Genomic DNA, 56623 nt, shown 5'->3' on the forward strand with positions numbered 1-56623 from the left:
GGACCCTACCGTCCCGGCCCCGCCGCGGCGAGATCAGCTCTCGTCGCTGTCGACCCAGCTCATCAGCTTGCGCAGCTTCTTGCCGGTGGTCTCGAGCAGGTGCTCGGAGTCGGCCTTCTTGTACTCGTTGTACTTCGGCAGACCGGCCTTGTACTCGGCCATCCACTCCTCGGCGAACTTGCCGCTCTGGATCTCCTCGAGGACCTTCTTCATCTCGGCCTTGGTGGCGTCGGTGATGACGCGCGGGCCGGTGATGTAGTCGCCCCACTCGGCGGTCTCGGAGACCGACCAGCGCATCTTCTCCAGGCCGCCCTCGTACATGAGGTCGACGATGAGCTTCAGCTCGTGCAGGCACTCGAAGTAGGCGATCTCCGGCTGGTAGCCCGCCTCGGTGAGGGTCTCGAAACCGGCCTTGACCAGCGCGGACGCGCCACCGCAGAGGACGGCCTGCTCACCGAACAGGTCGGTCTCGGTCTCCTCGGTGAAGGTGGTCTTGATGACGCCGGCGCGGGTGCCGCCGATGCCGGCCGCGTAGGAGAGCGCCAGGTCGAAGGCCTTGCCGGTGGCATCCTGCTCGACGGCGGCGATGCACGGAACGCCGCGGCCCTCCTCGTACTGGCGGCGGACCAGGTGGCCCGGACCCTTCGGGGCGACCAGCGCGACGTCCACGTTGGTGGGGGGCTTGATGAAGCCGTAGCGGACGTTGAAGCCGTGGCCGAAGAAGAGCGCGTCGCCCTCCTTGAGGTGGTCCTTGATGGACTCCTCGTAGATCTCGGCCTGCAGCGGGTCCGGGGTGAGGATCATGATGACGTTCGCCCACTCGGCGGCCTCGGCCACGGGGACGACCTTCAGGCCCTGCTCCTCGGCCTTGGCCTTGGACTTCGAGCCCTCCTTCAGGCCGACGACGACGTCGACGCCGGAGTCACGGAGCGACAGCGCGTGGGCGTGGCCCTGGCTGCCGTAACCGATGACCGCGACCTTGCGGCCCTGGATGATGGACAGGTCGGCGTCGTTCTCGTAGAACAGCTCGGCCACTGGGATATCTCCTTGGTGCGCTGGTGTTGCTCCCACCGTACGGCGGGGAACGGAATCTGAGTTTGTCGGTCTCGCTATGCGGGCCGAGCGTGTCTGCCGCGGCCTCGGCGCCTGCTGTGCCGCGGCAGCCGGGGCCGGCCGGGTCAGGCGCTGCGGTCGAGCGCGCGCAGGCTGCGGTCCGTGATGGACCGTCCGCCGCGCCCTATGGCGATCGTGCCGGACTGCACGAGTTCCTTGATGCCGAAGGGCTCCAGCATCTTGAGCATCGCGCCGAGCTTGTCGGAGCCGCCGGTCGCCTCGATGGTGACGGCCTCCGGGGAGACGTCGACCGTCTTGGCGCGGAACAGCTGGACGATCTCGACGATCTGCGAGCGGGTCTCGTTGTCGGCGCGGACCTTCACCAGGACGAGTTCGCGCTCGATGGCGTTGTGCTGCTCCAGCTCGACGATCTTGAGCACGTTGACCAGCTTGTTGAGCTGCTTGGTCACCTGCTCCAGCGGGAGGTCCTCGACGTTGACGACGATGGTGATGCGGGAGATGTCGGGGTGCTCGGTGACGCCGACCGCGAGGGAGTCGATGTTGAACCCGCGGCGGGAGAACAGGGCGGCGATCCGGGCGAGGATGCCGGGCGTGTTCTCGACCAGGACGGAGAGCGTGTGCTTGGACATGTGAGGCGTTCTCTCTCTCAGGCTCTCTCGGCTCAGTCGTCTTCGTTGTCGCCGAAGTCGGGACGGACGCCCCGGGCTGCCATGACCTCGTCGTTGGAGGTGCCGGCGGCGACCATCGGCCACACCATGGCGTCCTCGTGGACGATGAAGTCGATGACGACGGTGCGGTCGTTGATCGCGTTGGCCTCGGCGATGACCTTGTCCAGGTCGGCGGGGTCCTCGCAGCGCAGCGCCACGCAGCCCATCGCCTCGGAGAGCTTGACGAAGTCCGGGACGCGCGTGCCCTTGCGGGGCGCGGTGGACTCGCCGAGCTGGGAGCCGACCGTGTCGTGACCGGTCTCGTCGGCGTGCAGGACGGTGTTGGAGTAGCGCTGGTTGTAGAACAGCGTCTGCCACTGGCGCACCATGCCGAGCGCACCGTTGTTGATGATCGCGACCTTGATCGGGATGTTGTTCAGGGCGCAGGTGACCAGTTCCTGATTGGTCATCTGGAAGCAGCCGTCGCCGTCGATCGCCCAGACCGTGCGCTCGGGCATGCCGACCTTGGCGCCCATCGCGGCCGGGACCGCGTAGCCCATGGTTCCGGCGCCGCCGGAGTTCAGCCAGGTGCGGGGCTCCTCGTACTTGACGAAGTGGGAGGCCCACATCTGGTGCTGGCCGACGCCGGCCGCGAAGACCGTGCCCTTCGGCGCGAGCGCGCCGATCCGCTCGATGACCTGCTGCGGGGAGAGGCTGCCGTCCTCGGGCAGGTCGTAGCCCAGCGGGTACGTCTCGCGCCAGCGGTTGAGGTCGTTCCACCATGCGGTGTAGTCGCCGGGGTTGCCCTCGGTGTGCTCGGCCTGGACCGCCTGGATCAGGTCGGCGATGACCTCGCGGGCGTCACCGACGATCGGGACGTCGACGGCGCGGTTCTTGCCGATCTCGGCCGGATCGATGTCCGCGTGGATGATCTTGGCGAAGGGGGCGAAGCTGTCCAGCTTGCCGGTGACGCGGTCGTCGAAGCGGGTGCCGAGCGCGATCAGCAGGTCCGACTTCTGGAGCGCCGTGACGCCGGTGACGCTGCCGTGCATGCCGGGCATGCCGACGTGCAGCGGGTGGCTGTCGGGGAAGGAGCCCAGCGCCATCAGGGTGGTGCAGACCGGGACGCCGGTCAGCTCGGCGAGGACCTTCAGCTCGGCGGTCGCGCCGGACTTCATGACGCCGCCGCCGACGTACAGGACGGGGCGCTTGGCCTGGCAGATGAGCTTGGCGGCCTCGCGGATCTGCTTGGCGTGCGGCTTGGTGACCGGGCGGTAGCCGGGGAGGTCCTGGGAGGGCGGCCACGAGAAGGTGGTCTTCGCCTGCAGGGCGTCCTTGGCGATGTCCACCAGGACCGGGCCGGGACGGCCGGTGGAGGCGATGTGGAACGCCTCGGCGATCGTCTTCGGGATGTCCTCGGCCTTGGTGACCAGGAAGTTGTGCTTGGTGATCGGCATGGTGATGCCGACGATGTCCGCCTCCTGGAAGGCGTCGGTGCCGATCGCCTTGGAGGAGACCTGGCCGGTGATCGCGACGAGCGGGACGGAGTCCATGTGCGCGTCGGCGATCGGGGTGACGAGGTTGGTGGCGCCCGGACCGGACGTGGCCATACAGACGCCGACCTTGCCGGTGGCCTGGGCGTAGCCGGTGGCGGCGTGGCCGGCCCCCTGCTCGTGGCGGACCAGGATGTGACGGACCTTCTTGGAGTCCATCATCGGGTCGTACGCGGGGAGGATGGCGCCTCCCGGAATCCCGAAGACGGTGTCGCACCCCACCTCTTCGAGAGAGCGGATGAGGGACTGCGCACCCGTGACGTGCTCAACTGCGGCGGACTGCTGTCCGCCGGAACGGGGCCGCGGCTGCGGATGGTGGGCCCCGGTGGCCTGCTCGGTCATCGGCATTCTCTTCTCGAAGCTGAGGGTTCTACGCGGATTCGACTCTGTGCCAGTGCAACAAAAAACCCCTCGTGCCAGGAGGCAAGCGAGGGGAGCGCGTCGGGTGTGTTGAGCGGGGACATGCAGGCCCCAGCTTCAGCCGACGCGCTTTCCAAGTACGAGAATTCGGGTGCGCATGGCATTGACCCTCCCTCTGGCGGGAGGGTGATGTCAAGTAGGTGGGACGGGCGTCTCATTATGTGAGCCTCTGCGGATGACCATCGAGCCCCCGGAGGAGCCGCCCGCCAGTGCGGGCTGGGCCGCTCCGCCCGGTACTGGGAACGTACCGCGCACCAGCGCGCGCCGCAGCCTGTACTCGTCGAGCGGGCCGGAAAACGCCATCCCCTGGCCGTGTGTGCATCCCATCGCGCGGAGCGCGGCCACCTGCTCGGGCAGGTCCACCCCGTCGGCCACCGAGCGCATGCCCAGGTCGTTTGCGATCCGCAAGAGCCCGGCTGTGATCTTGTGCAGGCGGGCGGACTCGACCACTCCCTCCACCAGGCCGCGGTCCAGCTTGAGCATGTCCACCGGGAGGCGGCGCAGGGCGCTGATGGCCGCGTAGCCGCTGCCGAAGCCGTCGAGGGCGATTCCCACCCCGAGGCGGTGCAGGGCCGCCAGGCGCCGCTCCAGGTCGTCGAAGGGCACTCTGGGGTCGGACACGGCGAGCTCCAGCACCAGGGCCCCGGAGGGCAGGCCGTGCCGGGTGAGCAGGGCTTCCACGGAGCCGAGGGGCATGGCGCTGTCCAGCAGCCGCTGGGCGGTCATCCGCACAGCCACGGGCACGTCGTGCCCGGCCCGGTGCCGGTCGGCGGCCTGCTCGACGGCCGCCTCCAGCAGCCAGCGCCCCAGCTCGGCGGTGCGCGAGGCGTCCGGGCCCGCGCCGGCAGCTCCGCCGCCGCCCGCCGCGCTCTCGCTGTACTCGGCCACCCGGAGGAACTCGGCCGGCGTGAAGAGGATCCCCTGGGCGGAACGCCATCGGGCCTGGGCGGCGACGGCTGCGACCTCGCCGGTGGACAGCGAGACCACGGGCTGGTGCAGCAGCGCGAACTCGCCCTCGTGCAGTGCGGTGCGCAGGCGGCCCGCCAGCTCGGCCTTGCGCACGACCTCGGCCTGCATCTGCGGGGCGTAGGTCTCGACGCGGTCCTTGCCGCCCGCCTTGGCCCGGTACATCGCCAGGTCCGCGTTGCGCATCAGGTCCGAAGGGGTGATCCCGGGGTCGGCGAAGGCCACGCCGATGCTGGCGGCCACCCGTACCTCGCTGCCGCCGATCCGGTAGGGCTGGGAGAGCTTGGCGCGCAGCCGGTCGGCGATCTCGCGGACCTGGTACTCGCGGGCGCTGCGGTCGCGGCTGCCGTCGCCCAGGATCAGCGCGGCGAACTCGTCGCCGCCGAGCCGGGCGGCGGTGTCCCCGGCCCGGACGGAGTCCTGGAGCCTGCGGGCGGCCTCGATGAGCAGTTCGTCGCCGGCCTGGTGGCCGATGGTGTCGTTGACCGCCTTGAAGCCGTCGAGGTCGATGAAGAGCACGGCGGTGCTGTGGTCGCCCGCACGGCGGCCCGCCAGGGCCTGGCGCACGCGCCGGGTGAAGAGGGCCCGGTTGGGCAGGTCGGTCAGCGGGTCGTGCTCGGCGCTGTGCTGGAGCTGGGCCTGGAGCCGGACGCGCTCGGTGACGTCGCGGCTGTTGAGGATGAGGCCGCCCTGGTGGCGGTTGACGGTGGATTCCACGTTCAGCCACTCGCCGCCGCCCGACTTGAAGCGGCATTCGATGCGGGTGGTGGGCTCCTCGGCGGGGGGTGCGGCGAGGAAGCGGCGTACCTCGTGGACCACCCTGCCGAGGTCGTCGGGGTGGATGAGGGCGGCCAGTTCGGTGCCGACCAGCTCCTCCGCCTCGCGGCCGTAGACCCCGGCGGCGGCCGGGCTGACGTAGCGCAGGGTCCCGGTGGGTGCGGCGATCATGATGACGTCGCTGGAGCCCTGGACCAGGGAGCGGAAGTGGTTCTCCTTCTGGGCCAGTTCCTGGGTCAGCGCGATGTTGTCGAGCAGCATGATGCCCTGCCGGATGACGAGGGCGAGCACGACGGTGCAGCCGGTGAAGACGACCATCCTGTCGACCTTCCGGCCGTCCACGACGTTGTAGAGGATGCCGAGGGTGCACACGGCGGCCGCGAGGTACGGCGTGAGGGCGGGCAGTGATCCGGTGATCGGGCGGCTGTGCGGCCGGTCCCGGCGCGGGTGCCCGGCCGGCACCGGGCTGTGGTGGATGCGCCGGGCGCCCCAGGGCGCGTACGCGAGCAGCAGCGAGCCGGCGAACCAGCCGGCGTCGAGCAGCTGCCCGGACTGGTACTCGGCGCTCAGCAGGGGCGAGGTGAACAGGGCGTCGCTGAGGACGGTCAGGGCCAGCGCCGCGATGGCGGTGTTGACGGCGGAGCGGTTGGTCTCGCTGCGCCGGAAGTGCAGGACGAGGACCATCGAGACGAGCGCGATGTCGAGCAGGGGGTAGGCGAGGGAGAGCGCGGCGCGCGGGACGCTGCCGGGGGCGCCGGACTGCGCGGTGCGCGCGGCGTGGGCCAGGGCCAGGCTCCAGGACAGGGTGAGGAGGGAGCCGCCGATGAGCCAGGAGTCGAGCCCCAGGCACACCCAGCCGGCGCGGGTGACCGGGCGTTTGGCGAGGACGAGCAGGCCCACGATGGCGGGCGGGGCGAAGCAGAGGAACGCGAAGTCGGCCACCGAGGGCTTCGGCACGTCCTGGCCGAGGACCACCTCGTACCAGCCCCAGACGGCGTTGCCGCAGGCGCCCATGAGGGAGGAGAAGGCGAAGAGCAGCCAGGCGGGGCGCTCCCGGCTGTCGATCGTCCGTGCGTAGGTGTAGCAGGAGACGGCGGCGAGCAGACCGGCCGCGCTGAGCCCGAAGTCGCCCATGATCTCAGCGACTTCCTCGGACCCCCAGTTGAGGGCGGCGCCGACGGCGTACCCGCCGCTGACGACCGCGAGGATCAGCTGCATCGCCAGGCCCCTGCCTCCGCCCGAGACGGACGGCCGGTCCAGGAGCGCCGCCCCCGGGGTGCTCACCGGTCCCCCTCGCCGGCTGGTTCCGGCGCGGTCCAGTCTCGGCAGCGCCGCCTCCGGCGGCTGTGCCGCATCGGATCCTTCGTCCATTGGCCGTGCATCGCCCGTCGCCCCCCAAAGTGTCCGATCACTCCCCAGCGCCAGACGTTCGTGGCGCAGCCCCTTCTTCCGGACGATACACCACTTTCGTCACTCAGGGACATAGTTGCTCTACGCTCCGTTACCGGACGGGGAGTTGTCGCAACCTATCGCGTTCGGGTGACTGCGGAGGGTACACGGGCCGGGGGTCATTCCGTGATCAGTACGGTGTGCTCCACGGGCTCCCCGGCGGCGAAGCGGGTGAGCTGGCGGGCCAGCAGCCGCTTGGCGCGCGGCTCGAACGCCGAGCTGCTGCCGCCGACATGCGGCGTGATCAGGACGTTCGGCGCGTGCCAGAGCGGGTGGCCGGGGGGCAGCGGTTCCGGATCGGTGACGTCGAGGGCCGCGCGCAGCCGGCCCGACTCCACCTCTGCCAGCAGGGACTTGGTGTCGACGACGGGTCCGCGCGACACGTTCACCAGCAGGGCCCCGTCCTTCATCCGACCGAGGAACTCGGCGCCCGCAAGAGCGCGGGTGGCGTCGGTGAGGGGGGTCACGAGGATCACCACGTCGGCCCGCGGCAGGAGCCGGGGCAGATCGGCGATGGCGTGCACCGGGCCCCGGGCGGCGGTCCGCGGCGAACGGGCCACGCGGTCGATCCGTTCGCACTCGAAGGGCACGAGCCGGTCCTCGATGGCCGAACCGATCGATCCGTAGCCGATGATCAGAACTGACTTGTCGGCGAGGGCGTCGTAGAAGCCGGAGCGCCACTCCTCGCGGTCCTGCCCGCGGACCATGCCGGGGATGCCGCGCAGGGAGGCGAGGGTCAGCGCGAGGGCCAGCTCGGCGGTGCTGGCCGTGTGGACCCCTGCGGCGTTGCACAGCCGTACGCCGGGGCGCAGGTCTCCGAGGCGGCCGAGCACGTCGTCGATGCCGGCCGTCAGGGTCTGGACGACCCGGACGGCCGGCATCGCGGCGAGCGGGCGCACGGTGACGGCGGCGGACTTCATGTAGGGGGCCGCGTAGAAGACGCAGTCGGCCGGATCGGCCGGGAAGGCGTCCTCTCCGTCCCACTGGCGGTACCGGAAGGAGTCGGGGAGGCCGGCGACCTCTTCGGCGGGAAAGGGGAGCCAGACGTCCCCGGGCGTTGCAGTCATGATCACGAGGCTATGCCAAGCCGTCTTGATCAAGCCGTTAGTTTGGTGGCCGAAGTGGAGGGGGACGCAGGGGTGGAGCGCAGGTCGATCGGGGCAGGGGCGCTGAGCGTGGGCGCAGTCGGCCTCGGCTGTATGCCGATGAGCTGGGCGTACGCGCCTTCGCGGCGGCGGGGGCATGAATCCCTGGCCGCCGTGCACGCGGCGCTGGACCTGGGGTCGAACCTGCTCGACACGGCCGATGTGTACGGGCCGTTCACCAACGAGCTGCTGCTGGGGCGGGTGCTGCGGGAGCGGCGGTCCGACGCGTTCGTGTCGGCCAAGGTCGGGCTGCGGGCCGGCGACCAGCACGTGGTGGCCGACGGCAGGCCCGGCTACCTGCGGCGGGCGTGCGACGCCTCGCTACGGCGGCTGCGCACGGACGTCATAGACCTCTACCAGCTGCACCGGGTGGACCCGGAGGTTCCGGTGGAGGAGACGTGGGGGGCCATGGCGGAGCTGGTGAGCGCGGGGAAGGTGCGGGCGCTCGGCTTCTGCGCGCTGGGGGCCGGGGCCGGCCCGGGGGCGGGGCGCCGCGGCGACCGCGGCTACCGGACGACGCTGCGGCACCTGGAGCGGCTCCAGCAGGTCTTCCCGGTGAGCGCGGTGCAGGCGGAGCTGTCGGTGTGGTCGCCCGGGGCGGCGCGGCAGCTGTTGCCGTGGTGCGCCGCGCGCGGGGTGGGTTTCCTGGCCGCCATGCCGCTGGGCAGCGGTTTCCTGACCGGGACGCTGACGCCGGGCCAGGGCTTCGAGCCGCAGGACGTCCGGGCCCGGCACCCGCGGTTCACAGCGGAGGCGATGGCTTCGAACCAGGTGCTGGTGGCGGGCCTGCGGCGGGTGGCGCGGCGGCACGGGCCCGAGGTCACGGTCGCGCAGGTGGCCCTGGCCTGGGTGCTGGCGCAGGGGCCGCAGGTGGTGCCGGTGCCCGGCGCGGACCGGGCGCACTGGGCGGTGGAGAACGCACGGGCGGCGCAGCTGCGGCTCACGGCCGGGGACCTGGCGGAGATCGCGGACCTTCCGGTCGACGTGGGAGCCTGGGACTGACCGCCCAAACCACTCGATCGGGTGTACGAGTGGTGGAACTTCGGGAGCTGCCCGGCCTGTTGAGACGGGTGAAGGGCAGGATCGGAGGACCGGAAGGGAGCAGGGCGATGCGATACGGAAGTTCTCCCGGGCAGGCGGGGTTCGAGGGGCGGGGCGCGCGGCGCCCGAGCGTGCTGGCGGCGGTCGCGCTGGCCGGGTGCGGTGCGCTGCTGGTGGCGGGATGCTCCCCGGAGGGGGCCCCGGCCACCGGGCGGGGTGGTTCCCCGCCGGGCGCGAGCGCGGCGGGGTCCGGGTCACCGGGCCCCTCGGGGAGCGGGACCGCCTCGCCGCCTGCGTCCGGGCCGCCCGCGAAGGGGGCGGTGACGGTCACCGGCGAGGCCGCCAAGGACCTCCAGTCGCCCTGGGGCGTGGCCCCGCTGCCGGGAGGTGACCTGCTGGTCGCCTCCCGGGACAAGGGGACGATCAGCCGGATCGCGGCCGGGTCGGGCGCGGTGACGCAGATCGGCGAGGTCCCGGGGGTGGAGCCGGGCGGCGAGGGCGGGCTGCTGGGGCTCGCGCTGTCGCCGGACTTCGCCGCGGACCGTCTGGTGTACGCCTACTTCACGACCGCGTCCGACAACCGCATCGCACGGCTGCGCTACGACGAGCAGAGACCTGCCGGGCAGCAACTGGGCGCGCCGGACACCGTGTTCCGGGGGATCCCCAAGGGGCTGATCCACAACGGCGGGCGGATCGCCTTCGGCCCGGACGGGATGTTGTACGCGGGGACGGGAGAGACCGGTGTCACCGGTCTCTCCCAGGACAGGAAGTCGCTCGGCGGCAAGATCCTTCGGATGACTCCGGACGGGGATCCGGTGCACGGCAATCCGGAGGCCGATTCGGTCGTCTACTCCTACGGGCACCGCAATGTGCAGGGCCTCGCCTGGGACAAGGACAAACGGCTGTGGGCGGCCGAGTTCGGACAGAACACCTGGGACGAGCTGAATCTGATCGAGCCCGGCGCGAACTACGGCTGGCCCGACGCCGAGGGCAAGGCGGGCCGGCCGGGTATGCGGGATCCGGTGGCGGTGTGGAAGACGGACGAGGCCTCGCCGAGCGGGATCGCCTGGGCCGAGGGGTCGATATGGATGGCCGGGCTGAGGGGCGCGCGGCTGTGGCGGATCCCGTTGTCCGGGACGGAGCCGGTCGCCGCGCCGGAGGCCTTCCTGCAGGACGAGTACGGCCGGCTGCGGACGGTCATCGCTCTGGGAGGCGACCGGCTGCTGCTGGTCACGAGCGAGACGGACGGGCGCGGCTCCCCGGAGCCGGGCGACGACAGGATCCTGACCCTGACGGTGCGGTGACCGGCATGCCGACCGGTCCCGGGCGGGCTGAAGAGCCGCCGCCGGCGGTGTGATCCCAGGTGCGTGCCGCAGGGGGTACCGGCCCATCGGTCGCATGCCGCGCCCGCCCGGCGGGGGCCGGGGGCCTGGGGCCGGGCGCCTTGGTCCGGCGCGGGGCGCCGGGGGGCCCCGGGCTCCCAGGGCACTGCCTAGGCGGCCCCTGCCTTCGGGATGGCCAGGAGGAGGTCGAAGTACATGAGGACGAAGAGGAGGAGGCCGAGGGCTCCCAGGCCGATGCCCGCCCAGGAGACGGACCGCACCCAGGTGGGGAGCGTGCGCTCGGGGGTGCTGAAGGCCGGAAGGGCCAGCACGAAGGTGGCGATGATCAGGGCGAGGGCCGAGAAGACGCCGTTGACCATGGCGGTGGTGTGCCAGGGGTCGACGAACTGGGCGGCGATCTGCGCGTTGGCGTCGGCGGCCTGGCTCAGCTCCAGACGGGCGGCGACGCTCGCGCGCTCGGACACGATGCCGGCGACCCAGCTTCCGCTGAGGGCGACGACGGAAAGACCGGCGGAGACGATCGCGAAGGCCGCGGAGCCCACATGGCCCGGCTGCTCGGCGTCGGCCTGGTCCTCGGCGAAGTCGTCGTCGAGGTCGGCGTCGCTGAGCGCGGAGTCGGCGTCGGCGTCGGTCGCCGCGGCGAGGTCGGCGTCGGCCTTGGCCTCGACCGCGGCGTCCTGGGTGGTCTCGCTCTTGTCGAGGTCGACCTGGGGGTCCGCCTCGGCGGCGTTCGGGGCGGGGGTCTTCGTGGTGTCCATGCGGGGCACCGTAGGGGTCGCGTCTGAGAGTTCTCTGAGAATCCGGTGGTCGTGGCCGTATCGGGCCCCGCGTCCGGCGGGGCCCGGCCGGTGTGCCTCAGGAGGTGCGGGTGGCCGCCCACTCGTGGGCGAGGATCGACCACAGCTCGGTGTCCTGGCGGACGCCCCGGTGGAGGTGGTTCTCCCGCATGACGCCCTCGCGGGTCATGCCGAGGCGTTCGGCGACGGCGAGGCTCTTCTTGTTGCCGGTGGCGGCGCGCCACTCGACGCGGTGCATGCCGCGCTCGCCGAAGGCGTAGTCGATCAGGACCCGGCAGGCCTCGGTGACCAGGCCGCGGCCGGCCGCGGCGGGCTCGAGCCAGCAGCCGATCTCGCAGTTCCCGGCGGCGGCGTCGAAGTTGGGGAAGAGGACGCCGCCCACGAGGGTGCCGTCGAGGCGGATGCCGAAGAAGCGGGCACCGTCCTCACCGGCCTTCACGGCGTACGTGGCCAGGAAGGACCGGGCGGAGTCGAGGTCCGGGGAACGGTCGGGGAAGCCGACGTAGCGGCCGATGAACTCGCGTCCGCGTTCGATGTGCGCGAAGAACTCCTCGGCGTGCCGGGCCTCCAGCGGGAACAGCTGGGCGCCTTCGGCGAGGTCTATCGAGAACATGCGGCTTCTTCCTTGGGTCTCGTGCGGCGGTTCGCCGGATCACCGGGAGGCTGTGGCGGCCTCGGTGTCGTCCTCGCTCGTCGTGAGGACCTCGCCGGACCGCTGTGCCGGAAGTTTCGCATGCGGCCGGTGTTCGGGGGGCTCGATGCTGATCCTGGGCAGCCGCCGGTCGAGCCAGGCGGGCAGCCACCAGTTGGCGCCGCCGAGCATGTGCATCAGGGCCGGGACGAGGAGGGTGCGCAGCACGAAGGCGTCGAGGGCGACGGCCGCGGCGAGCGCGATGCCGAACATCGCGATGATCCGGTCGCCGCTGAGCACGAAGGCGAGGAAGACGGAGATCATGATGACGGCGGCCGAGTTGATGACCCGGCTGGTCTCGGCGAGGCCGACGCGTACAGCCCGCCGGTTGTCGCCGGTCTCCAGCCACTCCTCGTACATGCGGCTGACGAGGAAGACCTGGTAGTCCATGGAGAGCCCGAAGAGGACGGACACCATGATCACGGGCAGGAAGGGTTCGATGGGGCCGGCACTGCCCAGGCCCAGCCGTTCGCTGCCCCAGCCCCACTGGAAGATCGCGACCACGACGCCGAAGGAGGAGGCGACGGCTGCGACGTTCATGGCCGCCGCCTTCAGCGGGATGCCGATGGACCGGAAGGCCAGCAGCAGGAGCAGGCAGCCGAGGGCGATCACGACGGAGACGAAGAGCGGCAGCTTCCCGATGATGACCTCGGCGAAGTCGTCGTAGGCGGCTGTCACGCCGCCGACGTGGACCTCCATGGAGTTGCCCTGGCCGGCGCGCGGGATGACGTCCTGGCGGAGGGTGTCGACGAGGTCGCTCGTGGCCCTGGACTGCGGGGCGGAGTCCGGTATGACGGTCAGGACGGCCGTGTCGCCGCTGCGGTTGAAGACGGCGGGGCCGGTGGAGGCGACGCCCGGCGTCGTACGGAGCGCCTGCTCGAGCCGGTCCACGGCGAGCCGGTCACCGGCGCCGTCCAGGCGGGCGACGACGGCGAGCGGGCCGTTCGCGCCGGGCCCGAAGCCCTCCGCGAGCAGGTCGTAGGCCTGCCGGGTGGTGGAGCCGGCGGGGTTGTTGCCCTGGTCGGAGGTGCCCAGGTGGAGGGAGAGGGTGGGCAGGGCCAGGACCACCATGACGGCGGTGGCGAGGGCACCGAGCAGCTTGGGGTGGCGCTCGACGAAGGCGGACCAGCGGGCGGCGAAGCCGGAGGTGCGCTCGGGCTGCGGGCCCTCGGCGGCGAGCCTTCGGCGTTCGCGGCCGGAGAGGGCGCGCATGCCGATGTAGGACAGGAGGGCCGGCAGCAGGGTGACGGAGGCGGCGACGGTCAGGACGACCGTCACGCACGCGGCTATCGCGACGCCGTTGAGGAAGTTCAGCCGCAGCACCAGCATGCCGAGCAGTGCGATGCAGACGGTGGCGCCGGCGAAGAGGACGGCCCGGCCTGTGGTGGCGACGGCCCCGGCCGCCGCCTCCTCCACCGGCAGGCCCCGTGCGAGGCCCTTGCGGTGGCGGGTGACGATGAACAGCGCGTAGTCGATGCCCACGCCGAGGCCGATGAGGGTGCCGAGCATGGGGGCGAAGTCGGCGACCGGCATGGCGTGCCCGAGCAGGGTGATGCCGAAGTAGGCGGTGCCGACGCTGACGAGGGCGGTCGCGATGGGGAGCAGGCTCGCGGCGAGGGAGCCGAAGGCGAGGTAGAGGACGAGGGCCGCGACGGCGACGCCTATGACCTCGGCGAGGTGCGCGGTGGGGGCCTCGGTGAGCTGGATGGCGCGGCCGCCGAGCTCGACCTGGAGTCCGCCGGCCTCGGTGGTGGGGTTCTTCGCGGTGTCGACGACCGCCCTGGCCTGGGCCTTGGGTACGGAGTCGGCCGGCTGGTCGAAGGTCACCACGGCGTAGGCGGTGCGGCCGTCGGGGCTGATGCGTGCGGCGCTCTCGGGGCCGGGGCCGTAAGGGCCTTCGACCGATCCGACACCGGGCAGAGCGGCGACGGCGTCGAGCGCCCGGGTCATGCGCTGCTCGATGTCCGGGGTCCGTGCGTTGTGGTGGTCCGGGGCCCGCCACACGATGGTGTCGGTGTCGCCGCCCTGGCCGTGGAAGCCTTCGCGCAGGAGGTCGTTGGCCTTGCCGGACTCGGTGCCGGGGACCTCGTAGTTGTTGGAGAACGCCGCTCCGGCGGTCACTGCGGCCGCCGCGGTCCCGCCGAGGGTGAGCAGCCAGATCAGGACGGCGAGGAGGCGGTGGCGCATGCACCACCGCGCGAAGACTGCCAACGGACGTGCTCCCTGGTGGTTCGGATCTTTACCGGGAGGCAGCCCGTCGCAAAGAACGCGTGAACTCGTGAAGGCCCGGCCGGACGCCTGGGGGGTCGCCCCGTGGTTCGGCCCAGATGGTCTGCTACCTCCACGATCGCAGCGTTTCGTGATCGTCGGCCCTTTTCGTGTGCATCATCACAGGAGGACCAGGAGGTGCGTGGGAACTCTCAGGTCCCGGCGGGGGCCCGGCCGGAGGTCTCCGGGGACAGGGCGCCGGTGCGGTGATCGGGCTCGTCCACCCGGTAGCCGGGGATCGAGGGCCAGCGGACGGTGAGGACGACCGCGTCCTCCTCCGCGTACCAGGAGTGGTCCACGCCGCGGCCCCAGAGCACGTAGTCGCCCTGTTCGGCGAGGACGACGGTCCGCCCCGGGAACTCCAGCCGGAAGCGTCCGCTGATCAGGACCAGCAGTGCGGTGCGCTTCTCGGCGGTCGCCCAGCGCTCCCGTTCGTCGCCCTTGGGGTGGACGCCCCATTTGATCTCCACGTCCTCGCTGTGACGGGGATCGGCCGGGTCCTTGAAGTGGCCGAGGAGCCAGCCGCGGTCGGCGGCGGCGTCGGGGCCGGCCTTGCCGGTGTGGATGGTGAGGTCGTCGTTCACGCTGGTGAGGCTAATGCAGTTGTGGGGGCCGGCCTGACGCTGGTGAGCTGGCCGGATGACGATGGATCGTGATGAGCTGCTGGCGGTGCGCGCCCGGTACGACGCCGAGGTGCGTGAGGATGCCCGACCGGACGGCGGGGACGCTCTCGTGGAGCGGGTGGGCCCGGTCGTCCGGCAGAGCGTGCCCGGCCTCGGGTGGAACGGCGTCCTGTGGTCGGACCTCGACGAGGGGACGGCGGATGCGCAGATCGCGGCGCAGGTGGCGTTCTTCTCGGAGCGCGGCTGCCCGGACTTCGAGTGGAAGCTGTACGCGCACGACGGGCCGGCGGACCTCGGGGACCGGCTGAGGGCCGCGGGCTTCGTACCGGAGCCGCCGGAGACGCTGATGGTGGGGCGGACGGCCGAGCTCGCGCAGCTGCCGGTGGAGCCGCCGGAGGGAATCACCCTGCGGGTGGTGACGGACGAGGTCGGTGTCGACCTGATGATGGAGGCCCACGCGGGGGCCTTCGGCACGGAGCGGCCCCGGATCCGCGAGGCACTGCTGAGCCGGCTGCGCGACGAGCCGGAGACCGTCGCCGCGGTGGTAGCGATGGCGGGCGACACCCCGGTCAGCGCGGCCCGGATGGAGATGCGGCCGGGCTCGGCCTTCGCCGGCCTGTGGGGCGGCGGCACGGTCCCGCAGTGGCGCGGCCGGGGCATCTACCGCACGCTCGTCGCCCACCGCGCGCGCCTGGCGGCGGAGTTCGGCATCCCCTACCTCCAGGTGGACGCCTCGGACGACAGCCGCCCGATCCTGGAGCGGCTGGGCTTCGGCGTGATGGGCGTGACGGTGCCGTACATCTGGACGCGGCCCGGCCCGGACGCGGGCTGAGGCCGGGCGGGCCGGCCCGTCCGGCCCGGCCCGTCCGGCCGGGCAGGGCGCCGGGCAGGGCGCCGGGCAGGGCGCCGGGCAGGGCGCCGGGCAGGGTTTCGCGGCCCGGGGGCGGACAGGCAGGATCGCGGGCATGGAACGCATCAGCCCGCCCCTGACCGGGGACGAACGCGAAACCCTCCGGGCCTACCTCGACTACCACCGGGCCACCCTCGCCTGGAAGTGCGAGGGCCTCACCGACGAGCAGCTGCGCCGCGCCTCGATGCCGCCGTCCACGCTGTCCCTGCTGGGCCTGGTCCGGCACATGGCCGAGGTGGAGCGGCACTGGTTCCGCCGGGTCGTCGGCGGCGAGGAGCTCCCGCACCTGTGGTCGGACAGCCACGACTTCCAGGCCGCCTACGACGCCTCCGGCTCCGACCGCGCCGAGGCGTTCACCGCCTGGCAGGAGGAGGTGGCGCACGCCCGCCGCATCGAGGCGGCCGCCGCGTCCCTGGAGGTGACGGCGTACGTACCGCGCTGGGAGGAGGAGGCCTCGCTGCGCCTGGTCATGCTCCACCTCATCCACGAGTACGCCCGCCACAACGGCCACGCCGACTTCCTGCGGGAGGCGATCGACGGGGCGACCGGCGCCTAGGGAGGCCGGCGCCGGCCCCGCGACTCAGGCCGCTCGCCAGTAGCCCAGGCCGTTCACCCGCTGCTTGGGCAGGCCGAGGTCCTTGCGCAGGTAGGCCGTCAGGGTGCGGGTCGTGGCCGTGTCGCAGGCCAGCCAGACATACGCCGATCCGGGGTCCCCGAGCAGCTCGGGCAGCTCGGCCCGGACCCGGTCGGCCAGCGCCGTGCCCTCGCGCGGCACCCGGCGCAGGTCGTGCCGGTCGGCGTCCAGGCGTACCGGAAGCTCCTCGTCGGAGGTGTGCTGGGTCTCGAACCAGATGGTCGCGGGCAGCTCGGGGAAGGAGTCCAGCAGCGAGTTGATCGCCGGGAGGGACGCGGGGTCGCCGATGACCAGCAGGCGTTCCGGCGCCGGAGCGGGGGCGGTGAATCCGGTGCCCTGGACGGTGGCCTCGATGGTGTCGCCCGGCCGGGCGCCGCGCGCCCAGTCGCTGGCGACGCCGTCGTGGAGCGCGAACTCGAAGCAGAAGGTGCCGGCCTCGGGGTCCGGGTCGACCAGCGTGTACGCCCGCTGGTGCGGCTTGTCCGCGTTCTGGAACCAGACCCGCACCCACATCGTCGGGTGCAGCGATGCGCCGGCGGCGGCCAGCAGTCCGCCGTCGGTGAAGTACACCCGGCGGTAGTGTTCCGTGACGTCTTCCGCCCCGGTCACCGTGAACGTGAAGTCCTTGCCCCGCAGGAGCTTGAGGACCACACCCTCCCAACCCTTGCCGACCGCCATGTCCGACCCCTCCCCTGACACCTTTATAGTTAGGGCAGCCTAACCTAAACGCATGTCGGGGAAGAGTGAGAGCAGCGTGAGCAGTGTGAGCAGCGAGAGCGACCCTGAGTCGCACACGGGCGCCCCGGACGAGCCCCACGGGCCGACCCCGGAATCCTACGACGTCTTCCGCGACCCCTGGGGCATCCCCCACCTGCGCGCTTCGGACGAACTCGAACTCGCCCGCGCCCAGGGCCGCGTCACCGCTTTCGACCGCGCCTGGCAGCTGGAGGTCGAACGGCACCGCGCCGAGGGCTCCAGCGCGTCCTTCCTGGGCCCGGACTCCGTCGTCTGGGACCGTTTCGCCCGCCAGAGCCGCCTGGCCGACACCGCCCGCCTCTGCTACGAGGCCATGGAGGCCGACGACCCCGCGACTTCGGCCTGGGTGCGCGCGTACGTGGACGGCGTCAACGAGGGCATGGCCGCCGGCGCCGCCCGGGACGAGCGCTTCGCCCGCACCGGACTCGCCCCCTCGCCCTGGGAGCCGTGGGTGCCGCTGGCGATCTGGGTCGCCACGCACATCCTGTTCGCGGGCTTCCCCACCAAGCTGTGGCGCGAGCGCGTGGCCCGCGCCCTCGGCGAGGAGACGCTCACCCTCTTCGCCACCGACGGCCCCCGCATCGCCGGCAGCAACGGCTGGATGGTGCCGGGCGACCGCACCACCACCGGCGCGGCGATCATCGCGGGCGACCCGCACCGCTTCATCGAGGACCCGGGCGTCTACCAGCAGATCCGCCTGTCCTGCCCGGAGTACGACGTCCTGGGCCTCGCCGTCCCCGGCGTCCCCGGCCTCGCCCACTTCGGGCACACCGGCTCGGCCGCCTGGGCCATCACCAACGCGATGTCCGACTACCAGGACCTGTACGTCGAGCGGCTGCGCCGCGGCGGTGACGGCGCGGCCGTCGAGGCGCTCGGCCCGGACGGTGTCTGGGAGCCGGTCGCGCGCCACACGGAGACCATCGCCGTGGCGGGCGGCGACGACGTCGAGGTGGAGATCCTGGAGACTGCCCGCGGCCCGGTGATCGTGCACGCGGACGGCGACCCCGGCGCCGGCGCCGCAACCGACGCCGCAACCGCCACCGACTCCCGCACCGGCACCGGCACCGCGGGCAGCGCCGACGGCAGCACCTGGACCCTCTCCCTGCGCTATCCGCCCCGCGTCCGCCGCGACCTCGGCTTCGCCACCCTCCCCGCCCTGCTGCGCGCCCGCACCGTCGCCGATATCGACCGCGCCCTCGACGGCTGGGCCGAGCCGGTCAACGTCGTCCACGCCGCCGACACCGAGGGCGGCCTGCTGCACCGCGTCGCGGGCGCCGTGCCGCTGCGCCACGACACCAACCGGCTGCGCCCCGTGCCCGCGTGGGAGCCGGAGCACGCCTGGCAGGGCTGGGCGCCGACCCCCGCCGAGCCCGTACAGGGCTTCGCCGTCATGGCGAACGCACGCGGCATCGCCTCCCCGCTCGGCGTGGAGTTCGCGCCCCCGCACCGCGCCGACCGCATCCGCGAACTGCTCAGCGGCTCCGCCGACTGGTCCCCGAAGGCGATGGCCGACGTACACCGGGACACCTACCTGGCTTCGGCCGAGCCGCTGCTCGCCCTGCTCCCCGGCTTCGAGGAGCTGACGCCGGCCGCGCAGGAGCTGCGGACCCGGCTGCTGGCCTGGGACCGGCGGATGGAGGCCGGGAGCACCGACGCCACCCTCTTCTCGGCCCTGCGGACCGCGACCGTACGGCGCCTCGCCGCCGACCCCGTCTTCGCGGACCTGGCAGGGGCGCCCGCCGGACCGGCGGTGTTCCACCCGTGGCTCCACCTCGTTCCCAAGATCGGCTACGCGCTCGAAGGCCTGCTCACCTCGTCCCTCGTGCCGGAGCTGGACCGTGCGGCGCACGTCCGCGCCGCCCTGGAGGAGACGGCAGCGGCGAACTCCCCCGACACCCCGTGGGCGGAGGTCCACCGCCTGACCCCCTGGCAGGCGGTCCCCGACCCGGACGCTCCCGAGTGGCCCGGCCTCGGCGGCGACCACGACTGCGTGAACGCCACTTCCTCCGTGCCCGGCTTCACCGACCTCACCGCCCGCGCGTCGGCCGCCCGTTACGTCTGGGACCTGGCCCGCCGCGAGGACAGCCTGTGGGCGGTCCCGCTGGGCGCGGACGGCGTCACCGGAACCCCCCACCACCGCGACCAGCTCCCCCTGTGGGCACGCTGCGAACTCGTCCCCGTCGTCACCGACTGGGCCCGGCTCACCAAGGAATCGATATGACCTCCGCCCTCTCCGCCCGGCAGCCCGTCTACACGCACCTCGTCGAGGGCTTCGGCACCGTCACCATCACCCCGGTCGACCCGGCCGCCGACGCCGGCCTGATCCACGGCTGGGTCACGCAGGAGCGGGCCCGCTTCTGGGGCATGGGCGAGGCCAGCCTCGAACTGGTCCGGGAGATCTACGAGGACGTCGACCGCCGCACCACCCACCACGCCTTCATCGTCGCCCGCGAGGGTGAGCCGGTCGCCCTGTTCCAAACGTACGAGTGCGCCGAGGACCGGGTCAGCGAGTGCTACGACGTGCTGCCCGGCGACGTCGGCGTGCACCTGCTGATCGGCCCCTGCGAGGGCGCCCCGCAGCCCGGCTTCAGCGCGAGGCTGATGGAGGCCTTCTTCTCCTTCGTGTTCTCCGACCCGGCCACCCGGCGCGTGGTCGCCGAGCCGGACGCGCGCAACACGAAGGCCATCGCACGGCTGGAGCGCACCGGCTTCGTCCTCGGCCCGGAGGTCGTGCTCCCGGAGATCGACCTGCCCGAGGTCTACCTCCCGGCCAAGCCGGCCCGTCTCGCCTTCCTCAGCGCACCGCGGGGCCGCTGAGGAAGTCGGTGACCAGCGCCGCCCATTCGGCCGGGCGCTCGGCGAACGGGAGGTGCCCGGTGGGCAGTTCCACGAGCCGCGCGCCCGGCAGGGTGTCCGCCAGCTCCCGCTGGAGCGCGAGCGGCACGAGGAGGTCCTCGGTGGTCGCGACGACGAGGGCCGGCACGTCGAGGCACGCGATCTCGGCGCGCAGGTCCGCACCGTCGAGCAGCGCGACGTGGTCGGCGGTGCCGGGCGGGAGCGAGCCGGCGGTGTCCCGCACCACCTGCTCCACCTCGCCGGGGGTGAGGCCTTCCAGGACTGTCGGGTTCAGTACGAGCGGCACCAGGAGCGAGGCCATCAGCTCCCGCTCACCGCGCTCGGCGAGCTCCTTCCAGAGGCGGCCGACCAGGTCCAGCCAGTTGCCGGACCGCGCGAAGGTGGCGGTGAGCACGATCGCGGTGACCCGCTGCGGATGCCGGGCGGCGACCCGGACGGCAACGTTCCCGCCGAGCGAGTAGCCGAGTACGGCGAACCTCTCCAGCCCCTCCGCGTCGGCGGCGGCGACCAGTTGGTCGGCCATGTCGTCCAGTCGGAGCGGCTCGTCGGCGCGCGGGGTGCCCCCGGTCCCCGGATAGTCGACGCCGACGACGCTGAACCCGGCGGCCAGCGCGTCCAGGACCGGTCCGAAGTTGGTCTCGACGGAGCCGCCGCCCCCGTGGGCGAGCAGCAGGCCCGGACCTCCGCTTCCGGTGCGGACGGTGCGGACGGTGCGGACGGTGCGGGCGTAGGGGGCGTAGGGGGCGGTCTCGGTCGTCGCGGTGACGGGCATGGCTGGACCTCTTCAATTCTGTAGCGGTCGTTACGTATCGAACCGTACACGGATTCTTTAGCGTGCGCTACGGAATCCTGTCCTGCGCCGAACACCTTCGCGGTACGGCAAACCGATCGTTCCGATTGACCGCGTGATTCCGGCCACGGAAGACTGATGGCCCATCACCCATGCGGCGCTGGGGGGAAATTGACCAGCCAGAATCTGCACATCGGGCCGGACGCGGCAGCGGACCGCTACCGCCTGCTCAGGTCGATCGGGCGCGGCGGGGAGGCCGTGCTGTACCTCGCGGAGATCGAGCTCGCCGGCGGGTCGGAGCCCGTGGTCGTCAAGGTGCTCGACTCCAAGACCACCATCACGCCCGAGGTCTTCGACCGCATCAGCCAGAAGTGGAACGAGCAGGCCGAACTGCTCAGATTCGTCCACCGGCCCGGCGTCGTGGGGGTGCGGGAGCACTTCGAGGGCCCGCCGATCCACCGGCCCGGGGAGTCGTCCACCCTGACCGGGCGGGCGCTCGTCCTCGTCATGAACCACATCGACGGGCTCGACCTGCGGGACTGGCGCGCCGAGCGGACGCTCGCCACCGCCGCCGAGCGGCGCGAGGTCATGCGGACCCTGGAGCAGTTGGCCGAGGTGCTGGACTGGCTGCACTCGGGGAAGGCCACGCCCTCCGGGCGGCAGGTCGTCCACGGGGACCTCTCCCCCGGCAACGTGATGGTCGACGCGCACGGGCAGGCCACGCTGGTTGACTTCGGCCTCAGCAAGCTGACCGCCGACCACCAGACGGCCGAGGTCTGGTTCACGCCCGGCTACGCCGCCCCCGAGGTGTTCGAGGGCAAGCGGACCCCCGGCACCGACCGGTACGCCTTCGGGGCGATCGCGTACTTCCTGCTCAGCGGTGAGTCCCCGCCGGCCTCTCCGCAGCAGCTGGCCCGGGCGATGGCCGAACTGCCCCAGATCGCGGTGCTGGACGCCGAGCAGCGGGCCCGGATCACGGCCCTCTACGCGGAGGAGCCGTCCCGGCGGCCGGTGAACCTGGCCGGGTGGATGAAGGACCTGCGCCGCGCGGTAGTGTCCACGACGGCGGCGACGACATCGCAGCGGCCCCCGCAGGACTCCCCGCCGAAGCCGGCCGCGCCACCACAGCCCGCCGTACCGCCCCAGCCGGCCACCCCGCCGGACCGGCCCGCGCAGTCCGTGCCGCAGCCGCCGCCGTACGTGCCGACCGCACCGGCGACGGCTCCCGACCCGGCCCCGGCACCACCTGCCACGCTCGCGGACCCGGCCCCGTCCGCGCCCACGGCGTCGGCGCCCGCGCCCGCGGCTACGGCGGCGCAGCCACCCGCGGCCGTCCCGGACGCGGTGCCCGCCGGATACGGCCCGGCCGCGGCGTACCACCAGGGCCCGGGCATGCCGGCGGCCGTGCCCCAGCCGTCCGCCGCGCAGCCGAGGAGGAAGCGGACCGCGGTGGTCCTGGGCTCCGCGGCCGCCGTGGTGGTGCTGGCCGTGCTCGCCGTGGTCGGCGTACAGCTCCTGGGCGACAAGGACAAGGCCGACGCCGCGCGGGACGGCCGCTCCGGCGGGGACGGCACCCGGGCGGCCACGACCCCCGCGTCGCCCACCCCGTCGCAGTCCGGGGCGACGGCAGGGGCCTTGAACGGGGCCACGCCCGAGGCCCCCGCGAGCCCGGAGGGCTCGGCGAGCCCGCACGCCCCGGGGGCGGTCAAGGACAGCAACGTGGCCGACCTGACCGTGCTGGCGTCGGTCGGGAACGTCGACAACTTCGAGGTGGGCTCCGCCAAGCTGAACACCACGGAGTACGGCGCGGCTCTCCTCGGCAGCTGTTACTACGGTGCGGCCATCGAGTACGACGTCAACCGGGCGTGGTCCACGCTGGAGTTCACCGCCGGGATCGACGACGGATCTACCGTGGAACAGGCGCGGCTGACCATCTCGGTGGACGACAAGCCCGCGATCTTCTCCGAACTGGTCCACCTGGGCAGGCCGGTCACCAAGGCCCTCGACATCAAGGGCGCCCTGCGGCTGCGCATCAAGGTGGAAGAGGGCTGCAAGGGCCGCGGCAACGCCGTCCTCGCCGCCCCCGTCCTCACCCGCTGACGGGCCCGGACCCGTCCGACACCCCGAGGTCGGCCCGCATGGCCGCGCGCATCTCCCGCAGCAGGGCCCAGATCTCCTGCTGGTCGCGGGAGACGGTGGCCATGGTCTCGCCTTCCTCGGGGGCGCCCCGCTCCAGGCGCTTGACCTGGCCGTAGACCCGGCTCAGGGCGTGGTTGACGGCGCTCGCGGGCCCGAGCACGGCGTCCGGCGCGATCATCTGCGCCTCGGAGTAGCGGTCGCGCTGGGCGTCCTTGGCCTCGTCGAGCGCCTCCCGGTCCGCGTCCTCGACCGCGCGCTCCCGCATGACGTGCAGATGGCGGTTGAGGGCGGTGGTGAACTGCCGGGCGTCCCGGTTGAGGTCTGCGTAGCAGGTCCGTCGCAGCGCCAGGTAGTCACGGATCTCCTCGTGACCGCGCAGGAGTTCCATCTCCCGGCGCTTCGCCCGCTCCGCGCCCCGCTGGGTGAGCAGCGCCCCGCCCAGGGTGCCCACGACACCCACGGCGGCGATGACCATCGCACCGATCTCCACCCTCGACTCCCCCGTCCTCGGTCGGCTTCGACGGTCCAGTGTGCGGGAGAAGACCGAGGCCCCGCACCTTCCGGTGCGGGGCCTCGTGCGCGATGCGGGACGGCGGGGGCGGATCAGCCCTCGGAGACGCCCAGGCGCTCCAGGATGAGCTCCTTGACGCGCGCCGCGTCGGCCTGGCCGCGGGTGGTCTTCATGACCGCGCCGACCAGGGCGCCGACCGCGGCGATCTTGCCGCCGCGGATCTTGTCGGCGATGGCCGCGTTGCCCGCGATGGCCTCGTCGACGGCCGCGCCGAGCGCGCCCTCGTCCGAGACGACCTTCAGGCCGCGCTTCTCGACGACCTCGTCGGGGGTGCCCTCGCCGGCGAGGACGCCCTCGATGACCTGGCGGGCCAGCTTGTCGTTCAGGTCGCCGGCCGCGACCAGGGCCGCGACCCGGGCCACCTGCGCCGGGGTGATCGGCAGCTCGTCGACGACGACGCCCTGCTCGTTGGCGTTGCGGGCCAGCTCGCCCATCCACCACTTGCGGGCGGCGGCCGAGTCGGCGCCCTCCTCGATGGTGGCGACGATGGAGTCCACCGCGCCCGCGTTGAGGATCGACTGCATGTCGTGCTCGCTGACGCCCCACTCCTCGCGGAGGCGGTTGCGGCGCACACGCGGCATCTCGGGCAGACCGCCGCGCAGCTCCTCGACCCACTCGCGGGCCGGCGCCACGGGCACCAGGTCGGGCTCCGGGAAGTACCGGTAGTCCTCGGCGTTGTCCTTGATGCGGCCGGCCGTGGTGGAGCCGTCGTCCTCGTGGAAGTGCCGGGTCTCCTGCACGATCGAGCCGCCGGAGGACAGCACGGCCGCGTGCCGCTGGATCTCGAAGCGCGCGGCGCGTTCGACGGAGCGCAGCGAGTTGACGTTCTTGGTCTCCGAGCGGGTGCCGAATTCCTTCGTCCCGTGGGGGCGCAGCGACAGGTTCACGTCGCAGCGCATCTGGCCCTTGTCCATGCGGGCCTCGGAGACGCCGAGCGCCTTGATGACCTCGCGCAGCTCGGCGACGTACGCCTTGGCGACCTCGGGGGCCCGCTCGCCCGCGCCCTCGATGGGCTTGGTGACGATCTCGATGAGCGGGATGCCGGCGCGGTTGTAGTCCAGCAGGGAGTGGGAGGCGCCGTGGATACGGCCGGTGGCGCCGCCGACGTGCAGCGACTTGCCGGTGTCCTCCTCCATGTGGGCGCGCTCGATCTCCACGCGGAAGATCTCGCCGTCCTCCAGCTGGACGTCCAGGTAGCCGTTGAAGGCGATGGGCTCGTCGTACTGGGAGGTCTGGAAGTTCTTCGGCATGTCCGGATAGAAGTAGTTCTTCCGGGCGAAGCGGCACCACTCGGCGATCTCGCAGTTCAGCGCGAGACCGATCTTGACGGCCGACTCGACGCCGATCGCGTTGACGACCGGGAGGGAGCCGGGCAGGCCGAGGCAGGTGGGGCAGGTCTGCGAGTTGGGCTCGCCGTCGAGCTCGGTCGAGCAGCCGCAGAACATCTTGGTCCTGGTGCCGAGCTCGACATGGACCTCGAGGCCCATGACGGGGTCGTACGACGCCAGGGCGTCCTCGTACGACAGCAGTTCGGTGAAGGTGGTCACGGTGAAACTTTCCCTCTCAGCCCAGCAGGACGTCGTCGTCGCCCAGGCGCTTGAGTTCGCGGTACAGGATCGCGAGGCCGGTGACGATGGCGGCGGCGGACACGGCGGCGTCGACCAGCTTCAGCATGTCGTGCTCGCTGCGGGCCTTCTTGACCTGCTTGAACACGCTGATGGCGCCGAATGCGGTGGTGCCGATCGACAGGTAGGTGCCGGTCTTGGACTTCTTGAAGCCCTTGGCCTTGGACAGTGCACTGGTGCTCACAGCGACGGTGCCTCCTCGAGCAGCGGGTGACCCCAGCGGGCGACGAAGGCGGCCTCGACGGCGGCACCGACCTTGTAGAGCCGGTCGTCCTTCATCGCCGGGGCGATGATCTGGAGCCCGACCGGGAGGCCGTCCTCCGGCGCCAGGCCGCAGGGCAGCGACATGGCGGAGTTGCCGGCCAGGTTGGTCGGGATGGTGCACAGGTCCGCGAGGTACATGGCGAGGGGGTCGTCGGTGCGCTCGCCGATCGCGAAGGCGGTGGTCGGGGTCGTCGGGGAGACGATCACGTCGACCTGCTCGAAGGACTTCTCGAAGTCCTGCGAGATCAGCGTGCGCACCTTCTGGGCGGAGCCGTAGTACGCGTCGTAGTAGCCGGAGCTGAGCGCGTACGTGCCGAGGATGATGCGGCGCTTGACCTCGTCGCCGAAGCCGGCTTCGCGGGTCAGGGCGGTGACGTCCTCGGCGGACTTGGTGCCGTCGTCGCCGACGCGCAGGCCGTAGCGCATGGCGTCGAAACGGGCCAGGTTCGAGGAGCACTCGGACGGCGCGATCAGGTAGTACGCGGCCATCGCGAGGTCGAAGGACGGGCAGTCCAGCTCGACGATCTCGGCGCCGAGCTCCTTGAGGAGCTCCACCGACTCGTTGAAGCGCTGGACGACGCCGGCCTGGTAGCCCTCGCCGGCGAACTGCTTGACGACACCGACGCGCATGCCGGCGACGGAGCCGTTGCGGGCGGCCTCGACGACCGGCGGGACCGGGGCGTCGATGGAGGTGGAGTCGAGCGGGTCGTGCCCGGCGATCACCTCGTGCAGGAGGGCCGCGTCCAGGACCGTACGGGCGCAGGGCCCGCCCTGGTCGAGGGAGGAGGAGAAGGCGACCATGCCGTAGCGGGAGACGCCGCCGTAGGTGGGCTTGACGCCGACCGTGCCGGTGACGGCCGCGGGCTGGCGGATGGAGCCGCCGGTGTCCGTGCCGATGGCGAGCGGGGCCTGGAACGCGGCGAGGGCCGCGGCGGAGCCGCCGCCGGAGCCGCCGGGGATCCGGGTGAGGTCCCAGGGGTTGCCGGTCGGGCCGTAGGCGCTGTTCTCGGTGGAGGACCCCATGGCGAACTCGTCCATGTTGGTCTTGCCGAGGATGACGACGTCGGCTTCCTTCAGCTTGCGCGTCAGGGTGGCGTCGTAGGGCGGGATCCAGCCTTCGAGGATCTTCGAACCGACGGTGGTCGGGACCCCGACGGTGGTGAAGATGTCCTTGAGGGCGAGGGGTACGCCGGCCAGCGGGCCGAGCTTCTCGCCGGCCGCGCGCTTGGCGTCGACGGCGCGGGCCTGGGCGAGCGCGCCCTCGCGGTCCACGTACAGGAAGGCGTGGACCTTCTCGTCAGTGGCGTCGATGCGGGCCAGGTGGGCCTCGGTCACCTCGACGGCCGTGAGCTCGCCGGAGGCGATCTTCTCGGCGGTCTCGGCGGCCGTGAGCTTGATGATGTCGACCATGGCTGTTAGTCCTCCCCCAGGATCTGCGGCACCTTGAAACGCTGCTGCTCCTGGGCGGGAGCACCGGAGAGCGCCTGCTCGGGGGTGAGCGACGGACGGACCTCGTCCGCGCGCATGACGTTGGTCAGCGGCAGCGGGTGGGAGGTCGGCGGGACGTCTTGGTCGGCGACCTCGGAGACACGGGCGACCGCGCCGATGATGTCGTCGAGCTGTCCGGCGAAGTGATCCAGCTCGTTGCTGGACAGCTCAAGGCGCGCCAGCCGTGCGAGGTGGACGACCTCCTCGCGCGTAATGCCAGGCATGCAGCGATCCTCTGGGGGTGGGTGGATGTGTAGTTTCGGGCTCAATCCTATGGGGCCCGGTGCCCGGCCTGCGAAACGGTTTGGCCGGGCCGCCGCCGGACCGCCGCGCGGAGCGGGGCGGGGGCGCACCCGGACCGGGGCCCCGCTCGCGCGCGGCGGCCCCTCGCCGCGAACCCCGGCGGGACCGGGATACGGACCCGGCGCCCTTCACCACGCGGGTCGGGGGCGGCGCCCGGCGCGGAAGTCGGGCGGTGTCCGGCGCGGAGCCCGCCGCCGGTCCCGGGGCGGAGCTGTACGGGGCGGAGGCCGGGCTTGGGACGGGGTGGAGCCCGGGCGGGTCAGACCGCGTCGGCTTCGGCCGCGGCCAGTTCCGCCGTGATGTCCGCCGGGCGGCGCCAGCCGCGCTCACCGCGGGCCAGCAGCCAGGCGGTGGCCTCCTGCGGCGGCATCGCGGCAGCCACCAGCCATCCCTGTACGGCGTCGCAGCCCAGGTCCCGCAGCCGCTCCCAGGTCTCGTCGTCCTCGACGCCCTCCGCCACGACGAGCAGGCCGAGCGAGTGCGCGAGGTCCACGGTGCAGCGGACGATCTCCGCGTCCTGCGTGTCCACGGCGAGCCGACCCACGAACGAGCGGTCGATCTTCAGCTCGCTGACCGGCAGGCGGCGCAGGTGGACGAGTGAGGAGTAGCCGGTGCCGAAGTCGTCCAGGGACATCTTCACGCCGTGCCCGGTGAGGCCGGCCATGGTGTCCGCCGCCCGCTGCGGGTCCTCCAGCAGGACGTGTTCCGTTATCTCCAGTTGCAGGCCGCTCGCCGGAACCCCGTGGCGGGCCAGCCGCGCGGCCACCGCGCCGGCGAACCCGGGCGTGTGGACGTCGCGCGGCGAGACGTTGACGGCGACCGGGACCTTCAGGCCCTGCGCCCGCCAGCGGGCCACCTGGGCCAGGGCGGTCTCCAGCACGTACTCCGTCAGGTGGGGCATCAGCCCGGAGGTCTCGGCGATCGCGATGAACTCGTCCGGGGGGACCCGACCGCGTTCCGGGTGGACCCATCGGACCAGTGCTTCGAGCCCGGCGACCTGCCCGTCGAAGCGGACCTTCGGCTGGTAGTGGAGTTCCACTTCACCCGCGTCGAGGGCCCTGCGGAGGTCGCCGAGGAGGCCGAGGCGGTCGGGGGTGTTGCTGTCGCGCTTGGACTCGTAGACCTCCACGCCCGTGCGGTCCCGCTTGGCCTGGTACATCGCCACGTCCGCGCGCCGCAGCAGCCCCTCCGCGTCGAGGGCGTGGTCGGGGAAGACGGCGAGGCCGGCGCTGGCCTCCAGGACGAGCGTGAGGCCGTCCAGGTCGAGCGGGGAGCTGAGCTCCGCGACCAGGTGGCGGGCGATGCGCTGGGCGCTGGTGGTGGAGTCGGCGACGGGGAGCAGGACGGCGAACTCGTCGCCACCCAGGCGCGCGGCCTCGGCCTCCTCGGGCAGCGCCTGGCGCAGCCGGTCGGCGATCTGGAGGAGCAGCCGGTCGCCCGCCAGATGGCCGAGGGTGTCGTTGACGGCCCGGAAGCGGTCCAGGTCGATCAGCACCAGGGCGGCCCGGGTGCCCAAACGTTCAGCCTCGTCCAGGGCGGACCAGGCCCGCTCCAGCAGCCACTGCCGGTTCGGCAGCCCGGTCAGGGGGTCCCGCAGCTGCTCCTCGGCGCGTGCCCGGGCGATCCAGAGGGTGGAGTCCAGCGCGATCAGCGGTACGGCGAACAGCGGCAGCAGGACCGGCTGGCTGACCGCCACCACGCAGATCAGGGGTGCGATGCCGAGCAGCGCGACCGCCACTAACGCCTGTCGCAGCAGGGCGGTCCGGGCGACGGTGGGCAGCCCGCCGCCGCGCGGGGCCAGGGCGATCCAGAGCAGGAGCCGCGTGGCGAGCAGGTAGGCGACGGCGACGAGGACGATCTCCGGTACGGCGTCCAGCCCCCAGGTGGTGGGCAGCCAGGGGGTTTCCACGGTGGGCGTCTCGCCGAACGCGGCGAGCACGAGGGCGCCGGCCCCGATGCCGAGGATGTCGACGGAGCCGTGCAGCAGCCCCTGCCGCCAGCGGTGCCGGCGGGCGGCCCCGACCAGGGAGACCACCGCCAGCGAGACCAGTCCGGCGGGCACCCAGCCGTAGAGGATGAGCACGCCGAGGGTGAGCGCGGCACCGGATCCGGTGCCGCCCCACCAGCGGTCCCGGCCGAGGGCGACCAGGTGGCCGACGATGATGCCGGTGAGGAGGGCCAGCGCCCAGCCGACCGGCCCCCCGGGGAAGAGCGCGTGACGGCCGCTCAGGGCGGACGCGACCCCTGTGGTGAGCACCGCGACCGCGAGACCCACGACGAGGAAGGGCAGCACGCCGCGCCGCCCCTGACCGCCCTCACCGGTGTCGACCGGTCGGGTCTGCGGAGTCCTGGCCCGCAGGACGCCGAGCCTGCCCGCCCGCATGGACGGGATGTCCCCGCCGAATTCAGGTGACGGGTCGGCGCTTTCGGTGGGTTTCATGCCCGTACCTCTCACAGCCGGCGATGCCGATGTCACGCGATGGCCCCGATGTCATGCCACCACGGCCGGAATCGCATCCCGCAGCCGTGCACGACAGGCGCACCCCTCAACAGTAGGACGCGGGAGGCTCCCAGGGGCAGCGGTCGGCAGTGGTTGCCCGAATGCGACCCAGCCATCCTCATCAGTACGGTATCCGCCGAACGGGTGAGTTTGGACCGGGGCCCCCGGTCACCCCTCCGATGATCCGACAGGTCACCGCCCTGCGACCAGCCTTGTACCGGCCGTTTACCACCGTCCGCCGCGCCTGGCGTGCGCCCGCCCGTACGGTCGCACGCCACGCATCCGTTCGCCTTCGCTACTCCCCCTCGGGGATTGCCCTGTCGTTACTACTCCCCTTCGGGTACGCCGTCCACCGGGAGCGCGGCTTCGCGGGCCGCGTCCGGTCCCTGCTCCAGCAGCACGGCGAAACCGGCGTCGTCGAGGATGGACAGCTTCAACTGGACGGCCTTGTCGTACTTCGAGCCGGGGTTGTCGCCGACCACGACGAACGAGGTCTTCTTCGAGACGGATCCGGTCACCTTGGCGCCGCGGCTCTGCAGGGCCTCCTTGGCGCCGTCCCGCGTGTGGTTCTGCAAAGTGCCGGTGACGACCACGGTCAGCCCCTCCAGGGGTCGCGGCCCCTCCTCCTCGGCGGAACCTTCCTCCTCCATCCGGACCCCGGCAGCACGCCACTTGCGCAGGATCTCCTGGTGCCAGTCGACCGCGAACCACTCCTTGAGGGAGGCGGCGATGATCGCGCCGACCCCGTCGGTGGCGGTCAGCTGCTCCTCGGTCGCCGCCTCGATGGCCGCGATGGAGCGGAACTCGCGGGCGAGGGCCTCGGCCGCGACCGGCCCGACGTGGCGGATGGACAGGCCGTTGATGATGCGGGCGAGGGGGCGCTCCTTGGCGGCGGCGATGTTCTCCAGCATCGCCAGGGCGTTCTTCTTCGGCTCGCCCTTCTGGTTGGCGAAGACCGTGACGACCTTCTCCTCGCCGGTCTTGGGGTCGCGCTTGGGCAGGCCGCTGTCCTGGTCCAGGACGTACGCCTTGATGGGCAGCAGTTGCTCGATGGTCAGGGCGAACAGGTCGCCCTCGTCGAGCAGGGGCGGCTCGGCCGGCTCCAGCGGGCCGGTCAGGGCGGCGGCCGCGACCATGCCGAAGTTCTCGATGTCCAGGGACTGCCGGCCGGCCAGGTAGAAGAGCCGCTCCCGCAACTGGGCGGGGCAGGTCTGGGCGTTGGGGCACCGGACGTCGATGTCCCCCTCCTTCATGGGCCGCAGCGCCGTCCCGCAGGCGGGGCACTCGGCCGGCATCTCGAACTCCCGCTCGGTGCCGTCGCGCAGGTCGACCACCGGTCCGAGGATCTCGGGAATGACGTCGCCGGCCTTGCGCAGGACCACGGTGTCCCCGATGAGCACGCCCTTGGCCTTGACGACCTCCTGGTTGTGCAGGGTCGCGAACTCGACCTCGGAGCCCGCCACCGTCACCGGCTCCACCTGCGCGTACGGGGTCACGCGCCCGGTGCGCCCGACGCCGACCTTGATGTCGATCAGCTTGGTGTTGACCTCTTCGGGCGCGTACTTCCAGGCGATGGCCCAGCGCGGGGCGCGGGCGGTGGAGCCGAGGCGGCCCTGGAGGGCGATCTCGTCGAGCTTGACGACCACGCCGTCGATCTCGTGCTCCACGGAGTGCCGGTTCTCGCCGAATTCCGCGATGAACTCCCGGACCTCGTCGAGCGAGGAGACCACCTTGTTGTGCCGGGCGGTGGGCAGGCCCCACTCGCGCAGCAGCTCGTACGCCTGCGACTGGCGCTCGATCTCGAATCCCTCGCGGGCTCCGATGCCGTGGACGACCATGTGCAGCGGGCGGCTCGCCGTGACCTTCGGGTCCTTCTGGCGCAGCGATCCTGCCGCGGCGTTGCGCGGGTTGGCGAAGGGCTTGCCCTCGGCCGCGACGAGTCTGGCGTTGAGCTCCTCGAACTTCTCCATCGGGAAGTAGACCTCGCCGCGGATCTCGACGAGCGCCGGGATCCGGTCGCCCGCCAGCCGGTCCGGGATCTCCGCGATGGTGCGGACGTTGGGCGTGATGTCCTCACCGGTGCGGCCGTCGCCGCGGGTGGCCGCCCGGGTGAGGCGGCCGTTCTCGTAGGTGAGGTTGACGGCGAGGCCGTCCACCTTCAGCTCGCACAGGTAGTGGTAGGCGGGGGTGCCCGTGTCGCGGGCCACCCGCTCGGCCCAGGCGGACAGTTCCTCGTCGTCGAAGGCGTTGTCGAGGGAGAGCATGCGCTCGCGGTGGACGACCGAGGCGAAGTCCGTCTCGTACGCCCCGGCCACCTTCTGGGTGGGCGAGTCGGGCGTGCGCAGCTCCGGGTACTGCTCCTCCAGTGCCTCCAGCGAACGCAGCAGCGTGTCGAACTCGGCGTCGCTGACGACCGGCTGGTCGTTCACGTAGTACCGGAAGCGGTGCTCCTCGACCTGCTCGGCCAGCAGCTGGTGCTGTTCGCGCACCGCCGCCGGTACTGCCGTGTCCTGCTGTTCGGCTGCCATGCCGTGTCCTCCCGTGGCCCGTCCCGACCGTCACTCAGGGTTGTCGGCGAGCGACCTCGCCGCTCTGACGCAATGCGCCTGCACCGCGCGGGCGTAGGCGGGCGAGGCACCCGCGAGACCGCACGACGGGGTGACCACGACGGACTCCGCGAGAGTCCCCGGGGCCAGCCCCAGCCTGCGCCAGAGCTTCCTGACACCCATGACGCTACCGCCCGGGTCCGACAACGGGCCGTCGGTGCCCGCCACCACTCCGGCGAACAGCTTCGTGCCGCCTTCGACGGCCTCCCCGATGGCGTCGTCCTCGCGCTCCGTGAGCAGGGAGAAATCGAACGAGACGCCCGTGGCGCCGGCCCGCCGCAGCAGGCCGAAGGGGACCTCGGGCGCGCAGGAGTGGACGACCACGTCGCCGTCGTGGACGGCGAACAGGTCGCGCAGCGCGCCCTCGACGACCTGCCGGTCGACGGCGCGGTAGGTGCGGTATCCGCTCGCGGAGCGGACCCGGCCGAGCAGCACGGCCGTCAGGGACGGCTCGTCGAGCTGGAGCACGACGTCGGCGCCGGGGATCCGCTTGCGGACGTCGGCCAGGTGCTCGCGCAGGCCCTCGGCGAGTGATCCGGCCAGGTCCCGGCAGGCGCCGGCGTCCTGCAGCATCGCCTCGCCGCCGTGCAGCTCCAGGGCGGCGGCCAGCGTCCACGGCCCGACCGCCTGGATCTTGAGCTTGCCGGTGTAGCCCTGGGTGAACTCCTCCAGGGCGTCGAGGTCTTCGCCCAGCCAGGACCGCGCCCGGCGTGTGTCGCGCCCGGGCCGGTCGCTGATCCGCCAGCCGCTGGGCTCCACGTGCGCGTACATGTCGACGAGCAGCCCGGTGGTGCGGCCGATCATGTCGGCGCCGGGGCCGCGGGCCGGCAGTTCGGGCAGGTACGGGAAGTCCTCGAAGGAGCCGGTCGCGGTCCTGGCGGCCTCGCGGGCGTCGCCGCCGGGCAGCGAGCCGACACCGGTCGCGCCTGCGCTCATCGGCCCGGCCTGACGGTCAGGTCGTTGACCTCGGCGTCGCGGGGCAGGTCGACGGCCATGAGGATGGTGGTCGCCACCGACTCGGGGTCGATCCAGTCGTTGGGGTCGTACTCCTTGCCCTCCTGGGAGTGCACCTTGGCCTGCATGGGGCTGGCGGTGCGGCCCGGGTAGACGGAGGTGACGCGGACGCCGTTGGCCCGCTCCTCGGCGCGCAGCGAGTCGGCGAGGGCCTTCAGGCCGTGCTTGGAGGCGGCGTACGCGCTCCAGTCGGCGTGGGCGTTGAGGCCGGCGCCGGAGTTGACGAAGACGACGGTGGCCTTGGAGGCGCGCAGGGTGGGCAGCAGCAGGCGGGTCACCTCGGCGGGGGCGATGAGGTTCACGTTGAGCTGCTGGTGCCAGGTCTTGGGCCGCAGGTCGCCCACCGGTCCGAGGTCGACGATCCCGGCGATGTGCAGGAGCGAGTCGATGCGCTCGGGGACCGCCTGCTTGGAGAAGGCCCAGGAGAGCCGGTCGGGGTCGGCGAGGTCGCCCACGAGGGCCCGGGAGCCGGGGTAGCGCTCGACGAGCTGCTTGCCGCGGGCGGCGTCGCGGGCCAGGAGGACGAGGTCGTCGCCGCGGGCGTGCAGGCGGGTCGCGACGGCGGCGCCGATGCCGGAACCGGCACCGGTGATCAGGTGAGTAGCCATGGAGCCCATGCTCGCAGGTCCGGCGCGGCGGGGAGGGGGAAGCCCCGGCGCCGCCGGTGGCCGGGGCCGGGCCGCGCGGTGACGGCGGGCGGGAAGCCGGTGGGGACGACGACCCCGCGGGAGCGATCGGCCCCGAAGGCCGGGGTCAGGTGCCGGCGGCCGCCGCGCAGGCCCGCTCCACGGCGGCGCGGGCCGCGGCCGCCTGCTCCGCCGTGACGGCGGGGGCGAAGCCCCGGCCGATCCTGGCGTGCGGGAGCGCGGCGACGAGCCGTTCCCGCACGTCGCCCCGCGGCCCGGCCCACCGCTGCAGCGCCTGCGCCCGTACGTCGGCGGGCGCGGCGGCACGGTCCGGCGCGGGCGGGGCGAACCGGCCGCCGGAGGCCCGTTCGTGCTCGTCCCAGCGGTCGGCCCAGAACTCCACGGTCCAGCCGGGCCAGCGCGCGGCCATGCGTCCGGCGTGGGGCACGATGCCGGTCAGCCACCACCCGACCCTGCGGGCCGCAGGGTCGAGGTGGATGCCGGCCTCGGCACGCCCCGCGTACCCGGTGTGGACGGGGGCGTCCGCGAGTCGTTCGAGGAGCGCCGGGCCTTCGGCCACGGGGTGGTCGGCGATGTGGGCGAGGACGTGGCAGCGGCCGGATCCGACCGTGACGACGGCGGCCATCGGGTCGGGGTCGGCCAGTTCCACCTCGTCGGCCGCCAGGGCCGGGCCGGGGTGCACGGTGGCGGGTACGTGCCCCGGGTCCAGGCCGAGGTGGGTGCGCAGGCCGCTCTGGCCGTCGTACGTCCAGCGGACCTCCCATCCGGGCCAGGCGGGGCCGAGCGTGCGCAACCAGGCGGCGCGGGTGCGCATCGCCACCGACGGGCCTTCCTGGGCGAAGACCAGGAGCAGCTTGCGGGCGGGATCGATCAGGGCGCCCGCTTCGCACATGTCGTCGTCGTACCAGGGGCCTTCCGCGAGCCGGTGGCCGAGTACGAAGGGCAGGACCGCCTCCGGGCCGCCGAGCAGGTCGAGATCGAGGCCGACGGCTCCGAAGGAGGAGGACCGGCGCTCGTACCCCTCCGGGCCCGCGATCACGAAGGTGGCCGGGTTGCCCATCAGAGGCCGGCTTCGGCCCGCAGGCGGGCGGCCGTCTTCGAGGCGTCGTAGTCGGCCGGGACGCCCTCGACCAGGACGGCCTCGCCCGCGATGTGGTGCGTGCGGAGCGGGAGGATGGCCTGGTAGGCGTCGGAGGCGTACCAGGCGCGGGCCTGCTCGATGTCGGGGAAGCCGATGACGACGACCGTGCCGGGGAAGGGGCCCTCCAGGACCTCGACCTGCCTGCCGTGCACGAGGAAGCGGCCGCCGAAGGGGTCCATCGTGGACTGGATGGCCTCGATGTAGGTGAGGATGTCCTCGTTCATCGTCTCGGGGCGGAGGTGGGCGATGGCGTACGCGGTCATGGTCTGCTCCCCTGTCGGTTCCGACCGGGCCGTAGGTGCGGGCCGTTGATCCGATCCTGTCAGCGTGCGCCCGCGGTGGCGATTACCTCGGAGGTCATGCCGGGGCGGCGGGCCGGAAGGTGCGGCGGTAGGCGATCGGGGAGACGCCGAGGGACGCGCGCATGTGCTGGCGCAGTGAGCCCGCGGAGCCGAAGCCGGACCGGTGGGCGACGAGGTCGACGGGGAGGTCGCTGGATTCGAGCAGGTGCCGGGCCGTCTCCAGGCGTTGGGCGGTGAGCCACTGCACGGGGGTCATGCCGACCTCGTCGCGGAAGCGCCGTGTGAAGGTGCGCAGGCTCATCCGGGCGTGGGCGGCGAGTTCGGCGAGGCTGACCGGTTCGGCGAGGCGTTCCAGGGCCCAGGCTCGGGTGGCGGTGGTGGTGGCGACGGTGGGCTCGGGGACGGGCCGGTCGATGAACTGGGCCTGCCCGCCGTCGCGCCAGGGCGGGACGACGCACATACGGGCGGCCCGGTTGGTGACGGCGACGCCGTGGTCGCGGCGGATCAGGTGCAGGCACAGGTCGACTCCGGCGGAGACCCCGGCCGAGGTCAGGACGTCGCCGTCGTCGACGAACAGGACGTCCTCGTCGATGCGGACCCGCGGGTAGGCGCGTCGGAACTCGTCGGCGAGGTTCCAGTGCGTGGTCGCGGGGCGGTCGTCGAGGAGTCCGGCGGCGGCGAGCACGTAGGAGCCGGAGCAGATGGACACCAGGCGGGTGCCGGGGCGGATGCCGGCGATGGCCTCGGCGACGGCGGGCGGCAGCGGCCCGCCGCGGGCCAGCTCGGGCATGGCGTGGGTGGGCGGGACGATCACGGTGTCGGCGGCGGCGAGGGCTTCCGGGCCGGCGGCGGGCTGGAGGGAGAATCCGCAGTCGCTGGGCACGGGGGCACCGTCGGCGGTGCAGACGACGACCTCGTACAGGGCGTCGCCGTCATCGTCGACGGCGCTGCCGAAGACGCGGGAGGGGATGCCCAGCTCGAACGGCGGGAAGCCGGGCAGGGCCAGTACCGCGACCAGGTGCCGGCCGTCCGTGCCGTTCCCGCGGCGGTTCGTGTCCGCGGCCTGCTCGTGGTCCTCGCGCATCGCACCCATGGCCAGATCCTGTCACAGGGTGGCCAAACGGCCAACACCACGAGGGGGCGCGGTGCCCGAGTCTGGGACACGTCGCCGGGAGACAGCCCGGTATCGGACGCAAACGAACGGAATGAGGCGGACTGAGATGCGCGCGATCGTCGTCAACGAGTGGGGCGGCCCGGAGAACCTGGTCGAGCGGGAGATCGAGCGGCCGGAGCCGGGGCTAGGCGAGGTCCTCGTCCGGGTCCACGCGGCGGGCGTCAACCCGGTCGACTGGAAGACCCGCGCCAGCGGCGCCCTGATCGCCTGGGGCGAGACCCCGATCCTGGGCTGGGACGTCTCCGGCACCGTCGAGGCGGTCGGGCCCGGCGTGACCCTCTACGCCCCCGGCGACGAGGTGTACGGCATGCCGCACTTCCCGCGGCAGGCGGGCGGCTACGCGGAGTACGTGGCGGCCCCGGCGCGGCACTTCGCCCGCAAGCCCGCCTCCCTCGACCACGTGCAGGCGGCGGCGCTGCCGCTGGCGGCGCTCACCGCCTGGCAGGCGCTGGTGGACACGGCCGGGGTCACGGCCGGGCAGCGGGTGCTCGTGCATGCTGCGGCCGGCGGCGTCGGCCACCTGGCGGTGCAGATCGCCAAGGCGCGCGGGGCGTACGTGATCGGCACCGCCAGCGCCGCCAAGCACGACGTGCTGCGCGGGCTGGGCGCCGACGAGCTGATCGACTACCGCTCGGTGGACTTCGCCGAGGCGGTCTCGGACGTCGACGTCGTGCTGGACGCGCTGGGCGGGGACACCGCCAAGCGCAGCCTGAAGGTGCTCAGGTCCGGCGGCCACCTGGTGTCCTTGCCCGGCCCGGACTCCGTCCCGGCGGATGCCGACGGGGTGAACGCGGCCTGGGTGCTGGTCGACCCGGACCTCAAGGGGCTGGAGGCGATCGCGGACCTCGCGGACAAGGGCCTGCTGAAGCCGCTGGTCGAGACGGTGCTGCCGCTGGCGGACGCCGCGCGGGCCCATGAGATCGGCGAGCAGGGCCGGACCACCGGCAAGATCGTCCTGACGGTGGTCTGACCGGGCCGATCAGACGGCGGCGGCGGCCCGCGTCGTCGTCGCGATGGTGGCCGAGCCGACCACGCGGGTGCCGTCGTAGAGCACGATCGCCTGGCCGGGGGCCACGCCGCGGACGGGCTCGGTGAAGGAGACGCGCAGCTCGCCGTCCACGACCTCGGCGAAGACCTCGGTCTCGCCGCCGTGGGCGCGCAGCTGGGCGGTGTAGGTGCCCGGGGCGGCCGCCTCGGCTCCGCACCAGCGGGGACGGATCGCGGTGAGGGCGCTGACGTCGAGGGCCTCGGCGGGGCCGACGGTGACGGTGTTGTTCACCGGGGAGATGTCGAGGACGTAGCGCGGCTTGCCGTCGGGGGCCGGGTGGCCGATCCGCAGGCCCTTGCGCTGGCCGATGGTGAAGCCGAAGGCGCCGTCGTGGGTGCCGATCTTCTCGCCGGACTCGTCGACGATGTCGCCCTCGGCCTTGCCGAGGCGGTGCGCGAGGAAGCCCTGGGTGTCGCCGTCGGCGATGAAGCAGATGTCGTGGCTGTCGGGCTTCTTCGCGACGGCCAGGCCGCGGGCCTCGGCCTCGGCGCGGATCTCTTCCTTGGTGGTGAGGGTGTCGCCGAGCGGGAAGAGCGCGTGGGCGAGCTGCTTCTCGTCGAGGACGCCGAGGACGTAGGACTGGTCCTTGGCCATGTCGGAGGCGCGGTGCAGCTCGCGGGAGCCGTCCTCCTTGAGCACGACGGTGGCGTAGTGGCCGGTGCAGACGGCGTCGAAGCCGAGGGCGAGGGCCTTGTCGAGCAGCGCCGCGAACTTGATCTTCTCGTTGCAGCGCAGGCAGGGGTTCGGGGTGCGCCCGGCCTCGTACTCGGAGATGAAGTCCTCGACGACGTCCTCGCGGAAGCGCTCGGCGAGGTCCCAGACGTAGAAGGGGATGCCGATGACGTCGGCGGCGCGGCGGGCGTCGCGGGAGTCCTCGATGGTGCAGCAGCCGCGGGCGCCGGTCCGGAAGGACTGCGGGTTCGCGGAGAGCGCGAGGTGGACGCCGGTCACGTCGTGCCCGGCTTCGACGGCGCGGGCGGCGGCGACGGCGGAGTCCACTCCGCCGGACATGGCGGCCAGGACGCGAAGGGGGCGGTCGGTGCGCGGCAGGTTCTCAGTCATAGCACCGTCCAGGGTACGGGGGAACCGAGCGGGGTCACAGCGCGTTAGGGGGTCAGGGGGGTGGATCACATGACCGAGCAGGGGAACACCGGGTCGAAGCCGAGGAGCCGCACGCGCCGTGCGGTGCTGTTCGGCGGCCTCGGGGTGGTCGCCGCGGCGGCGGTGGCGGGGCGGGACGAGATCAGCCGCACGTGGTGGCTGCTGCCGGGGGTGGCCAAGCCGCGCAAGGAGGGCGAGATCGACCACGCGGGTGCGGGGTGGACCGCGGCCTCGCCGGCGAACTGGCGGATGGCGGACCGGCCCGACGACTACCGGGTGGACCGGATCGTCGTGCATGTCACACAGGGCGGCTTCAAGTCCTCGGTGGACGCCTTCAAGAACCCCTGGCACAAGGCGTCGGCGCACTACATAGTCCGCGGTGACGGGCATGTGGAGCAGATGGTGCGCGAGCTGGACGTGGCCTTCCACGCGGGCAACCGCTCGATGAACGAGCGCAGCGTCGGCATCGAGCACGTGGGTTTCGTGGACCGGCCGAAGGACTTCACGGACGCCATGTACGCGGCGTCGGCAAGGCTGGCGGCCGACATCTGCCGCCGCTACGACTTCCCGGCGGACCGGGGGCACATCGTCGGCCACTCCGAGGTGCCGGGCGCCGATCACACGGACCCGGGCGACCACTGGGACTGGGACCGCTACATACGCATGGTCCGGGAGGCCCTGGCCGCTTCGGCCTGAGCCTCCCGGCCGCTCAGCTGAGGCCGGCCGTCCGGGCCCGCTCCACCGCGGGGCCGATGGCTGCGGCCAGGGCGGCGACGTCCTCCTTGGTGGAGGTGTGGCCGAGGGAGAAGCGCAGGGTGCCGCGGGCCAGGCGCGGGTCGGTGCCGGCCGCCAGCAGGACGTGGCTGGGCTGGGCGACGCCCGCGGTGCAGGCCGAGCCGGTGGAGCACTCGATGCCCTGGGCGTCGAGCAGGAGCAGCAGGGAGTCTCCCTCGCAGCCGGGGAAGCTGAAGTGGGCGTTGGCCGGGAGCCGCTCCTCGGGGTCCCCTCCGAGGACGGCGTCGGGCACGGCGGCGAGCACGGCGGCGATGAGTTCGTCGCGCAGGGCGCCGATCTCGGCGGCGAACTGCTCGCGGCGCTCGGCGGCGAGGACTGCGGCCACCGCGAAGGCGGCGACGGCGGGCACGTCGAGGGTGCCGGAGCGGACGTGCCGTTCCTGCCCGCCGCCGTGCAGGACGGGTACGGGGCTCTGGTCGCGGCCGAGGAGCAGCGCTCCGATGCCGTAGGGGCCGCCGATCTTGTGGCCGCTGACGGTCATGGCGGCGAGGCCGCTGTCGGCGAAGTGGACGTCGAGCTGTCCGAAGGCCTGGACGGCGTCGGAGTGCAGGGGGATCCCGGCCTCGCGGGCGGTGGCGGCCAGTTCGCGGACCGGCATGACGGTGCCGATCTCGTTGTTCGCCCACATGACGGTGGCCAGGGCGACGTCGTCGGGGTTGCGCTCGACGGCTTCGCGGAAGGCGTCGGGGTGCACGCGTCCGTAGCGGTCCACGGGCAGGTAGTCGACCTGGGCGCCCTCGTGCTCGGCGAGCCAGTGCACGGCGTCGAGCACGGCGTGGTGCTCGACGGGGCTGGCGATGACCCGGGTCCGGGCGGGGTCGGCGTCGCGCCGGGCCCAGTAGAGGCCCTTGACGGCAAGGTTGTCGGCCTCCGTGCCGCCGGCGGTGAAGACCACCTCGCTGGGGCGGGCGCCGATCGCCTCGGCGAAGGCCTCGCGGGCCTCCTCGACGGTACGGCGGGCCCGGCGGCCGGCGGCGTGCAGGGAGGAGGCGTTCCCCGTGGCGGCGAACTGCGCGGTCATCGCCGCGGCGGCCTCCGGCAGCATGGGGGTGGTGGCGGCGTGGTCGAGGTAGGCCATGATCCCCCGATTCTAGGGGCCCACCCGTGCCCTTCGGCCCAGCGGGACCCCGGCCGGGCCGCGGGGGGCTCGTGCCCGCCCCGCCGCCTCCCGCCGGGGTCCCACCGGGAGCGCGGGGGGTCAGATGCGCAGGGCGCGCGCGAGCTGGCGGGACTGTGCGACCAGGTGGTCGGTGGAGTCCCAGACCTCGGCGTCCTCCTCCAGGAAGCCGCCGGCCAGGTTGCGGGTGGTGATGGAGATCCGCAGCGGGCCCGGGGCCGGGCGGCGGCGGATGTGCGTGGTGAGCTCCACGGTCGGGGTCCAGGCCACCAGGCCGAGGTCGAAGGCGGTCGGCGGCAGCGCGTCCACCGCGAGGAGCATGGAGAGCGGGTCGGCGTCGCGGCCGTCGGCCAGCTCGAACCAGGCCCGCATCTCGCCCTTGCCGGAGGGCGCGCCGACGGCCCAGCCCGCGGTCGCCGGGTCCAGCCGGAGCCGGAGGCGGTCCACGATGGCGGAGCTGCCGGGGATCGGTGCGGGGCCCGCCTCGGGGCCGACGCAGTTCTCGTAGGAGGGCATGAGCGGGGGCTCGGCGACCGTCCGCACGTCGTCGGGGAGGGAGGCGAGGTCGCCGTAGGAGGCGAGGACGCGGATGCGCTCGACCTCGTTGCCGTGCTCGTCGTACTGCAAGAGCGAGGCCTGGCCGGTGGAGAGGGTGCGGCCGACCCGGACGACCTCGGTGCGGATCACGGCGGGTCCGGGCACGGAGGAGGTCAGGTAGTGCGCGGACACCGTGAAGGGGTCCGGGTGCGGGAGGGTCGCCGACAGGGCCCGGCCGACCAGGGCCAGCAGGTAGCCGCCGTTGACAGCGGCGATGATCGTCCAGCCGGCGGAGAGCTCCGCGTCGTACACGCCGGGCTCACCCGCGCGTTCGGTGATGGCGGTGTCGCGGTCGAACTCGCTGTCGCCGATGGATGCCTGGGCAGCTGCATATGACATGGAACGACGGTACACCCGCTTACTACTAAGCGGTAGCTTTCTCTTGTTACGGCTCTTCGGCCACCGAGGAGCGCCGGTTCCAGGCCAGGGGCGCCCGCCAGTGGTAGCGCATGGCGAGGAGCCTCAGGACGAAGGTCGTCACGATCGCCAGGCCGGTGGTGACGGCGTTGAGGGAGTCCAGGGCGATGGAGACGGCGACCATCGCGGCCCCGACGGTGGCGGGCACGGCGTACATCTCGCGGTCGCGCAGCAGCGAGGGCACCTCGTTGACCAGGACGTCGCGCAGTACGCCGCCGCCGACGGCCGTGGCCAGGCCCAGGGCGGCGGACGCGGTCAGGCCGAGGCCGTACTCGTAGGCCTTGGTCGTGCCGGTCACGCAGAACAGCGCGAGGCCGGCGGCGTCGAAGACGTTGATGGCCCGGTTGATCCGCTGGACCTCGGGGTGCAGGAAGAAGACGAACGCGGCGGCGAGGAGCGGGGTGACGAAGAAGCTGAGCTCGCCGAAGGCGGCCGGCGGGACGGCGCCGATGACCAGGTCGCGGAAGAGGCCGCCACCGAGGGCGGTGACGAGGGCGAGGACGGCGATGCCGAAGACGTCGAAGTTCTTGCGGACGGCGAGGAGGGCGCCGGAGGTGGCGAAGACGAAGATGCCTGCGAGGTCCAGGGCATGCTGGACCCCCGGCGGGAAGAGATCGTGGAGCACGGGGCCATTGTCACCTGCCGCGTCGCCTGCGGCGGGCTCGGCGGAATGCGGGGCTCCGCCACCGCGGCCGGGTACGGCTCACCGACGCGGGGCTCCGCCCCGAACCCCGCGCCCACGCGCCGGCGGAGCCGGGTTCGGCCGGGCGGGCTCGGCGGAGTGCGGGGCTCCGCCGCCGGGTGCGGGTAACCCCAGCGCCGCCGAGGCCGGGTTCGGCCGGGCGGGCTCGGCGGAATGCGGGGCTCCGCCACCGCGGCCGGGTACGGCTCACCGACGCGGGGCTCCGGACCGAGTCCCGTGCCTCACGCGCCGGCGGGGCCGGGCTGGGCGGGCGGGCCGGGGGGCCCGCCCGCGGCCGGGGTCAGTCCGTCGCCGTGGTCACCGCGTCCGACGCGCCCGGCAGGGGCTTGTCGTCCGGGGCCTGGTCGGGGGCGTTCTCCGGGTGGTGGCAGGCCACCTGGTGGCCCGCCTTCAGGGCGAGCAGCGGCGGCTCCTGCGTCGCGCAGATCTGCGTCGCCTTCCAGCACCGCGTGTGGAAGCGGCAGCCGCTCGGCGGCGAGATCGGGGACGGCACGTCGCCCTTGAGCAGGATGCGGCCGCTCTTGGCGCCCCGCCGCCTCGGGTCCGGCACCGGCACGGCCGACATCAGGGCCGTGGTGTAGGGGTGCATCGGCTCCCCGTACAGCGACTTGTTGTCGGCGAGCTCGACGATCTTGCCGAGGTACATCACCGCGATGCGGTCCGACACGTGCCGGATGACCGACAGGTCGTGCGCGATGATCACATAGGTGAGGCCGAGCTCCTGCTGGAGGTCGTCCAGCAGGTTCACCACCTGGGCCTGGATGGAGACGTCCAGCGCCGAGACGGGCTCGTCCGCCACGACCAGCTTCGGCTTGAGCGCCAGGGCCCGGGCGATGCCGATGCGCTGGCGCTGGCCGCCCGAGAACTCGTGCGGGTAGCGGTTGTAGTGCTCGGGGTTGAGGCCGACGAGCGACAGCAGCCGCTGGACCTCCGCCTTGAGCCCGCCCTCCGGGGTGACGTTCTGGAGCTTGAACGGTGCGCTGACGATGGTGCCCACCGTGTGGCGCGGGTTCAGCGAGCCGTAGGGGTCCTGGAAGATCATCTGGACGTCTCGGCGCAGCGGGCGCATGCCCGCCACTCCCAGGTGGGTGATGTCCTTGCCCTCGAACTCGATGGTCCCGCCGGTCGGTTCGAGCAGCCGCGTGATCAGCCGGCCCATGGTCGACTTGCCGCAGCCGGACTCGCCGACGACGCCGAGGGTCTCACCGCGCCGGACGTCGAAGTCGAGGCCGTCGACGGCCTTGACCGCGCCGGACTGCCTGCGCAGCAGCCCCTTGGTGATGGGGAAGTGCTTGGTCAGGCCGGTGACCTTGAGCAGCGGCTCGGGCGAGTCCGTGGCCTGCGCCGGAAGGGTGACGGCCGGATCCGTCTTCTTGGTGTCGGTCACAGCTTCGGCGCAATCTCTTCGGTCCAGATCCGGGTCCGCTCCTCCTGCGACATGTGGCAGGCGGACCAGTGGCGGGTGCCGTCCTGCCCGGTGTCGTCCTGCGCCGTGAGCTCGGGGCGCACGGTGCGGGTGACGTTGCCCTTGGGCACGTCGGCGTAGGGGCAGCGCGGGTTGAAGGCACAGCCGCTCGGGATGTTGATGAGGCTGGGCGGCGAGCCCTTGACCGGGATGAGGCGCTCGGTCTGCTCGCGGTCGATGCGCGGCATCGAGCCCAGCAGGCCCCAGGTGTAGGGGTGCCGGGGCTCGTAGAAGACCTTCTCGGCGGTGCCCCGCTCGACGCAGCGGCCGCCGTACATCACGAGGAGTTCGTCGGCCATCTCGGCGACCACGCCGAGGTCGTGCGTGATCATGATGACCGCTGAGCCGAACTCCTTCTGCAGGTCCCGGATCAGGTCGAGGATCTGGGCCTGGACGGTGACGTCCAGGGCGGTCGTCGGCTCGTCCGCGATGAGCAGTTCGGGGTTGTTGACGAGCGCCATCGCGATCATCGCGCGCTGGCGCATGCCGCCGGAGAACTCGTGCGGGTAGCTGTCGAACCGCTTGTGCGGCTCGGGGATGCCGACGCGGTCGAGGAGCTCGACGGCCCGCTTGCGGGCGGCCTTCTTGTCGACCTTGTGGTGGACCCGGTACGCCTCGGAGATCTGCTTGCCGACCGTGAAGTACGGGTGCATCGCGGACAGCGGGTCCTGGAAGATCATCGCGATCTCCCGGCCGCGCAGCCTGCGCACCTCGTCCTCGTCGGCGGAGAGCAGTTCCTTGCCGTCGAGCCAGATCTCGCCGGAGATCCGGGCCCGCTGGCGGCCGTACTGGCCCACCCGGTGCAGGCCCATGATGCCCAGCGAGGTGACCGACTTGCCGGAGCCGGACTCGCCCACGATGCCGAGGGTCCTGCCCTTCTCCAGGGTGAAGGAGAGGCCGTCGACCGACTTGACCAGTCCGTCCTCGGTCGGGAAGTGCACCTTGAGGTCGCGGACGTCGAGGAAGGCGGTGGAGGACGGCGCCCCGTCGTAGGGCTGGTTGAGCGCTCCGGTCTCTCCGGTCTTGGTCGTCGGGTCGGTCATGACAGCCTCACTCGGGGGTCGATCACCGCGTACAGGAGGTCAACGATGAGGTTCGCGGCGACGACGAAGAACGCGGAGATCAGGGTGATGCCCAGGATGACGGGGAGGTCGTGCTCGCTGATGGCGCGTACCGCGCTGTAGCCGAGGCCGTGCAGCGAGAACGTGTACTCGGTCAGGACCGCGCCGCCCATCAGGGCGCCGAGGTCGAGGCCCAGGACGGTCAGGATGGGCGTCATCGTCGAGCGCATGGCGTGCTTGCCGATGACGACGGGTTCCGTCAGGCCCTTGGCGCGGGCGGTGCGGATGTAGTCCTCGCCGAGGACTTCGAGCATGGTCGCGCGGGTGAGCCGCGCGTACATCGCCGCGTAGAGGAAGGCGAGCGAGACCCACGGCAGGATCATGCCGTTGAACCACCTGCCCGGATCCTCGGCGAAGCTCGCCTCCGGTCGTCCGAACCAGCCGAGCTGGTCGGAGAAGAGGGCGATGACGAGCATGCCCGTGAAGTAGATGGGGAGGGACACGCCGGCGAGGGCGACGCCCATGGCCGAGCGGTCCAGGAGGCTGCCGCGCTTGAGGGCGGAGACGACGCCGGTGGCGACGCCGCCCGCGACCCAGAGCACGACGGCGCCCATGGCGAGGGAGAGGGTGACCGGCAGCCAGTCCAGCAGCAGCGGCCAGACCTCCTGCTCGGTCTTGAAGGAGTATCCGAAGCAGGGCGCGGCGCATTGCGTGACGTCGGAGCCGTTGGCGTACGTGCGACCCGCCACCAGCCCGACGACGAACTTGCCGAACTGGACGAGGATCGGGTCGTCGAGACCCATCTTCTGCCGGATGCCTTCGATGGCGGCGGGGTCGGACTGCTTGCCCACGAAGTACAGGGCAGGGTCCGTCCCGATCAGCTTCGGGAACAGGAAGAAGATTCCGAAGGTCACCAGCGTGATGACCAGCAGCATGACGAGGACGGCGAAGATCCGTCGGATGAGGTATGCAAGCACTGCGCTCGGCCTGGCTGTGGCCCGGGGGCGCCCTCTTCTGGAGAGCGCCCCCAGGCCGCAACCGCGGCCATCACCTGCCCTTCGTGCCTAGCGGGTGTGGCACTGGAACACTGGAACTGGACTGATGGACCGTTACTTCACGACACCGAGGGACGCGTAGTCGTAGCGGCCGTTGTAGGCGTCGGTGGTGTAGGCGTTCGTCAGCCGGCTGCTGCGCCAGGTGATCGTCTTGTCGTAGACGAAGGGCAGGTAGACCGCGGCCTCGGAGACCTTCTGGTTCATCTGCTTGTAGATGTCGCCGGCCTTGGTCGGGTCGGTCTCCGCGATGGCCTGGTCGAACAGGCTGTTGATCGCCGGGTCGTTCAGCTCGGAGAAGTTGTTGTTGCCGCTCTGCAGGATGAAGCGGCCGTCGACCAGCGGCTGCGAGAAGCCCTGTCCGGTCGGGAAGTCGGCGCCCCAGCCCATGATGATGATGCCGTAGCCCTTCTCCTTGACGACCTTCGGCGAACCGATGATGCCGGAGGTCTGGGCGCCGTCGAACTGGTCGACGTCGGCCTCGATGCCGACCTGCTTCAGGGCGTTCTGGAGCGAGACGGCCGTGGCGACCTCGACCGGCTTGTTGTTGCGGACGGCGATGGTGGTCTTGAAGCCGGTCTCCTTGCCGCAGGCCTTGAGGGCCTCCTTGGCCTTCTCGAGGTTCGGCTTGCCGTCGTTCTTCAGGACCTCGTACGGGTCGTACTTGGCGTCCGAGCCCTTGATGCCCAGCGGCAGCATGTTCGGGGCGATGTCGCCACCGGCCTGCGGGCCGCCGCGGGCGGTCTGCAGCGACTTCTTGTCGGCGGCGTAGATGACGGCCTTGCGGCACTCGATGTTGTCGAACGGCGCGACGGTCTGCGGCATGACCGCGTACCGGATGAAGCCGGTCTGGCCGTTGTCGAGGTTGCCCTTGTGGTCCTTCAGCGCGGTGGCGCGGGCCGCCTGGCCGATGCCGGTCGCGTTGATGTCGAGGTCGAACTCGCCGTTCATCAGGCGCTTGTCCATGTCGTCCGCGTTCGCCATGAACGTGACCGAGATGGTGTCCGGGAGCGCCTTGCGGATGGTGTCCGACTCGGGCTTGTAGTTCTCGTTGCGCGAGAGCTTCATGCTCTTGTTCGGCTCGTACGAGTCGATCTTGTACGGGCCGTTCGAGAAGGGCTTCAGGCCGTACTTGGCGGCCGTGTCCTTGTCCTGCTTGACCGGGCTCGCCGCGGGCATCGCCAGCATCTGCTCGAAGTCGCCGTTGGGCGTCGGGAGCTTGAAGATGATGGTCTTCGCGTCCGGGGTCTCGATCGCCTTCAGGCCGAGCTTGTCCGGAGCGGTGTCCTTGTACGGGCCGGGGTACTCGGCCTTCGGGTCGAGGACCTGCTGGAGGTAGACCGGACCGCCGGAGATGACGTCCTGCGCCCAGGTGCGCTCGATGCCGTACTTGACGTCCTGGGCGGTGACGGGCGAACCGTCCTCCCAGGTCACGTTGTCCTTGAGGGTGTACTTGTAGGTCTTGCCGCCGTCGCTGATCTCGGCCTTGGCGGTGGCGAGGTCCGGGACGAGCTCGGTGCTCTCCTTGCCGGGGCCCGGCTTGAAGCTGATCAGCTGGCGCGTGTAGTAGCGGGAGAAGTCCCACATGAAGCCGTAGTAGCCGCGCTGCGGGTCCCACGAGTCGGCGTCCTGGGTACCGACGAACTTCAGCTCGCCGCCCTTCTTGTCCGACGCGTTGGCGACCTTGTCGATGCCCGCGTTGAAGCCGCTGCCGGAGGCGGCGGCCTTGTCGTCCTTCTTCTCGGCCCCGCCACAGGCGGTCGCGGTGAGCATGGCCGCGAGCACGACGGCCGTGCCGGCGGCAAGTCTGCGCTTCGACGTGCGATGGGTAGTCACGATGCTCGCAACCCTCCGTTGTAGTTCCGGTGTACGTACGGCACGAGGCCGGTTCCTGGTTTGCCCTGCGGTGGCTAGCGGGAGCCCTTCGGGTCGAGGGCGTCACGGACGCCGTCGCCGAAGAGGTTGAAGGCCAGCACGGTGATGAAGATCGCTACGCCGGGGAAGATCATGAAGAGCGGATCGTCCTCGTAGGTCCGCACGGCCGTGGCGAGGGTCTCCCCCCAGGACGGCGTGGGCGGCTTGACGCCGACTCCGAGGAAGCTCAGCGCCGCCTCGGTCAGCACGTTGGTGGGGATCATCAGCGTCGCGTAGACCGTGATGGGCGCCACCAGGTTCGGGAGCAGTTCGCGGAAGAGGATGTAGAAGCGGCCCGCGCCGAGGCTGCGCGCGGCCTCGACGTACTCGCGCTCGCGCAGCGAGAGGGTCTGGCCCCGGACGATGCGGCCGATGTACGGCCAGCCGAAGAAGCCGATCACCAGCACCAGTACGGCGATGCGCAGGCCCGAGCCCTCGAAACCCCAGAGCTTGTTCGGGATGACCGAGATCAGCGCGATGATGAAGAGCAGCTGCGGGAAGGCCAGCAGCAGGTCCATGACCCGGCTGATGGCGGCGTCGACCCAGCCGCCGAAGTAGCCGGCGACGATGCCGAAGACGGTGCCCAGCGAGACCGCCACGAAGGCGGACAGGAAGGCCACCAGCAGCGAGATCCGGGCGCCGTAGACGATGCGGCTGAAGACGTCGCGGCCGTTGACCGGCTCGACGCCGAGCAGGAAGTCGCTGCTCATGCCGCCCCAGTCGCCGAGCGGGAGGCCCAGCAGCGGGTCGAGCAGGTCCTCGTGCAGTTCCTCCGGCGGATGTCCGAAGGCCTTGACGATCAGCGGCGCGAAGATCGCGACGAGGATCAGCAGGATCACGATGATGCCGCCGGCCAGCGCGACCTTGTCGCGCTTGAGGCGCAGCCAGGCGATCTGCCACGGCGAGCGCCCCTCGATCGCCTTCTGCGGAACGTCGGGGGCGGCCACGGCCGCGGGCTCGGCCGCGCTGGTGTCGTGCAGTGGTGCCGTCATCGTGGTGGGGACCCCTCTCGGCCGACGGTGGCCGGCCCATGCCCGCCGCTGTGGCGGCTTGGTTCAATCGGCGTCGCTGGTTGTGCGATTGGCGAGAAATGTGCCGGAAGTGCACGTGAAGAGCCGGTGTTTGTGAGATGGACCGGCCTTCGGTGGGGGGAGTCTTCAACGCGCTCTCAATCGCCCGCCAGACCCCCCGGGGATGTGATGCGCAACCGTGATCTGCGCCTACACCTTCCGCTATCCGAACCGCCAGACCTGTTGAGCGGTGAAACACCGCCCGTTCGGCGCGGAACGGACATCCGGCCCAACTGCCCTTTCGGGCACGGATCCTGGGTCTATTCAGCGGATATGCCGAAGGCCGCACCGATGCGACCGGTGCGGCCTTCGAGACGGATGTCTCACTATGCGGGAGTGGTGCCGGAAGTCGCCGCAGGTCGGCGGGGCGTCCGTGCGCGCCGGATCAGTACGCCGGCGCCTGGCCCTCGCGGTCGTAGAAGGGGCGCGTCTGCGCCCGCAGCCACATGGCCACGGGATCGTGCTCGTCCGCCAGCGCGACGGTGCACACCGGGACGCCCTCGGGGACCGCCCCGACCGACTGGCGCATCATCTCCCGTACGGACTCCAGCGCGGGCCCGGAGGCGTCGTACAGGTCGAGCCCGACCGCGAGGTACGGCGACCCGAGGGCCGGCTGCACCCAGGCGCGGCGCAGCGAGCGCACAGCCGGTGTGCGGTGCGCGTGCTGGGTCAGCAGCCCGTAGAACTGCGGGAGCTCGATGCTCGGCTCGGACAGCCGCAGCGGGCCCGCCGGCATCCGGTCCAGGCCGGTCGCGATGCGCCGCAGGTCCGCCCACGGGACGCCGAGGCCGCCGCCCTGGGCGTGCGGGTTGAGCCACAGGCCCCACCGGTCCGGGTAGAGGGCCCGGGCGATGTCCCGGCCGGTGACCACCTCGTAGCCGCGGTTCCAGCCGCTCGCGGCCAGCTCCTGGGGGGAGGTGACGCAGGGCGCGTAGCCGAGCCCCTCGACCTCCATCCCGCCGTACTGGGCGTCCGGGGACCCCGGCTGCCCCTGCCACAGCAGCATCCACAGCCGGCCCTCGGACAGGGCGTGCAGCAGTGACTCGTAGCTCTCGTAGCGCCCGGGGGTCACCTGGCGCATCATGTGCTCGACCTGCCCGGCCGCGGCCGTGCCTGACGCACTCACCCGGTACCCCTCTTCGTCCGCCCGTCGCTCCACGCGTGCCTCACCCGGTCGGCGCTCATGCGTGCGGCCGGGAGATGTAACCAGCTTAAGCGGCCCTACGGCAGGTAGAAGGGGCGTACGCGCTCACGAATCCAGTCCGTGACCGGGTCCTGGGCCGCGTCCAGGAGGATCAACTGCACCGGCCACGGCGCCGGCACGCGCGCCAGGGCCCGTCCGAGCGCCTCCATCGGCGCCTCCCGCATCTGCGGCTCCCACCCCGCCAGGCGGACCCCGATGAACAGTTGCGGGGCCCCTCCCTCGACGCTGGCGAGGCAGCGGTGGGCCGCGGCGACCACGCCGGTGGCGCGGAACTCCTCGCCGGCGGCGGCCAGGAAGTCCACCGGGTCCTCCTGCCAGTCGGGCTCGAAGAGCCGCACGCGGCCGCCGGCGGCGGGTCCGTCGAGCGGGCTGCGGCCGGCGCGGCAGAGCTCCGCGACGGCGGGCGGGGGCAGCGGTACGCCGACGGCGCCCTCCGGATTGACCGCGATGCCCAGCTGCGGGGGCAGGCCCCGGGCGAACTCGACCGCCGGGGCCACCGCGAAGTCCATGCCGGGGCCGACACAGGCGAGGAACTGGGCCTCGGAGCTGTAGACCGGGACGTACGCCGCGCCGCCGATGTCCATGGTGGGCAGGTCCAGGCCGGCCGTGTCGGGGCCGCCGCCGCCCGGCAGGGGCACCCACACCTGGCTGCGCCCCAGCACCTCCAGGATCCGGCCGCCGGCGTCCGGCTGCCCGAGCGCCGCCCCGAGCACCTGCTCCAGCTCATTCCCCGGCCAGCCGCTGCCCTGCATCTGCCCCTGCCCCTGTCTGGTCGCGCGCGTACGGTCCCGCGCGTGTCGCCCCGCAGGGTACCGGCCCCCGGGCGGGCGCCGCCGCGGGGGACCCGGGTGCGGGCGGTCCGGCGGTCAGGGGTGGAAGCCGATCCCCGTCACCGCGGCGGCCGAGCGGCGGTCCAGGAGGGTCGCGGAGGCGCACCCGGCGGGCGGGCGGCCCTCCTCGGCGTCGCGCAGCAGGCGGCCCACGGCCCCGCGGTGGCGGGCGAAGGCGTAGGCGGACACCCCGCGGCCCCGAGCGGCCTGCCCGGAGAGTGCCTCCTCGGGGCTGCTGTCGAGGAGGACGAGGTGCAGCGCCCGGCCCCGCCGGCGCGCGGCCGCGGCGAGCAGGCCGCGCACCCAGCTCTGGGTGCCGCAGTCGTGGACGACCACGGAGGCGCCGGAGCGCAGGATCCGGTACAGCCCCCAGTAGTGCGCGGCGCGGACCAGCGGGCGGTAGACGGCGTAGGGAAGCCGGGCGGGCATCCGGCGCTCCCAGCGCTCGCGGGTGTCCTGGGAGTCGACGGCCCCGCCCTCCGGCGCGGCCCGCTTGATCAGCGTGCTCTTGCCGCCGCCGGGGAGGCCCGAGACCACGACGATGTCGCCCTCGGCGAAGCCGAGTCGCCGGGGTGCGGGCAGCGCCGGGCCGCGCAGGTCGCGTACGAGGCCGAGGCCGCCGTCGGCCGCCCTCCGGCGATCGCGCGCGCCGCGCCGCTGACCCGGCACCGCCTCCACGGTTCCCGTCGTCGTCACCACTCCGAATCTCCGCACAGTGTTCGCCTCCCCCGAATCGGGTCACCGGGACCCTTGCCCCCTGAGTGTAAAGAGACGGTAATCGGCATGTCCGGTTCCGTTCCGCCCGCTCGGATGGGCGTACGAACTTTCGGACCCCGACCCCCGATCTCGGGCATGGCGTGCAATGATGTGCGCCATCTGGACCAACTGCATACCGGCCGCTTGAATCCGCGCGGGAGAGTCCCGGCACGCCGCAAGGCCGTGCGCGGGCGCCGAAGGAGCAAGAACCTCCCTTGAATCTCTCAGGCCCCGTACCGCGTGGATGAGGCAGATCTGAAAAGCGAGCTGTTCGGCAGCTCCACCCAAGGTGCAAGTCGGGGAGACCGGCGATCGGACGATCGGCGGAACTCTCGGCGAACCTCTCAGGTTCCGATGACAGATGGGGAGGAACGTCCTCGTCATGTCATGTCGATGCCCTGGGACCCGGGAGCCACACCCATGAGCACTGCCCCCCGCCTGACCGCCCTCGATGCGCTGCACCGCTCGCTCGGTGCGACCATGACCGACTTCGCGGGCTGGGACATGCCGCTGCGGTACGCCAGCGAGCGCGACGAGCACAACGCCGTGCGCACCAAGGCCGGCCTCTTCGACCTGTCGCACATGGGCGAGATCACCCTGACCGGCCCGGAGGCCGTCAAGGCCCTGGACTACGCGCTCGTCGGCAACATCTCGACCGTCGGCGTCGGCCGCGCCCGTTACACGCACATCTGCCAGGAGGACGGCGGGATCCTCGACGACCTGATCGTCTACCGCCTCGGCGAGACCGAGTACATGGTCGTCGCCAACGCCTCCAACGCCCAGGTCGTCCTCGACGCCCTGACCGAGCGCGCCGCCGGCTTCGACACCGAGGTCCGCGACGACCGCGACGCCTACGCGCTGATCGCGGTGCAGGGCCCGGAGTCCCCCGGCATCCTGGCGTCGCTCACCGACGCCGACCTGGACGGCCTCAAGTACTACGCGGGCCTGCCGGGCACCGTCGCGGGCGTGCCCGCGCTGATCGCGCGTACGGGCTACACCGGCGAGGACGGCTTCGAGCTGTTCGTCGCCCCCGAGCACGCCGTGGAGCTGTGGCAGGCGCTGGCCAAGGCCGGCGAGGGCGTCGGCCTGGTCCCGGCCGGCCTGTCCTGCCGCGACACCCTGCGCCTGGAGGCGGGCATGCCGCTGTACGGGCACGAGCTGACCACCTCCCTGACCCCGTTCGACGCGGGTCTGGGCCGGGTCGTGAAGTTCGAGAAGGAGGGGGACTTCGTCGGCCGCGCCGCCCTGGAGGCCGCCGCCGAGAAGGCCGCGTCCCAGGCGCCGCGCAAGCTGGTCGGCCTGGTTGCCGAGGGCCGCCGCGTCCCGCGCGCCGGCTTCCCCGTCGTCGCCGGCGGCAAGGTCGTCGGCGAGGTCACCTCGGGCGCCCCGTCCCCGACGCTGGGCAAGCCGATCGCGATGGCGTACGTGGACGCGGAGCACGCCGCGCCCGGCACCTCCGGCGTCGGCGTCGACATTCGCGGTACGCATGAGCCGTACGAGGTCGTCGCGCTGCCGTTCTACAAGCGGCAGAAGTAACCCTCCGCGCACGACGTCCGCCGTCCGGGTACCCGGACGGCGCCGTCTCAGTACCCAAGACCGCAGTTCGTATCCACTCCCCCGCATCCAGGAGAATCAGGTCATGAGCAACCCCGAGAAGCTGCGTTACACCAAGGAGCACGAGTGGCTGTCGGACGTCGTGGACGGCGTCGCGACGGTCGGCATCACGGAGTTCGCGGCCAACGCGCTCGGTGACGTCGTCTACGCCCAGCTCCCCGAGGTCGGCGACACCGTGACCGAGGGCGAGACCTGCGGCGAGCTGGAGTCGACCAAGTCGGTCAGCGACCTGTACTCCCCGGTCTCCGGCGAGATCGTCGAGGCCAACCAGGACGTCGTCGACGACCCGGCGCTCGTGAACACCGCCCCGTTCGAGGGCGGCTGGCTGTTCAAGGTCCGCCTCTCCGAGGAGCCCAAGGACGCGCTCTCCTTCGAGGAGTACACCAAGCTCACCGCCGGTAACTGACCCCAGGGGACCCTGATGTCTGTACTGAACACCCCTCTCCACGAGCTCGACCCCGACGTCGCCGCCGCCGTCGACGCGGAGCTCGTGCGCCAGCAGTCCACCCTGGAGATGATCGCGTCGGAGAACTTCGCTCCGGTCGCCGTCATGGAGGCCCAGGGCTCGGTCCTCACCAACAAGTACGCCGAGGGCTACCCGGGCCGCCGCTACTACGGCGGCTGCGAGCACGTCGACGTGGTCGAGCAGATCGCGATCGACCGGATCAAGGCGCTGTTCGGCGCCGAGGCCGCGAACGTCCAGCCGCACTCCGGCGCGCAGGCCAACGCCGCCGCGATGTTCGCGCTGCTCAAGCCGGGCGACACGATCATGGGCCTGAACCTGGCCCACGGCGGTCACCTGACCCACGGCATGAAGATCAACTTCTCCGGCAAGCTCTACAACGTGGTCCCGTACCACGTGGACGAGTCCGGCGAGGTGGACATGGCCGAGGTCGAGCGCCTCGCCAAGGAGTCCAAGCCGCAGCTGATCGTCGCCGGCTGGTCCGCCTACCCGCGCCAGCTGGACTTCGCCGCCTTCCGCCGCATCGCGGACGAGGTCGGCGCGTACCTGATGGTCGACATGGCGCACTTCGCCGGCCTGGTCGCCGCGGGCCTGCACCCGAACCCGGTGCCGCACGCCCACGTCGTGACCACCACCACGCACAAGACCCTCGGCGGTCCGCGCGGCGGTGTCATCCTGTCGACGCAGGAACTGGCCAAGAAGATCAACTCCGCGGTCTTCCCGGGCCAGCAGGGCGGCCCGCTGGAGCACGTGATCGCGGCCAAGGCCGTCTCCTTCAAGGTCGCGGCCTCGCCCGAGTTCAAGGAGCGCCAGGAGCGCACCCTGGAGGGCGCGAAGATCCTCGCCGCCCGCCTGGTCCAGGACGACGTCAAGGCCGTGGGCGTGGACGTCCTCACCGGCGGCACCGACGTGCACCTGGTCCTGGTCGACCTGCGCAACTCCGAGCTCGACGGCCAGCAGGCCGAGGACCGCCTCCACGAGGTCGGCATCACGGTCAACCGCAACGCCATCCCGAACGACCCGCGGCCGCCGATGGTCACCTCGGGCCTGCGGATCGGTACGCCGGCCCTGGCCACCCGCGGTTTCGACGCCGAGGCCTTCACCGAGGTCGCCGAGATCATCGCGCAGGCGCTGAAGCCGACGTACGACGCCGAAGGCCTCAAGGCGCGCGTCTCGGCGCTCGCCGCGAAGTTCCCGCTGTACCCCTCGCTCTAGGGCGACGGGTAGGGCTGGCCCGGCCTTGTCTCGCACAGGGCCGGGCCTTTTCGTGGCCGGGCGCGGTCCTCGACGTCGGGGCCGCGAAAGACGCCGTACAGGTCGGCGTAACCGACCCCCTCCCGAACTGACGTACGCTGATGAACCGGGCAAGGGCGCCCACGAGGTGATCTTTGCCCGCAATCCCTGCAAAGTCCGCACCCTCCGTCGGCCGCCTCGCTACGCTGCGAGAGCGACTGGACGGTCCGTTCCCCGCCACAGCGGGGATGACCCGGGAGTCCGCTAACGTGGCCATTTCCGTTTTCGACCTCTTCTCGATCGGCATCGGTCCGTCCAGCTCGCACACCGTGGGTCCGATGCGCGCCGCACGCATGTTCGTGACGCGGCTGAAGAAGGACGGCGTGCTCGCCCAGACGGCCTCCGTGCGGGCCGAGCTCTTCGGCTCCCTGGGCGCGACCGGCCACGGCCACGGCACGCCCAAGGCGGTGCTGCTGGGCCTGGAGGGCCACTCCCCCCGCACCGTGGACGTGGAGACGGCGGACGACGAGGTGGAGCGCATCCGCAAGAGCGGCCGCCTGCGGCTGCTGGGGGCGGAGATAGGCGATGGCCACGAGATCGCCTTCGACGAGCCGAACCAGCTGATCCTGCACCGCCGGCGCTCGCTGCCGTACCACGCGAACGGCATGACGCTCTTCGCGTACGACGAGGCCGGCACCCCGCTGCTGGAGAAGACCTACTACTCGGTCGGCGGCGGCTTCGTCGTGGACGAGGACGCGGTCGGCGAGGACCGGATCAAGCTCGACGACACGGTGCTGAAGTACCCCTTCCGCTCCGGTGACGAGATGCTGCGCCTGGCGAACGAGACCGGCCTGTCGATCTCCTCCCTGATGCTGGAGAACGAGAAGGCCTGGCGCACGGAGGAGGAGATCCGCGAGGGCCTCCTGGAGATCTGGCGCGTCATGCAGTCCTGCGTCTCGCGCGGCATGTCCCGCGAGGGCATCCTCCCGGGCGGCCTGCGGGTCAAGCGCCGCGCCGCCTCCACGGCGCGCCAGCTGCGCACCGAGGGCGACCCGATGATGCACCGCAGCGAGTGGACGACGATCTACGCGATGGCGGTCAACGAGGAGAACGCGGCCGGCGGCCGTGTCGTCACCGCGCCCACCAACGGCGCGGCGGGCGTCCTCCCGGCGGTCCTGCACTACTACATGAACTTCGTCCCCGGCGCGGACGAGGACGGCGTGGTCCGCTTCCTCCTGGCGGCGGGCGCGATCGGCATGCTGTTCAAGGAGAACGCCTCGATCTCCGGCGCCGAGGTCGGCTGCCAGGGCGAGGTGGGCTCCGCCTGCTCGATGGCGGCCGGCGCCCTCGCCGAGGTCCTGGGCGGCACCCCGGAGCAGGTCGAGAACGCCGCCGAGATCGGCATGGAGCACAACCTGGGCCTGACCTGCGACCCGGTCGGCGGCCTGGTCCAGATCCCCTGCATCGAGCGCAACGGCATGGCCGCGGTCAAGGCCGTCACCGCCGCCAAGATGGCGATGCGCGGCGACGGCTCCCACAAGGTCTCCCTCGACAAGGTCATCAAGACCATGAAGGAGACCGGCGCCGACATGAAGATCAAGTACAAGGAGACCGCCCGCGGCGGCCTCGCGGTCAACGTCATCGAGTGCTGACCTGACCGACATCTGAC

48 protein-coding genes and 1 riboswitch are annotated in these 56623 nt (G+C 72.2%); of the genes, 13 read left to right on the plus strand and 35 right to left on the minus strand.

What is annotated here, in order from left to right; all coding sequences use genetic code 11:
• Positions 1 to 33: 33 nt before the first annotated feature.
• The 5 genes from ilvC to AVW11_RS00025 form a co-directional block, all read right to left on the minus strand.
• Entirely contained in the window at positions 34 to 1035 is a 1002-nt protein-coding gene (gene ilvC, locus AVW11_RS00005) for a ketol-acid reductoisomerase (protein ID WP_037928172.1), read from the minus strand.
• A gap of 143 nt (positions 1036 to 1178) precedes the next feature.
• On the minus strand, positions 1179 to 1703 hold the full coding sequence (ilvN, locus tag AVW11_RS00010) for an acetolactate synthase small subunit (protein WP_030846902.1): 525 nt from the start codon (positions 1701 to 1703) through the stop codon (positions 1179 to 1181).
• Positions 1704 to 1735: 32 nt separating this feature from the next.
• Complete coding sequence (locus AVW11_RS00015; protein ID WP_030846899.1) at positions 1736 to 3622, minus strand: acetolactate synthase large subunit; 1887 nt, start codon at positions 3620 to 3622, stop codon at positions 1736 to 1738.
• A 204-nt stretch (positions 3623 to 3826) separates the two neighbouring features.
• A complete protein-coding gene (locus AVW11_RS00020) occupies positions 3827 to 6721 on the minus strand; it encodes a putative bifunctional diguanylate cyclase/phosphodiesterase (protein ID WP_420856351.1) in 2895 nt (964 codons plus the stop codon).
• Between the two features lie 284 nt (positions 6722 to 7005).
• Entirely contained in the window at positions 7006 to 7953 is a 948-nt protein-coding gene (locus AVW11_RS00025) for a 2-hydroxyacid dehydrogenase (protein WP_030846893.1), read from the minus strand.
• Between the two features lie 72 nt (positions 7954 to 8025).
• Between AVW11_RS00025 and AVW11_RS00030 the strand changes: the two genes are divergently transcribed.
• Together AVW11_RS00030 and AVW11_RS00035 are read left to right on the plus strand one after the other, a co-directional pair.
• Complete coding sequence (locus AVW11_RS00030) at positions 8026 to 9033, plus strand: aldo/keto reductase (protein WP_030846891.1); 1008 nt, start codon at positions 8026 to 8028, stop codon at positions 9031 to 9033.
• A 107-nt stretch (positions 9034 to 9140) separates the two neighbouring features.
• Positions 9141 to 10376 carry a PQQ-dependent sugar dehydrogenase gene (locus AVW11_RS00035; protein ID WP_079250453.1) on the plus strand — a complete coding sequence of 412 codons (1236 nt, stop codon included), beginning with the start codon at positions 9141 to 9143 and terminating at the stop codon, positions 10374 to 10376.
• A gap of 188 nt (positions 10377 to 10564) precedes the next feature.
• On the opposite strand, the gene AVW11_RS00040 is transcribed toward AVW11_RS00035, so the two are convergent.
• The 4 genes from AVW11_RS00040 to AVW11_RS00055 form a co-directional block, all read right to left on the minus strand.
• Entirely contained in the window at positions 10565 to 11173 is a 609-nt protein-coding gene (locus AVW11_RS00040) for a hypothetical protein (protein ID WP_076042850.1), read from the minus strand.
• 97 nt (positions 11174 to 11270) lie between these two features.
• A complete protein-coding gene (locus AVW11_RS00045; protein ID WP_030846877.1) occupies positions 11271 to 11825 on the minus strand; it encodes a GNAT family N-acetyltransferase in 555 nt (184 codons plus the stop codon).
• 39 nt (positions 11826 to 11864) lie between these two features.
• Positions 11865 to 14114, minus strand: coding sequence for an MMPL family transporter (locus tag AVW11_RS00050; RefSeq protein WP_076042851.1), 2250 nt, complete (start codon positions 14112 to 14114; stop codon positions 11865 to 11867).
• A 209-nt stretch (positions 14115 to 14323) separates the two neighbouring features.
• Complete coding sequence (locus AVW11_RS00055) at positions 14324 to 14755, minus strand: cupin domain-containing protein (protein ID WP_076042852.1); 432 nt, start codon at positions 14753 to 14755, stop codon at positions 14324 to 14326.
• A 61-nt stretch (positions 14756 to 14816) separates the two neighbouring features.
• On the opposite strand from AVW11_RS00055, the gene AVW11_RS00060 reads away from it, so the two are divergent.
• A complete protein-coding gene (locus AVW11_RS00060; RefSeq protein WP_076042915.1) occupies positions 14817 to 15626 on the plus strand; it encodes a GNAT family N-acetyltransferase in 810 nt (269 codons plus the stop codon).
• Positions 15627 to 15759: 133 nt separating this feature from the next.
• Positions 15760 to 16260: a DinB family protein gene (locus tag AVW11_RS00065; RefSeq protein WP_076042853.1), complete on the plus strand. Its 501-nt coding sequence runs from the start codon at positions 15760 to 15762 to the stop codon at positions 16258 to 16260.
• Positions 16261 to 16284: 24 nt separating this feature from the next.
• Here the strand turns inward: AVW11_RS00065 and AVW11_RS00070 are convergent, their stop codons facing one another.
• Entirely contained in the window at positions 16285 to 17016 is a 732-nt protein-coding gene (locus AVW11_RS00070; RefSeq protein ID WP_060176842.1) for a siderophore-interacting protein, read from the minus strand.
• Between the two features lie 52 nt (positions 17017 to 17068).
• Between AVW11_RS00070 and AVW11_RS00075 the strand changes: the two genes are divergently transcribed.
• Entirely contained in the window at positions 17069 to 19315 is a 2247-nt protein-coding gene (locus AVW11_RS00075; RefSeq protein WP_079250454.1) for a penicillin acylase family protein, read from the plus strand.
• Positions 19312 to 19911 (plus strand): GNAT family N-acetyltransferase, encoded by a 600-nt coding sequence (locus AVW11_RS00080; RefSeq protein WP_076042855.1) that lies wholly within the window; start codon positions 19312 to 19314, stop codon positions 19909 to 19911. The genes AVW11_RS00075 and AVW11_RS00080 overlap by 4 nt, the downstream gene beginning before the upstream one ends.
• Here the strand turns inward: AVW11_RS00080 and AVW11_RS00085 are convergent.
• The gene (locus AVW11_RS00085) at positions 19889 to 20722 is read right to left on the minus strand and encodes an alpha/beta fold hydrolase (RefSeq protein ID WP_076042856.1); all 834 of its coding nucleotides are present in this window, start codon (positions 20720 to 20722) and stop codon (positions 19889 to 19891) included. The genes AVW11_RS00080 and AVW11_RS00085 overlap by 23 nt on opposite strands.
• A 189-nt stretch (positions 20723 to 20911) precedes the next feature.
• Between AVW11_RS00085 and AVW11_RS37285 the strand changes: the two genes are divergently transcribed.
• Positions 20912 to 22840 (plus strand): protein kinase domain-containing protein, encoded by a 1929-nt coding sequence (locus AVW11_RS37285; RefSeq protein WP_240528088.1) that lies wholly within the window; start codon positions 20912 to 20914, stop codon positions 22838 to 22840.
• Here the strand turns inward: AVW11_RS37285 and AVW11_RS00095 are convergent.
• From AVW11_RS00095 to AVW11_RS00150, 12 genes are all read right to left on the minus strand, one after another.
• Positions 22830 to 23369 carry a hypothetical protein gene (locus AVW11_RS00095; protein WP_076042858.1) on the minus strand — a complete coding sequence of 180 codons (540 nt, stop codon included), beginning with the start codon at positions 23367 to 23369 and terminating at the stop codon, positions 22830 to 22832. The genes AVW11_RS37285 and AVW11_RS00095 overlap by 11 nt on opposite strands.
• A 113-nt stretch (positions 23370 to 23482) precedes the next feature.
• Complete coding sequence (gene gatB, locus AVW11_RS00100) at positions 23483 to 24997, minus strand: Asp-tRNA(Asn)/Glu-tRNA(Gln) amidotransferase subunit GatB (RefSeq protein WP_030846843.1); 1515 nt, start codon at positions 24995 to 24997, stop codon at positions 23483 to 23485.
• A gap of 16 nt (positions 24998 to 25013) precedes the next feature.
• On the minus strand, positions 25014 to 25259 hold the full coding sequence (locus AVW11_RS00105; protein ID WP_030030669.1) for a hypothetical protein: 246 nt from the start codon (positions 25257 to 25259) through the stop codon (positions 25014 to 25016).
• On the minus strand, positions 25256 to 26749 hold the full coding sequence (gatA, locus tag AVW11_RS00110) for an Asp-tRNA(Asn)/Glu-tRNA(Gln) amidotransferase subunit GatA (RefSeq protein ID WP_060176838.1): 1494 nt from the start codon (positions 26747 to 26749) through the stop codon (positions 25256 to 25258). The genes AVW11_RS00105 and gatA overlap by 4 nt, the downstream gene beginning before the upstream one ends.
• Positions 26750 to 26754: 5 nt before the next feature.
• A complete protein-coding gene (gatC, locus tag AVW11_RS00115) occupies positions 26755 to 27051 on the minus strand; it encodes an Asp-tRNA(Asn)/Glu-tRNA(Gln) amidotransferase subunit GatC (RefSeq protein ID WP_030030671.1) in 297 nt (98 codons plus the stop codon).
• Positions 27052 to 27389: 338 nt separating this feature from the next.
• On the minus strand, positions 27390 to 29570 hold the full coding sequence (locus AVW11_RS00120; protein WP_225884933.1) for a putative bifunctional diguanylate cyclase/phosphodiesterase: 2181 nt from the start codon (positions 29568 to 29570) through the stop codon (positions 27390 to 27392).
• A gap of 386 nt (positions 29571 to 29956) precedes the next feature.
• Positions 29957 to 32158, minus strand: coding sequence for an NAD-dependent DNA ligase LigA (gene ligA / locus AVW11_RS00125; RefSeq protein WP_060176836.1), 2202 nt, complete (start codon positions 32156 to 32158; stop codon positions 29957 to 29959).
• 30 nt (positions 32159 to 32188) lie between these two features.
• Complete coding sequence (locus tag AVW11_RS00130) at positions 32189 to 33172, minus strand: methionine synthase (protein ID WP_030846830.1); 984 nt, start codon at positions 33170 to 33172, stop codon at positions 32189 to 32191.
• Entirely contained in the window at positions 33169 to 33858 is a 690-nt protein-coding gene (locus AVW11_RS00135; protein WP_076042916.1) for an SDR family oxidoreductase, read from the minus strand. The genes AVW11_RS00130 and AVW11_RS00135 overlap by 4 nt, the downstream gene beginning before the upstream one ends.
• Positions 33859 to 34003: 145 nt before the next feature.
• Positions 34004 to 34957, minus strand: coding sequence for a hypothetical protein (locus AVW11_RS00140; protein WP_060176834.1), 954 nt, complete (start codon positions 34955 to 34957; stop codon positions 34004 to 34006).
• Positions 34957 to 35301, minus strand: coding sequence for a DUF1330 domain-containing protein (locus tag AVW11_RS00145; RefSeq protein ID WP_076042859.1), 345 nt, complete (start codon positions 35299 to 35301; stop codon positions 34957 to 34959). Before AVW11_RS00145 ends, AVW11_RS00140 begins: the two co-directional genes overlap by 1 nt.
• 94 nt (positions 35302 to 35395) lie before the next feature.
• On the minus strand, positions 35396 to 36424 hold the full coding sequence (locus AVW11_RS00150; protein ID WP_076042917.1) for a GlxA family transcriptional regulator: 1029 nt from the start codon (positions 36422 to 36424) through the stop codon (positions 35396 to 35398).
• Between the two features lie 136 nt (positions 36425 to 36560).
• Here AVW11_RS00150 and AVW11_RS00155 point away from each other — a divergent pair, with 136 nt between their 5' ends.
• Positions 36561 to 37484, plus strand: a complete 924-nt coding sequence (locus AVW11_RS00155) for an NADP-dependent oxidoreductase (protein WP_076042860.1) — start codon at positions 36561 to 36563, stop codon at positions 37482 to 37484.
• Between the two features lie 9 nt (positions 37485 to 37493).
• Here the strand turns inward: AVW11_RS00155 and mnmA are convergent, their stop codons facing one another.
• Positions 37494 to 38624, minus strand: coding sequence for a tRNA 2-thiouridine(34) synthase MnmA (mnmA, locus tag AVW11_RS00160; protein ID WP_030846814.1), 1131 nt, complete (start codon positions 38622 to 38624; stop codon positions 37494 to 37496).
• Between the two features lie 69 nt (positions 38625 to 38693).
• Here mnmA and AVW11_RS00165 point away from each other — a divergent pair, with 69 nt between their 5' ends.
• A complete protein-coding gene (locus tag AVW11_RS00165; protein ID WP_030846810.1) occupies positions 38694 to 39359 on the plus strand; it encodes an N-acetylmuramoyl-L-alanine amidase in 666 nt (221 codons plus the stop codon).
• 13 nt (positions 39360 to 39372) lie between these two features.
• On the opposite strand, the gene AVW11_RS00170 is transcribed toward AVW11_RS00165, so the two are convergent.
• The 11 genes from AVW11_RS00170 to AVW11_RS00220 all read right to left on the minus strand — a co-directional run bounded on the left by AVW11_RS00170 (position 39373) and on the right by AVW11_RS00220 (position 51584).
• On the minus strand, positions 39373 to 40536 hold the full coding sequence (locus AVW11_RS00170; protein WP_030846807.1) for a cysteine desulfurase family protein: 1164 nt from the start codon (positions 40534 to 40536) through the stop codon (positions 39373 to 39375).
• Between the two features lie 120 nt (positions 40537 to 40656).
• On the minus strand, positions 40657 to 41511 hold the full coding sequence (locus tag AVW11_RS00175; protein ID WP_030846804.1) for a thioesterase family protein: 855 nt from the start codon (positions 41509 to 41511) through the stop codon (positions 40657 to 40659).
• A 46-nt stretch (positions 41512 to 41557) separates the two neighbouring features.
• Positions 41558 to 42214: a trimeric intracellular cation channel family protein gene (locus AVW11_RS00180; RefSeq protein ID WP_030846801.1), complete on the minus strand. Its 657-nt coding sequence runs from the start codon at positions 42212 to 42214 to the stop codon at positions 41558 to 41560.
• 358 nt (positions 42215 to 42572) lie between these two features.
• A complete protein-coding gene (locus tag AVW11_RS00185; RefSeq protein WP_076042861.1) occupies positions 42573 to 43679 on the minus strand; it encodes an ABC transporter ATP-binding protein in 1107 nt (368 codons plus the stop codon).
• The gene (locus tag AVW11_RS00190; RefSeq protein ID WP_076042862.1) at positions 43676 to 44800 is read right to left on the minus strand and encodes an ABC transporter ATP-binding protein; all 1125 of its coding nucleotides are present in this window, start codon (positions 44798 to 44800) and stop codon (positions 43676 to 43678) included. The genes AVW11_RS00185 and AVW11_RS00190 overlap by 4 nt, the downstream gene beginning before the upstream one ends.
• A complete protein-coding gene (locus tag AVW11_RS00195) occupies positions 44797 to 45795 on the minus strand; it encodes an ABC transporter permease (RefSeq protein WP_030846795.1) in 999 nt (332 codons plus the stop codon). The genes AVW11_RS00190 and AVW11_RS00195 overlap by 4 nt, the downstream gene beginning before the upstream one ends.
• A gap of 132 nt (positions 45796 to 45927) precedes the next feature.
• Positions 45928 to 47706, minus strand: a complete 1779-nt coding sequence (locus AVW11_RS00200; protein WP_030846793.1) for an ABC transporter substrate-binding protein — start codon at positions 47704 to 47706, stop codon at positions 45928 to 45930.
• A gap of 74 nt (positions 47707 to 47780) precedes the next feature.
• Positions 47781 to 48776 carry an ABC transporter permease gene (locus AVW11_RS00205; RefSeq protein WP_030846791.1) on the minus strand — a complete coding sequence of 332 codons (996 nt, stop codon included), beginning with the start codon at positions 48774 to 48776 and terminating at the stop codon, positions 47781 to 47783.
• A gap of 463 nt (positions 48777 to 49239) precedes the next feature.
• Positions 49240 to 49980, minus strand: a complete 741-nt coding sequence (locus AVW11_RS00210; RefSeq protein WP_030846786.1) for an enhanced serine sensitivity protein SseB C-terminal domain-containing protein — start codon at positions 49978 to 49980, stop codon at positions 49240 to 49242.
• Positions 49981 to 50075: 95 nt separating this feature from the next.
• Positions 50076 to 50810 carry an enhanced serine sensitivity protein SseB gene (locus tag AVW11_RS00215; RefSeq protein ID WP_030846783.1) on the minus strand — a complete coding sequence of 245 codons (735 nt, stop codon included), beginning with the start codon at positions 50808 to 50810 and terminating at the stop codon, positions 50076 to 50078.
• Positions 50811 to 50924: 114 nt separating this feature from the next.
• Complete coding sequence (locus AVW11_RS00220; protein WP_051700263.1) at positions 50925 to 51584, minus strand: AAA family ATPase; 660 nt, start codon at positions 51582 to 51584, stop codon at positions 50925 to 50927.
• Between the two features lie 205 nt (positions 51585 to 51789).
• A riboswitch (glycine riboswitch) is annotated at positions 51790 to 51893 on the plus strand.
• A 171-nt stretch (positions 51894 to 52064) separates the two neighbouring features.
• Between AVW11_RS00220 and gcvT the strand changes: the two genes are divergently transcribed.
• The 4 genes from gcvT (at position 52065) to AVW11_RS00240 (ending at position 56606) form a co-directional block, all read left to right on the plus strand.
• Complete coding sequence (gene gcvT / locus AVW11_RS00225) at positions 52065 to 53180, plus strand: glycine cleavage system aminomethyltransferase GcvT (RefSeq protein WP_030846777.1); 1116 nt, start codon at positions 52065 to 52067, stop codon at positions 53178 to 53180.
• A gap of 103 nt (positions 53181 to 53283) precedes the next feature.
• Positions 53284 to 53664 (plus strand): glycine cleavage system protein GcvH, encoded by a 381-nt coding sequence (gene gcvH / locus AVW11_RS00230; protein ID WP_030846773.1) that lies wholly within the window; start codon positions 53284 to 53286, stop codon positions 53662 to 53664.
• A gap of 15 nt (positions 53665 to 53679) precedes the next feature.
• A complete protein-coding gene (gene glyA / locus AVW11_RS00235) occupies positions 53680 to 54936 on the plus strand; it encodes a serine hydroxymethyltransferase (protein ID WP_030655704.1) in 1257 nt (418 codons plus the stop codon).
• 287 nt (positions 54937 to 55223) lie between these two features.
• Positions 55224 to 56606 carry an L-serine ammonia-lyase gene (locus AVW11_RS00240; RefSeq protein WP_030846770.1) on the plus strand — a complete coding sequence of 461 codons (1383 nt, stop codon included), beginning with the start codon at positions 55224 to 55226 and terminating at the stop codon, positions 56604 to 56606.
• The last annotated feature ends 17 nt before the right edge of the window (positions 56607 to 56623 follow it).

This window comes from Streptomyces amritsarensis, from assembly GCF_001953875.1.
GTDB classification, from domain to species: domain Bacteria; phylum Actinomycetota; class Actinomycetes; order Streptomycetales; family Streptomycetaceae; genus Streptomyces; species Streptomyces amritsarensis.

What these genes read in the sequence shown, in the direction of transcription:
- AVW11_RS00065 (WP_076042853.1), top strand. Translation starts at nt 15,760, where the DNA reads ATGGAACGCATCAGCCCGCCCCTGACCGGGGACGAACGCGAAACCCTC.
- AVW11_RS00190 (WP_076042862.1), bottom strand. Translation starts at nt 44,800, where the DNA reads ATGACCGACCCGACGACCAAGACCGGAGAGACCGGAGCGCTCAACCAG.
- AVW11_RS00150 (WP_076042917.1), bottom strand. Translation starts at nt 36,424, where the DNA reads ATGCGCGAGGACCACGAGCAGGCCGCGGACACGAACCGCCGCGGGAAC.
- AVW11_RS00120 (WP_225884933.1), bottom strand. Translation starts at nt 29,570, where the DNA reads ATGAAACCCACCGAAAGCGCCGACCCGTCACCTGAATTCGGCGGGGAC.
- AVW11_RS00135 (WP_076042916.1), bottom strand. Translation starts at nt 33,858, where the DNA reads ATGGCTACTCACCTGATCACCGGTGCCGGTTCCGGCATCGGCGCCGCC.
- AVW11_RS00155 (WP_076042860.1), top strand. Translation starts at nt 36,561, where the DNA reads ATGCGCGCGATCGTCGTCAACGAGTGGGGCGGCCCGGAGAACCTGGTC.
- AVW11_RS00015 (WP_030846899.1), bottom strand. Translation starts at nt 3,622, where the DNA reads ATGCCGATGACCGAGCAGGCCACCGGGGCCCACCATCCGCAGCCGCGG.
- ilvN (WP_030846902.1), bottom strand. Translation starts at nt 1,703, where the DNA reads ATGTCCAAGCACACGCTCTCCGTCCTGGTCGAGAACACGCCCGGCATC.
- gatA (WP_060176838.1), bottom strand. Translation starts at nt 26,749, where the DNA reads ATGGTCGACATCATCAAGCTCACGGCCGCCGAGACCGCCGAGAAGATC.
- AVW11_RS00035 (WP_079250453.1), top strand. Translation starts at nt 9,141, where the DNA reads ATGCGATACGGAAGTTCTCCCGGGCAGGCGGGGTTCGAGGGGCGGGGC.
- gatC (WP_030030671.1), bottom strand. Translation starts at nt 27,051, where the DNA reads ATGCCTGGCATTACGCGCGAGGAGGTCGTCCACCTCGCACGGCTGGCG.
- ligA (WP_060176836.1), bottom strand. Translation starts at nt 32,158, where the DNA reads ATGGCAGCCGAACAGCAGGACACGGCAGTACCGGCGGCGGTGCGCGAA.
- mnmA (WP_030846814.1), bottom strand. Translation starts at nt 38,624, where the DNA reads ATGACTGAGAACCTGCCGCGCACCGACCGCCCCCTTCGCGTCCTGGCC.
- glyA (WP_030655704.1), top strand. Translation starts at nt 53,680, where the DNA reads ATGTCTGTACTGAACACCCCTCTCCACGAGCTCGACCCCGACGTCGCC.
- AVW11_RS00140 (WP_060176834.1), bottom strand. Translation starts at nt 34,957, where the DNA reads ATGGGCAACCCGGCCACCTTCGTGATCGCGGGCCCGGAGGGGTACGAG.
- AVW11_RS00145 (WP_076042859.1), bottom strand. Translation starts at nt 35,301, where the DNA reads ATGACCGCGTACGCCATCGCCCACCTCCGCCCCGAGACGATGAACGAG.
- AVW11_RS00045 (WP_030846877.1), bottom strand. Translation starts at nt 11,825, where the DNA reads ATGTTCTCGATAGACCTCGCCGAAGGCGCCCAGCTGTTCCCGCTGGAG.
- AVW11_RS00170 (WP_030846807.1), bottom strand. Translation starts at nt 40,536, where the DNA reads ATGGCCTACCTCGACCACGCCGCCACCACCCCCATGCTGCCGGAGGCC.
- AVW11_RS00130 (WP_030846830.1), bottom strand. Translation starts at nt 33,172, where the DNA reads ATGAGCGCAGGCGCGACCGGTGTCGGCTCGCTGCCCGGCGGCGACGCC.
- AVW11_RS00025 (WP_030846893.1), bottom strand. Translation starts at nt 7,953, where the DNA reads ATGACTGCAACGCCCGGGGACGTCTGGCTCCCCTTTCCCGCCGAAGAG.
- AVW11_RS00165 (WP_030846810.1), top strand. Translation starts at nt 38,694, where the DNA reads ATGACCGAGCAGGGGAACACCGGGTCGAAGCCGAGGAGCCGCACGCGC.
- AVW11_RS00060 (WP_076042915.1), top strand. Translation starts at nt 14,817, where the DNA reads ATGGATCGTGATGAGCTGCTGGCGGTGCGCGCCCGGTACGACGCCGAG.
- gcvH (WP_030846773.1), top strand. Translation starts at nt 53,284, where the DNA reads ATGAGCAACCCCGAGAAGCTGCGTTACACCAAGGAGCACGAGTGGCTG.
- AVW11_RS00205 (WP_030846791.1), bottom strand. Translation starts at nt 48,776, where the DNA reads ATGACGGCACCACTGCACGACACCAGCGCGGCCGAGCCCGCGGCCGTG.
- AVW11_RS00215 (WP_030846783.1), bottom strand. Translation starts at nt 50,810, where the DNA reads ATGCAGGGCAGCGGCTGGCCGGGGAATGAGCTGGAGCAGGTGCTCGGG.
- AVW11_RS00075 (WP_079250454.1), top strand. Translation starts at nt 17,069, where the DNA reads ATGTCGGGGAAGAGTGAGAGCAGCGTGAGCAGTGTGAGCAGCGAGAGC.
- AVW11_RS00175 (WP_030846804.1), bottom strand. Translation starts at nt 41,511, where the DNA reads ATGTCATATGCAGCTGCCCAGGCATCCATCGGCGACAGCGAGTTCGAC.
- AVW11_RS00085 (WP_076042856.1), bottom strand. Translation starts at nt 20,722, where the DNA reads ATGCCCGTCACCGCGACGACCGAGACCGCCCCCTACGCCCCCTACGCC.
- AVW11_RS00040 (WP_076042850.1), bottom strand. Translation starts at nt 11,173, where the DNA reads ATGGACACCACGAAGACCCCCGCCCCGAACGCCGCCGAGGCGGACCCC.
- AVW11_RS00070 (WP_060176842.1), bottom strand. Translation starts at nt 17,016, where the DNA reads ATGGCGGTCGGCAAGGGTTGGGAGGGTGTGGTCCTCAAGCTCCTGCGG.
- AVW11_RS00080 (WP_076042855.1), top strand. Translation starts at nt 19,312, where the DNA reads ATGACCTCCGCCCTCTCCGCCCGGCAGCCCGTCTACACGCACCTCGTC.
- gcvT (WP_030846777.1), top strand. Translation starts at nt 52,065, where the DNA reads ATGAGCACTGCCCCCCGCCTGACCGCCCTCGATGCGCTGCACCGCTCG.